Below are 57,671 nucleotides of genomic sequence, written 5' to 3' on the forward strand. Positions count from 1 at the left end.
CCTGGACCTGGGCCGCCTCGTGTTCGGGGGCGAGCGCGACGAGATACACCGTGCCTTCGAGGTGGTCCCAGGCCAGCAGCCGGTCCGCCAGGATGAGGCTGGCGTCTGGATCCGGTGAGGCATGCGGGGCGCTCGCGCCGCAGTCGTGCTTCAGCTCGTAGCCGAGGGAGCCCACGAAACCGCCCTGGAAGTCGAAGGGCAGCCCGGAGGGGGGCGCCCGCAGCCGCGTCAGCTCCTGCTGGAGGAACTCGAACAGCCTGGTGGCGTGCTCCTCGGTTCCCTGGCTCCGGCGCACGGTGAGCCGGCGTGGTTTCACCTGGTAGTGGATGACGGCGCTGTGCGGGCCGGTGGCGTCCCCCATGAAGGAGAATCGGGACAGGCCGGCCTCGACGCGGCTGCTGTCCAACCAGAAGGCGGGGTCCCTGGCTCCAAAGAGCGCGACGAAGGCCTGCTCCGGGTCGGCTTCGAGCCGCAGCTTCCGGTGATGGACCCGGAAGACTCCAGGCGGAGGGACGGGTGTTGTCTCCTGGGGCGCTTCAGGGCGGCGACTGGGAGCGTGGTGCTCGCGGCTCAGGCGGACGAAATTGGCGAGGAGCTGACGGCCGTGAGTGGTGGCGATGGACTCCGGATGGAACTGGACGCCCCAGCGGGGGAGCGAGGCGTGGCGCAGGGCCATGAGAACGCCGTCGGGGGCCCAGGCGGTTTCCTCCAGGTCCTCGGGCAGGGGCCGGGTGAGGCAGAGCGAGTGGTAGCGCACCACCTGGAAGTCCTGCGGAAGGCCCTGGAAGAGGTCCGTCCCCGTGTGGCGCACGGGGCTCAGCCGTCCGTGCATGACCTCCGGTGCGTGTTGAATGCGCGCTCCGTGGACGTGGCCCAGGCCCTGATGCCCCAGGCACACGCCGAGGATGGGGACGTCCACTTCAAGGAGCGCGTCGCGGCAGACGCCGAAGTCCGCTGGGTGGTCGGGACGCCCGGGACCGGGGAGATGACGATGTTGTCGAACGCGAGCTCGCGCAGCTCCCGCCACGACCGCTCGTCGTTGCGCACGACGAGGGGCTCGGTCCCTCCGACCTCCGCCAGCAGCTGGAAGAGGTTGAACGTGAACGAGTCGTGGTTGTCGATGATGAGCGTCCGCTGCCGCACGGCGCGCACCTTACCGTGGGCGGAGCGACGCGGAGGCGGTTCGAGCATGGCTGCCGGGCGGCCGTACTTGGCGACCCAACGATGAAGGGGGCGTGCGCAGGCGCCTCGCTTGAGCTGCCGGGTCTGCTATCTTTCCTTCTATCGCACGAGTGGCGGAACTGGCAGACGCAGCGGACTTAAAATCCGCTGACTCGCAAGGGTCGTCCGGGTTCGATCCCCGGCTCGTGCACTTCCTTGAAGTTGGAGTCAGGCAGCCACTTCTGCCCTGACGCTCGTGATTCCTACCATCGGAGAAAGCTTCTCCAGGAGGAGTTCCTTTCGGGCCTCCAGGAAGCGTTCGAAGTTCTCCAGCTTCCACAGGTCGGGGTCTTCAGGAATGAGGTGGAGCGCGAGATAGGCAGGGGACTTGTTCTTGAACCAGTCCTCTGGGCTCGCGTCGCTCTTTCCGCCCGCTCCATTCTCCTCGGCCGTGAGGAGCATGCAGTTGGCGAGTTGATTGCGGTCCGCTTCCCGGTACTTCACCAAGTCGAGTCGTCCCGTCCTCGGGTTCTTGCTCTTCACCTTCCGGAGGAGGCTCTGCGGGAAAATGTGGTCCACCTGCGGAAGATTGTTGTCGAAGGCGGGGGTGTAGTTGAAGCCGCGGTACCAGAGGTTGAACAGAAGGTGGATGCTGTCCGAGCCGTAACCCATCATCCAAAGACGCTCCGGGGCGATCTCGGGGCTGCGGCCCTTCTCCCGCATCACTCCGAACAGCGCATCGGTGTCGAAAGTCTTTGTTTTATCTATTTCTGAAACCAACGCGTCAATCATCTGGTCGGGCGTGCCGTTGAATGCGCCGCCCAAGAGCGAACGCAAGAGGAATGCGTCGACGTTCCTGGCACCACGGAATGCTTGCTTGTGGTGATAGCGCGCGTAGATGAGCGGAATGAGCGCCAGGTAGGAGGGGATGGCCTTGTCGCACCGGATGAAAGTCTTGCCTCGTACGAAGTCGAGGACGTCGAGCATGGCTGCGGTAATCTCGTTCCAGTTCTGCTCGATGGCCTCGCGCACGCCGGGCTTGCGGAACTTGTCGACCTCGTAGCGTGCCCCCTGACCGAGCAGGGTGAGGCAGGTCTTCAAGACGAAGTCGCGTGTGAATTTGAATCCGTAGCGGTTGAGCTGCTCGAGAGCGTCCTCCATCTGCGCATCGGCCTCGTCCCAACTGGAGGTGAGAAGGGAGAACAAGAGGTCCGACTTGCCGAGCTTCGTTCCTCCTGAGTTGGCGCGGATGAAGATCTCGACGACGTCCTCCTCCGTGTACAAGTCCGCGTTCTCGGTGCTGTCGAGTTCCTGGTAGGCGATGCCATCATCGGAGTGGAAGGTCTTGAAAACGAGCGCGATGTGCCCCGCGATGCGCTCCGCCTCGTCCTCCGTGAGGGGGCGATCCGCCTTCTTGATGATCTGCTGCGCGACGACCAACGAAGTCTTCGTGCTGTGCACGAGGTCCTTGAACTTCACCCACGGGAAGACCGCGTCCGCGGCATGGATGAACTTGAACCGGTACTTCACGTCATCGGGCGCCGAGAGTTGCCCGCTGAGGATGTCCAGATACAGCTCACGTCCTTCGTAGCTGCCGCTCAGGCCAATGAAGAGACTCTGAAGCCGCTGCTGCCCATCCAGGACGAGGCACTTCTTTCTCTCGTCCTCGGGCACGTAGAACTTGCTGAGTTCGTGGCTGAACTCCTCCCGGTAGTTGTCGATAAACTTCCGCCGCCGGATGCGGGCGCGCGTCTTCCACACCAGGAGCGTGCTGATCGGGTACTCACGCAAGATGGAGTCGAAGAGCCGGCAGATCTGATCCTCATTCCAGACAAACGGCCGCTGGATGTTGGGCAGCCAGAAGCCGCCGTCCTCGTCGGGGTTGTTGAGGAAGGCGACGATCTTCCGCAGCGAGTGCTTGGGCATCTTCATGGAACGTCACTTCCTCCTGGCGAGAGCGGCTCTCCTGCGATCCGGAGCGGCATCCTAGGATGGAGCGAAGGGCCTGCCGATCCCCCAAAGGAGGAGGGGCAGCGGACACCCACTCCACCGTTGGCCTGTTGGTCGTCCCAACATCACCCGGGCGGGTGAAACGACCCGGTTCCGGGCGAAGAGACCCTTTCCTTTCCATGGTCATTTCGACAAGGCTCTCTCTGGGCGGAGGGAACGGGTCCCATGGCACTTCCCTTGCTCATGGGCTTGGGGACTCAGCCCTGAAGGGGGAAGACAGCGATGGCATTCCTGCATTACGCGAACCTGGACCTGCACCGCCCTGAGGTGGCGTTGCGGCAGGTCTTCCATGGCCTCAAGGACATTGCGGACTACCTCAAGAGGTCCATTGATCACTTGGAGGAGAACGCCATCCTCCGTGTCTCCTGCCACGTCCTGGAGCTTGGGGAACTCAACGATCTGGAGCCTGCGGAGCGCACAGCAGGAGTCTGGGTAGAGATTGATGACCTTGATGAGGACGCCTCGCGCGGGGATCAGGCCCTCAAGGCGCTTCCTGGATGAGCACACCGAACGCGTCCACGAGCGCTTCGAAAAACCCTCACGCCAGGGAAAGGCTCGCCGGTTCGACTATTCGAAGGAGACCCAGTTGAGCGTCATCGACCGGGATCCCGTCCGGCAGCGGTTGTGTCTGGACCGCAAGCCACGAACCGCCGAACTCCTTCTCCGGCCCAATACCTATCAGCTTCAAAAGCAGCGCGAAGCCGTGCAGGCGCTCCAGAACGCTCCCCACCCGCAGCACCGCCCCCTGCTGAATCTCTTCCAGTCGCATGAGCACGTGAGGTGGCCCGAGCCCGAACGCATCCAGCTTGATGAGCACGAATGGTGCCTGCTTCGCGCTCCGGCGCCGGGGGCCGCGCTGCGCCCGGGAACCGAGGCGCAGCGGCAGTTCGTCAGCATGGCCCTGGCCTCTCGGGACTGGGGCATCCTCGAAGGGCCCCCGGGGTCCGGCAAGACGACGACCATCTGCGAACTCATCCTTCAGGAGCTTCGCCGGGGACACCGGGTGCTGATCTGCGCGTCCACGCATGTCGCCGTCGACAACGTCATCGAGAAGCTGATGGATCCGCATCAGCCGTTCCAGAACGAGGTGATTCCGGTGCGCATCGGGGACCGGAAGAACATCTCCGAGACCGTCAAACCCTGGCAGATTGACTCATTGCGGAAGACGGAACGTGAGGGGCTGTTGCGTTGGCTCAAATCGCAGCCCCTTCCGACGCGCGCGCAGCAGACGCTCTACGAGGCGCTTCAGAGACCCGGTAACGAAATCATCGACCGCATCATCCTGGACTCGGCCAACGTCGTGTGCGGGACGACGATCGGGATCCTGCAACACCCGGACATTCGCGCGGGCTCTCGCAGTGAACACCTGGGACGCACGCCCATCTTCGACGTTCTCATCCTCGACGAGGCGAGCAAGACGACCTTTCAGGAGTTTCTGGTCCCGGCCCTGCTGGCCCGGAAGTGGATCCTCGTCGGGGATCCCCGACAACTTTCTCCCTATGTCGAAGAGGAACACCTTGCGGCCAACTTGGACGCGGCGGTGCCCAAGGTGGTCGTTCGCGACGCGGCGCTCGACACTTTCGACGTGAACGCCTTCCTGCATGCCCCCCTCCTCGGCGAGCACGGAGAGCGTGGGGCTGTGGTCGTGGTCACCGAGGATCCGCTCGTCCGCGATTCCTATCGCTTCGAGGCGATGTCCCGGAAGGTCCCGCTTGTCGATCTGGACGGTGGCCAGACCGTGTCTCCCTGGGACCTGCTGACTGCAGGCGTCGTCGTGGGAAGCGAAGGGGCCATCCTTCGCCATGAGCATCAGCTCCCGCTCGACGTAGCCGTCCTGCGCGGCGGAGGACCGGCGCTCTCCGGACTCCGACGGCGGATCCAGTTCCGACACGATGGCGAGGACGCGCGAAGCTGGGGCGGAGAGATCGCCTGGCGCCTGACGCGCGCCTACGAGAAGCGACAACTGGAAGGCTCGGGGCCGGGCATCGGGAGTTCGGAGCGCCTGCCACATGGCCTGGAAGACCTCCTTCCTTCCGAGGCCGCCCTTGACCTGGCATTCACCAAGCCGCTTTCGGGGCAGAGCAGGTCGGACGAGGTCCGGGAGTCCATCCAGCGGGTTCAGCGGGTGGCCCTGCCGTCCATCCTGGAGTCGCTCTGGTCGGGCTTCGGACGTCACAAGAAACAACGGTCGGGAACCGCGCTTTCGGACGGATTGCCACCGGCCGCGCGCGACTCGCGTCACGTGCTGCTCGAATTCCAGCACCGGATGCATCCTGACATCTCCAGCTTCCCCCGGAAGCACATCTACCGCGGCCATGCCCTCGTCGACCCTCCGGACATGGCCGAGCGCCGCGCCTGGCGCGAGCCGTTATGGCCTGGGCGGATGCAGTGGATCAACGTCGCATGCCGTGTTGATGGAACCCGGAACGAGTTCGAGAGCAATGCACTCGAACGTCAGTTGAAACGATTCCTGGAATGGACTCGGGTTCACGCCCACCCCGAGAAGCGGGCATGGGAGGTGGCGGTCCTGACATTCTACCGGGCCCAGGAGCGACTCCTTCGCTCCATGCTTCGAAGGCTCACGGCGCAGCCGAAAGGCTTCCAGCACTTCTCCATCGGTGGACGTGAACAAGCGCGAGTCGTCATCAACCTGTGCACGGTCGACCGCTTTCAGGGACACGAAGCCGATCTGGTGTTGCTCTCCTTTGCTCGAACAAAGGGGATCGGGTTCCTCGACAGCCCCAACCGCTTGAACGTCGCGTTGACCCGCGCCCGCTACCAGACGCTGCTCGTTGGCAAGCAAGAGCATTTCGCCAGTCAGAAGCGTTCGGAGTTGCTACGGCAACTCGCTGCGCTCGACTCCACTCACGACATCCAGGAGTGAACCATGACTCGGGTTTTGAATCGCCTTGATGGCCAGATGGTCATCGTCCTTGAGCGCACCGTCGCGGTGCGATGCTTTCATGTCGTCGGAGAGGTGGGGTTCGCACAGCGGCGTGATGAGCTGAGGGCAGTGACCCAACTGGCGGCCTCGCGTTCCGGGCAGCTTTCGGCACGCGCACTGTGTGAACACCTGTTGGGGGGCAGACCCGATGCTGTCGGGTTGCGACTGCTTGCCGTGTGCGAGCAGATGGGGCTCATCGCATGGGACGTGAGGCCTCGTGGGGGAGAGTCCCTCGCCAGACTCACGGAGGCGGGACGCCGGGTCGCGGACGGGGGAGATGTCTTCGTCCCGGAGCGGGGCTCGTGGACCCTCTGGGTGGCGGAGGATCCGCTGATTCCCCTGGGGGTGAGCCTGCTGCGGATAGAGCCATTCCAGGAGCCAACAGCCTTCGATGAACTCGTGAGGAAGGATGCGCCGCGAGACAAGCGCGCCACAGTCCAGCTTCCCGAATGGGTCCAGAAGGTTTGCAAGACCCAGGGGCAACCCGGCTGGGGCGACGGGCGTGCCGTCGCCATGCTCGACATCGAGGCGAATGGGGAACCGGTCCTGGAGTCCAAGGCCCGGGTTGAACTGTCCCTGTGTGCTTCCCCTCACCAGGCGACTTCCCTTCGCTTGAAGGGAAACGTTGCCGGCCGGAGCACCGAGCTTGAGTTGCCTCATGCTCCAGTGCCCGGTTTCGAGGAGGTGTGGCGCTACTGCCTTGGCTCACGTGCGCATGATTGGGACGGTCAAACACTGGCGGTGCGGTTCGACCACCTGGAGGAGACGGACCTCAGCACCTTCAAGAGCCACATCGCCTTCGATGGTTGGAAACATCCCCAGCACGGAGCATTTGGCCGCGTGCAGGTGCCCCATGTGCCAATCCGGCCTGCCACGGACATCGACGCGTCACGCTGGGCGAACTGGTTGCTTGACCATCGCGTCCAGTCGTACGTGACGAAGGACGACTTCGCCCGACGGTGCGCGGAGATGCAGGAGACGTTCGCCGGCTACCGCCTCCAGCTCATGACGCAGGAACAGTTGGCGGTGAGCCTGCTTGGGTCCTCGGGGGGCCGCCCGGGCCGCAAGTACTGGCATTTGCAGGCGCCACTGGACTGGTCGCTGTGAGTCCCTCTTTCGAACCTGAGACATCCCATGTCCCCTTTTCATAAGACGATGAGTGCCGAATTCGATCACCTCGACGAACCCCTGGGCGACGGTTGGTTGCCCGAACGCACCCCGGGCGCGGCGCCGGAGCGGTGGAACCAGGGTGTCTGCCCATCGGGAAGAGGCCGGGTCGCGGCGGATTCCATCGTCAAGGCCATCCGGAACGCACGGCGCACCGTGATGGTGTCCAGCTTTCTGCTCGCGGACGTGGAGATCCAGCGGGCCCTGCTCGAGGTGGCCAGCTCCGGACGAGGCGTCCGCGTCTATGTCCTCAACGCCGCCGAGGCCCGGCTCGAAAAGGAGCCCCGGGAGGATTCCGAGTTCGACCGCAAGACATACGAGGCGCACAAGGCGCTGCTGAACAAGCTTGCGGGCTACGTGCTGTTCCGCACGGCGAAGTCCTTCCACGCCAAGGTGGTGCTCGTGGACGCGCCCACAGGCGAGGGCTACCTGCTCACGGCGAACCTCACGTCGGAAGCGCTCGAGCGCAACGAGGAGGTGGTCATCCGGCTGGAGGAGTCAGAGTGCGCCCAGGTTCGCGACTGGCTTCAATATGCCTTCTGGGAAGGGGCCGAACACGAGATGGCCACGCCCGGTGCGCTGGAGGCCGTTCGGGCGCCCGGACTGACCCGTAGGCCCGAGCCCCGTGGCGGCGTGGTCGCCACGGCTTTGGGGCATACGGGACTGCGCGAGGCACTCCTCTCTCTCGTGGATGGCGCTCGGGGCCACCTCATCGTGACGTCGTTCGGCTGGTCCCGGGAGCACCCCGTCGTGCAGCGAATCATCCAGCGGGCACAACAGGGCCTGCGTGTGACAGTGCTCGCGCGCATCCGGCCTTCCGCGATGCCGGCCCTGCTTGCCCTCCGGGAAGCAGGCGCCACGGTCCTGGGCTTCCAGTGGCTTCATGCGAAGGTGGCCTGGAGCGAGGCGGGGGAGGCCCTGGTGACTTCCGCCAACCTGGAGCCGCACGGAATGGATGATGGCTTCGAAATGGGCGTCAGATTGGTGGGGCCTCGCGCGGACGCGGTGGCCTCGTTGCTCAACGCGTGGTCGGTGTGCGCGAAGGCCCGGCTGGAGACCCATCTGCGGGTTGGCACCGTTCATGGCTCCGTGGAGCTGTGGCGTGCCGGGAAGTTCTTCGAGAAGGTCGTCGTGGAGGCCTCCCGGGAGATGGACCTGGGACGGGTCGTCGCGGAGTCGGCCAGTCAGCTGGAGGCCCCGGCTCCGAATCCGCCCGCTCCCGTTCCAGGGAAGTACTTCCACCGGAGCGTCATGCACTGGACCATCGAGGCGCCAGTGCTCGACGCGAAGGCCCGCGAGGTCCTCAGGGAGGTGGAAGTCACCGGCGAGGACAAGGCCGGGGGGAGGCCCGGCAAGAAGAAGCAGCAGGTGTCCCATGAACCGCCGCTGTTCAGGGAGACCAGCGGACGCCTCGTCGTAGCGATATCGAAAGCGGAGCAACTGGAGGCCGCGCTTGCCTATGGGCGCGAGCATGGCGCCACGGTGGTGGTGAGGAGACCATGAGTGCAGCCGCGACGACACCCACCCTTCTGACCTGGCATTCGTTCAACGGAGGCGTGGAGGTGCTCGGAAACGCGTTGACCCTGCTTCGTGATCGCAGGATTCGTGTCCGGCGCGTGCTCTACCTCGTGGAGAGGGGAACACCGCTCCAGGATGCGGCCGTGAAGGCGCAGACCGTCGATGCGGAGTCCGAGATCCTGCGAGTCGACCTCGCGGATCCGACGCGTCACGAGGCCGTCTACGCCCGGGTGCGGGATGAGGTCCTTCCTCGTGTCCGGGGCTGTGCGGCGCTTCACATCAACGTGTCGCCGGGCACACCCGCCATGCATTCCGTCTGGCTCATCCTGCATGCCGCGGGGGCCTTTCCCGCAGGGACCCAGCTCTGGTCCTCTCAGATTGACAAGCGGAAGGATTTGAAGCGCATCGAGCCGGTGGAGTTCAAGGTTCGCACCTATCTGGGGGAGATCCGCCGGGTGGAGCGCGAAGCATCCGCGGCCGCGGCTTACGATCCCGAGCCGAAGTCACGTGCCCGAACCGAGGCGCTTGAGCTACTCCGGCGCTACTCGCGCATTCCGGGCGCTCCGCTCCTCGTGATGGGAGAGCGGGGAACGGGGAAGACGAGTCTGGTGGAGACCTATCTGGCTCCGCTCAAGCAGCGCCGCCTCACTGCGCTCGCCTGTGGCACGCTCGAGGGCGCCGACGTGCGGATGGCGGAGAGCGAACTCTTCGGTCACGTGAGAGGCGCGTTCACGGGGGCAGACAAGCACAGGGACGGACTCATCAAGCAAGCGGAGGGTGGGGTGCTTTTCCTGGATGAAGTCCAGGATCTGCCCAGGGCGCTTCAGCGCAAACTGGTTCGACTGCTTCAGGACAACCGCCGTCGCTACCGTCCCGTGGGCGCGGACCAGGAGTCTGGAGCGGACGTCGATGTCGTTTGTGCGTCGAACCTTCCCCTGGAGGTGCTCTCCGAACGGCTCGATGCGGACCTCTTCGACCGGTTGGGATTGCTCACCGTCCGCATCCCGCCGTTGCGCGAGTGCCGGGAGGACCTGCCCGACGATTGGCAGCGCGTATGGTCCTCGCTGCGGCGGGATGGAACGCTGCCGGACAGCGCGCCTGTCAGTCGGCTTCTGTTCGATTCCCTGGCCACGGCGCCCCTGAATGGGAACCTCCGCGACCTCCAGAAACTGGCCTTCCTGGTGATGGCTTGGTGGCCCGACCACGGAGAGAGGGCCTTGGACCAGGTCCTGGGGGACTGGCGGAAGGCCCAGGCCGCCCCCCTGGCGGGTGGCGACAGCTTCGGCAATGGCAGTCGCAATGCGCGTCTTGTTCACTTCCGCCAGCGGCTGGCGCGGTGGGCGAAGACGACCTGGGGAACATGGGCGGAGGCGGCACGGGCCCTGGAGTGCGACGAAAAGACCTTGCGTGAGGACGCCGCTTCCGAGCTCCTGCCGGTGCCTCGCCAGCGGAAGCACCGCACCGGATGAACTCGCGGTCAACGCCCCATGCGACAGTCCACGGTGGAGTGCTCATCCAGACTTCATGCCAGGAGCGTATGATGATTTCCCACACCTGTCTGGCTTCGTAGAAGGGACGACCATGACCGGCCCACGCCCCAAGACCTGTGCGACGTGCGGACGCGTCATCTCCGCTCACGCCGTGTACTACCGCTTCAGTCTGGTGTTGGAAGGGGAGCAGGACCTGCTCGACCCTTCGGATGACCTGGACGGCGATCCCGCGGAGGTGCTCGCGGAGATGGTCCGCCGCCTGGATGAGGGCTCCGCGGACCCCGGTGAGCTGGAGGCTCAGGTGCACTGGGAGCGCACCGGGGTTGTCTGTTCGCAGTGCCGCTCCGTGGCGGTGCGGATGCTCAGCACCGCCACGAAGGACGCTGGGCCGCATTGAGCGTCATTGGATCTTCATCGCGTACTTGCCCAGGTGGTGCTTGAGCACCTCCTGCTGGGCCTTCGCGGCTTCCTCCAATGCATAGAGACGGCCCACCTCCAGATGGAACGGCCCCGACTCAATCAGCTCGTTGAGCCGCTTCATCACCTGGGGGTTGGGGATGCCGTCGTAGGCCTTGGTTTCAACGCCCTCCGGGCCCTTGGGCGCCGGCTCCACGCCGTTCGGGTAGGCGATGCGCCCTCCCTTGCGGACGTTGCGCAGCAGGGGCTCGGCCGCGTCTCCTCGTGCCAGTACCAGCGCCGCGTCGAAGCCGTCTGGCGCGAAGTCCCGGCAGACCTTCTCCAGGTCCTCCTGGTGGCCCTCCGCGACCGCGTCCGCTCCCAGCCTCCGGGCCAGCTCGACTCCGTCCTGTCCGGACGCGACCGCCAGCACCTTCGCTCCCAGCCTCTTCGCGAGCTGCACGACGATGTGCCCGATGCCTCCGCTGGCGCCAAAGACGAGCAGCTTCTGCCCTGACTTGAGCTGGAGGTGCTCCTCCAGGTCCAGGAGCCCGGTGAGTCCGTCCGCGGCGAGCACCGCCGCCTGCTCCACCTTCAGTCCCTTGGGCACCTTCGCCGCCTGGTCTGCCTTCACCGCGACGTACTCCGCGTAGAAGCCTCCCTTGGTGCTCATGAACGCGGAGCCGTAGACCTGGTCGCCGACCTTGAAGTCCTTCACGTTCTTGCCCACGGCCGCGACTTCTCCCGCTCCGTCGGCTCCGGGCACGTAGGGGAATTTCGGGCCGCCTGGGATCATCTCGGCCATCTGCCCCTCTCGCTCCATCCAATCCCAGGCACCAATTCCCGCCGCCGCGACGCGCACGAGCACTTCGTCGTCGCCACAGGTGGGAACGGAGATGGTCTTGATGCCCAGGACCTCCGGGCCGCCGAAGCGGTCGAGCGCCGCGGCCCTCATCTTTTCGGGAATGGATGCTGGCATGCTGTGACTCCCTCTCGGATTGAAGCGTGTCCTCCGAGACGATGCGCATGCTCCGCGTGACGTTCAGCGTCACCGGCTCCACGCAGGCACGGCGGGGGAGGGGACTGCCGCCCTCCACCCCGCCGGGGAATGGCCTCAATCCAGGAGCTGCATGAGGTCCGCTCGCGTGAGCGCGGCGCCTCCCGAGGCGCCTCCGAGCGCGGCTTCGAAGAGGGCTCGCTTCTTCTCCTGCAAGAGGAGGATCTTCTCCTCCACCGTGCCCTGGGACACCATCCGGTACACCATCACCGGACGCTGCTGACCGATGCGGTGCGCCCGGTCCGCCGCCTGCGCTTCCACCGACGGGTTCCACCACGGATCCACCAGGAAGACGTGGTCCGCCGCCGTCAGGTTGAGCCCCGTCGCTCCCGCCTTCAACGAGATGAGCATCACGGGCGCTCCCTTCTCGTCCTGGAAGGACGCCGCCACCGCGCCACGGTTCGCCGTGCCTCCGTCCAGGCGGATGAACCCGATGTCCGCTTCCTTCAACGCCGGCTCGATGAGGTCCAGCATCGACGTCCACTGCGAGAAGACCAGCGCCTTGTGCCCGTCCGCCACCGCCGTGCCGAGCGCTTCCACCAGCGCCTGCACCTTCGAGGATGTCCTCGCCTGCTGTCCCGGGACCAGCGCCGGATGACAGGCCGCCTGCCTCAATCGCAGCAGCGCCTCCAGCGCCTTCAGCACGCTGCCGCCCTCCTCGAGCTGCGACACCACCTCCTCGCGTGTCGCGGCGTGGACCGCGTCGTAGACGGCGCGCTCCTGCTCGGTGAGGGTGACGTGCCGCACGGCCTCCGTGCGCGGTGGCAATTCAGGCGCCACGTCTCGCTTCAGCCTTCGCATCACGAAGGGGCGAATGCGCGCGCGCAGGGCCTCGGCGGCGCCCTTCTGGTTCTCCGACACCGGCCGGGACCAGCGCTCCTCGAAGGCCTTGCGCCCGCCCAGCAGTCCCCGGTTGGTGAAGTGCATCAGGCTCCACAGCTCCTCGAGCCGGTTCTCGATGGGCGTGCCGCTGAGCGCGATGCGGAAGCCCGCGTCCAGCTCGTAGGCTGCTCGCGCGACCTGGCTGTCTGGATTCTTGATGGCCTGCGCTTCGTCCAGCACCACCGTGTCCCACGTCTTCGCCGCGAGGATGGCCGCGTCCAGACGCAACAGCGCGTAGGTGGTGAGCGTCACGTCCGCGGACTCGTCCAGCGTGCGGCCGACGCCGTGATAGACAGACACCTTCAGCGACGGGCGGAAGCGCTTTACCTCCGCTTCCCAGTTGGGCAGCACGCTCGTGGGCGCTACCACCAGCGTTCCCTTGCCCAGCGTGCAGATGGTCTGCAGCGTCTTGCCCAGACCCATGTCGTCCGCCAGCACGCCTCCCAGGCCCGCCTGTCTCAGGAAGGTGAGCCAGCTCACGCCCTGCAACTGGTACGGGCGCAGCGTCGCGGTGAGGTCCTTGGGCAGCTGGGGCTCGGGGAGCTTCTCGAAGCCCTGCACCAGGGGCGCGAGCCGCTCCATGACGGGCGGGGCGGGGTGCTCCAATGCCTCGCACAGGCCGGTGAGCTGGGGGATGGCGTGGTTCGCGAGCCGGCCGTCCCGTTCTCTCGCGGCCAGCAGGTCCGTCACTCTCTGGCCGTGGGCCCTCAGCCAGCCCGTGGGCAGCGGCGCCCAGCCTCCGCCTTCCAGCGGCACCAGCCCCAGGCCCTCCTCCCAGGCCCGCATCACCGCGCCCGCGTCCACGGTGCGCTTCTCTCCGGGGCCCAGGCCCTCCACCTGGAAGTCGAGCGAGAAGCCCACTCGCGGCACGCCCGCGTCGGTGGCGGCCGTGTCCAGCGTGAGCATGGGCCGGAGCTTCACGTCTGGGCTGACCACGCCCGCGGCGTTCCCCGTGAGGCCTCCTCGCCACTTGCGCAGCTTGTCCGCGAGCTGCACGGCCTCCTTGCCGTGGACGGTCACGCGCCGGCCCGGCGCCATGTTCAGCTCGTCCCTCAGCTGGTGGATGAGCTTCGTCTCGGTGGGCTCGTCGCGCACCGGCGCGGCGCCCTGGAGGTACACCAGCTTCCCGTTGTCGATGCGCGCGGTGGGCGGCGAGCCGTACACCAGCGTGGGCAGCACCGAGAGCCCCGTGTCGAGCTTGTCCAGCTCCAGCGAGATGCGCGGCTTGAGCGTCCGGTCGATGGGCGGCAGCCGCCGGCTCTTCACGTCCACCGGCATGCGCCTGGCGAAGTCCGGCAGAACCTTGCTCGTCAGGTCCGCCAGTTGCTCCGGGGCGAAGACGCGCTCCTGGGGCAGGTTCTCCAGCCGCGCGCCGGTGAGCGACAGCTCTCCCATCCGGCAGAGCGCGCCCGCGCACAGGGCGACACCGGGGCTCACCAGTTCGTTGATGCGCGGATCCTTCTCCACCTTGAGCACGGTCTGCTCGCCCCGGTCCTCGACGGTGACTCGCGGGAGGAGCGGCTCGTTGGAGACGGAGACGAGCTGGCCGTCGAACAGGACGGTGCGCGCCTTCTCCAGCACGTGCAGCAGGGCGTCCAGCTTGCTCTGCGGAAGCGCGCCCCGGGTGGGCTGCGCGAGCAGCTTGTCCGCGAGCAGATCACACGGGTCCACGTGGATGCGCGCGGCCTCCACGGGGTTCTGGAGCACGGACGCGAGGCTCCGGGCCAGGAGCCGCGCGGTGTTGTCCGGCCGGACCACCAGCCGCTCCAACTGGAGCCCTCCGTCCGCGCGCTTGAAGCGGTACACCAGCCGCTCCGTCTTCGGCGCGGCGCCGGGCCTCGGCGCGGCGGATGCGGGGCCCGGACGGGCAGGGGAGGCCGCCGCCGTGGCCTTCCTTCCCTCCGCCTGCCGCAGGACGATGGCCGCGGCGATGACGTGCTCGCAGGGGTCCACCTTCCCCCGGCAGTCGCACTCCCAGATTTCATCCTCGGGGTAGAGGGTCGTGGTGAGCGGGGTGGGGCGGCCGGGGATGCGCACCCGCAGGACGACCTCCTCCTCGTCCACGGACTGCACCGAGACGACCCCCGCACGGGACAGGGCCTGTCCGGCGGACCACGTGGCCGGGCCTGACTCCTCCCGGATGGCTTCGAGCAGTTCCGCGAGCGCCGACATACGAGGGGCGATTCCCTAGCCCCGTGCCGGCCCTGGCGCAAGCAACCGGGCGCGTGGCTGTGACACCGGGGGACACATGCTCCCGCGCTCCTGTAACTGGCGGCGCTACAGCGGCCACGACACCCGTGTCATCCGCGGTGGGGCCTTCCGAGGAAAGCCCCAAAACCTTGGGAGGTGGCGTGGCAGGTGCAGAGGGGACGGATTGGAGCGCGCGTCCGGTGCTTCCCCCTCTTCCACCTGCCGGACCCCCGCGTCTCCGTGTCCCCCACACAGTCGAGGTCCCACACATGCACCTGCAGATGACGAGTCGCCTCCTGGCGGCCGCGTTCCTGAGCCTGGTGGCTGGTTGCCAGGGTGAGCCGACGCAGTCCCCCGAAGGTTCGCAGTCCGCGACGCTCTCCGCCAAGGCGGATTGCGTGCAGCGGTTCGACGGCATCACCACCTGCGCCAAGGGCAATGCGACCCTGGCCGCTTCCGAGAAGGGCGTGCAGGTCCTCGGGCTGAAGGACGCGAGGACGGACGGCGTCTCCAGCACGTTCAACGCCGGCATCACCTGGTCCCAGGAAGCCCAGATCCGCGTGGGCAGCCAGAAGGGCAGCGTCACCCTGTCCGCGCGTGACGGCGATCAGGTCGTCAGCACGCTGCGCATCACCTCCACCGCGGACCGCGTGGTGAACGTGACGCCGGGCTTCACCGGTTCCTCCGAGGGCAACTACCGGATGAACGTGTACCGCGACGGCCGGCTCGTGAGCACCACCCACCAGCCCGCGTCCTTCTCCATCACGTTCTACGACTGGTGGTCGTTCGTGAACTGGTGGAACACCCACTGGCACTTCTTCTCCTACCGTTCCTACCTCCACGGCGGTGACCGCAGCCTCGACGGTTCCTGCGCGTGGCGCATCGGCTCGCCGAACACGACGTTCGCCCTCAAGGGCGCGGACGGCCAGACCATCATCGGCGACACGGCGGAGTTCATCGAGGAGATTGGCGACGGTGCCTACCCGTACCGCCACTTCTCCGGCATCGACGTGAACACCAGCGCCACGGACCTCCTCATCACGGGCGAGTCCTTCGGCCAGGAGAAGTAAGCTGTTCCTCCGCCGGGCGGGCGCCGCGTGTTCCCGCCCGGTGGTGTCTGTCTGTCTTTGTCTCTCCGTCGAGGAGTCGTGACGATGCGCGTGCCCTGGTCTCTCGCTGGCATCTCCGCCGGAGCGCTGCTCATCGGCGCCGCGTGGGCCACCGTCGTCCGCCGCCCCGAACCCCTGGTGCTGGGCGCGCTGCCTCCCGTCGTCCTTCCGCACGTCGAGCAGGCCGGCGGTGCCACCACGGTGGCGGACACCGGCCGCAACGCCTTCGGGCGCGCGCCCATGAACATGCCGCGCTCGCGCTGGCCGGACTTCTACGCGGGCAAGGGCGTCTTCGACCGCGACTGGAGCGACTCGCGCCTGCGTGCCGCCGTGGCCGGGCCCTTCTTCAGCGCCACCGGCTGCATGACCTGCCACGTGAAGGACGGCCGGGGCCAGCCGCCCGCGAATCCCTCGGAGGCGCCCGTCTCGCTGGCGTTCCAGTTGAGCGCGCCCGACGGCGCCGGTCCCCACCCGCTGTATGGCATGCAGCTGGACGCGCACGCCGTGGAGGGCCAGGTTCCCGAGGGCCACGTCCGCGTCGACTTCGAGGAGACGCGCGGCACCTTCGCCACCGGCGAGCCGTACTCGCTGGTGCGCCCGCGCTACCAGTTCCAGGGGTTGGTGCATGGTCCCCTGGGCGACGGCGCCCTGTTCTCCGCGCGTGTGTCGCCCGTGAACTTCGGCCTGGGCCTGCTGGAGGCGCTGCCGGAGGCCGACATCGTGGCCCGCGCCGACCCCGAGGACCGCGACCAGGACGGCATCTCCGGCCGGGTCAACCGGGTGCTCGATGTGGAGACGGGTGAGACGCGCCTGGGCCGCTTCGGGTGGAAGGCCAACCAGCCCACGCTGCGCCAGCAGGTCGCGCATGCGCTCGTCGCGGACATGGGTGTCACCACCACGCTCTACCGCCAGGAGCAGGGCCGGGACGCCCCGGGTGAACCGGAGGTGTCCCAGGACGACATGGACCTGCTGATGCTCTACATGCGCCTGCTCGCCGTGCCCAAGCGGCGCGACTGGGAGGCGCCGGAGGTCCAGCGGGGCCATGCCGTCTTCCGCGCCATCGGCTGCGCGGCGTGCCACGTGGACACGCCCCAGGAGACGGGGACGGTGGAGGGCTTCGACGAGGTGTCCCGTCAGGTCATCTACCCGTACACGGACCTGCTGCTGCACGACCTGGGTGAGGGCCTGGCGGACGGGCGTCCGGACGGGCTGGCCTCGGGCAGCGAGTGGCGTACGCCGCCCCTGTGGGGCATCGGGTTGGTGGAAGCCGTCAACCGGCACACCCGCTTCCTGCATGACGGCCGGGCCCGCTCCCTGGAGGAGGCCGTCCTCTGGCACGGAGGGGAAGCGGCCTCCGCGCAGGGGCGCTACGTGCGGCTGCCCCTTGAGGACCGGGCCGCGCTGCTGGCCTTCCTGAAATCGCTCTGAGGCATGGACGGGACACCCTCCCGTCCGGACGGCGGGCGGGAGGACCGTCGCCTGGAGGGGCTTCGGCCTTCATGAGGGCACGGAACGGTGGGACGCCCCGGGCCCTTGGGCTACCCTGCGGGCCCCCTTCATGCAGCCCCAGACCCCCATCCCCGATGATGCCCCCGACGTCCCGCTCGCGGTCGACCTGGACGGGACGCTGGTGCGCACGGACACGCTGCATGAGAACCTGCTCGTGCTGCTCAAGCACGCGCCGTGGCTGCTCTTGCTGGTGCCGCTGTGGGTGCTCCGGGGCAAGGCCTTCTTCAAGGCGGAGGTGGCCCGCCGCGCGCGGCTGGACGTCACCTCGCTGCCGTACAACGCGGAGGTGGTGGCCTTCCTGCGCGAGGAGCACGCGCGGGGGCGGCGGCTGGTCCTGGCCACGGCCGCGGACCGGAGCATCGCCGACGCGGTGGCCGCCCACCTGGGCGTCTTCCACACGGTGGTCGCCAGCGAAGACGGGGTGAACCTGTCCGGCGCGCGGAAGCTGGAGCGGCTGCGCGAACTGCTGGGCCGCTTCGACTACGCGGGCAACGACGCGGTGGACCTGCACCTGTGGCGCGAGTGCCGACAGGTCATCGTGGTGCATGCCCCGGCGGGCGTGTTGCGCCAGGCCCAGGGGCTGGGCCGCCCCGTGCACCGCGTCTTCGAGGCCCCGCCTGGTGGGCTTCGCCCCTGGGTGAAGGCGCTGCGGGTGCATCAGTGGGCGAAGAACGCGCTCGTCTTCGTGCCGCTGCTGGCGGCGCACAAGGCCACCCAGGGCGGCATGGCTCCGCGCGCGGTGCTGGCGTTCATCGCCTTCAGCCTCTGCGCCTCTAGCGTGTACATCATCAACGACCTGCTGGACCTGGCGTCGGACCGGCGGCACCCGTCCAAGTCACTGCGGCCCTTCGCGTCCGGGGCCCTGCCGGTCCGCGCGGGTGTCCTGCTGGCGCCGCTGCTGCTGGTGGGCGCCACGGTGCTGGCGCTGGCCACGCTGCCCCTGGCGTTCTCCGCGCTGCTGGCCGCGTACTTCGTGCTCACGCTGGCGTACTCGCTGCGGCTCAAGCAGGTGGTGATGCTGGACGTGCTGGTGCTGGCGGGCCTCTACACGGTGCGCATCTTCGGCGGCGCGCTGGCGGTGGGCGTGCCCACGTCGAGCTGGCTGCTCATGTTCAGCACCTTCCTCTTCCTGTCGCTGGCGCTGCTCAAGCGGCTGAGCGAGGTGCGGCGGCTGCGTCAGTCCAATGAAACCTCCGCCCACGGGCGCGGCTACCTGGCGCAGGACTACGAGCAGCTCGCGAGCCTGGGCGCGGCGTCGGGCCAGGTGTCGGTGCTGGTGCTGGCCCTCTACATCACCAGCAAGGAAGTGACAGCGCTGTATGCCCACCCGGAGCGGCTGTGGCTGCTGTGCCCGGTGATGCTGTACTGGGTGGGGCGCATCTGGCTGCTGGCGCACCGGGGGCTCGTGAACGAGGACCCGCTCGTCTTCGCGCTGAGGGACCGCGTCAGCTACGTCGTGGGCGTGGTCGCCGCGCTGGTGCTGTGGGTGGCGACGTGACGGGAGCATGGCGATGAGCACGTCGGATTCCTGGGGCCGCTTCCCCCGCGTGGAGCAGCGGACGCGCGCGCTGACGTGGCGATCGGAAGCGCTGCCCCGCGAGGACGGCTCCGTCCTGCCGCATGGCCTGGGCCGCAGCTACGGCGACTCGTGCCTCAACGACGGCGGCACGGTGCTGCTCACCTCGGACCTGGACCGGCTCATCGACTTCGACCCGACGACGGGCGTGGTTCGCTGCGAAGCGGGCGTGTCGTTGGACACGCTCTTGCGCCTGGCCGTGCCGCGCGGCTGGTTCCTGCCAGTGACGCCGGGCACGAAGTTCGTCACGGTGGGCGGCGCCATCGCCAACGACGTGCACGGCAAGAACCACCACCGGGTCGGGACGTTCGGCCGGCACGTGCGAAGGTTCGAGCTGGTGCGCTCGGACGGCAGCCGCCGGATGTGCGCGCCCGACGAGAACCCGGACTGGTACGGCGCGACGATTGGCGGGCTGGGGCTCACCGGGCTCGTCACCTGGGCGGAGGTGCAGCTCCAGCCCATCCGCAACCCCTTCGTCATCCAGGAGACCGTCCCGTTCGACAACCTGGACGGCTTCATGCGCGTGTCCGCGGAGTCCGAGCCGGACCACGAGTTCACCGTGTCGTGGGTGGACTGTCTGGCTCGGGGGCGCAAGCTGGGGCGTGGCCTGTTCTACCGGGGCAACTTCGCGCCCACGCAGTTCGACCGGCTGCCCCTGGCGAAGAGCCACCTGTCCCATCGCAGCGGGCTCGCGGTGCCCATCGACCTGCCGGGCTTCTGCCTCAACCGGCTGTCGGTGTCCGCCTTCAACTTCCTGTACTACCACCGGGAGCGGATGAAGCCGTCGCCCCGGCTCGTGCACTACGATCCGTTCTTCTACCCGCTGGACAGCGTGTATGGCTGGAACCGCATCTACGGCCGCCGGGGCTTCCTCCAGTTCCAGTGCGTGGTGCCCCACGCCACCGCGCGTGACGCGCTGAAGGAGCTGCTGGAGCGCAGCGCCCGGGGCGGGCTTCCCAGCTTCCTGTCCGTGCTCAAGACGTTTGGCAACCTGCCGTCGCCCGGGTGGCTGTCCTTCCCGCGCCCCGGCTACACGCTGGCCCTGGACTTCGCCAACCAGGGCGAGAAGACGTGGAAGCTGGTGGAGTCGCTGGACCGCGTGACGCGCGAGGCGGGCGGGGCGGTGTACCCGGCCAAGGACGCGCGCATGAGCCCGGAGAGCTTCGCGGCGTACTTCCCCCGGCGCGAGCAGTTCTCCGCGTACATCGATCCCGCGTTCTCGTCCTCCTTCTGGCGCCGGGTGAACCCGGTGCCGCTGCCCCTGCCCGCGCAGGAAGACCGTCAGGCCGCCCTCCCATGAAGAAAGTCATCGTCCTCGGTGCCACGAGCGCCATTGCCCAGGCCACGGTGCGGCTGCTCGCCGCGCGCGGGGCGTCGCTGTACCTGGTGGGCCGCAACGCCGCGAACCTGGAGGCGGTGGCCCGGGACGCGTCCACGCGCGGTGCTCAGAAGGTGGAGTTCCGCGCGCTGGACCTGAACGACTGCGAAGCGCACGCGAGCCTCGTGGAGCGCGCGTGGCAGGCCCTGGGCGGACTGGACGGGGCCGTGCTGGCGCATGGCGTGCTGGGCGACCAGGCGGAGAGCCAGCGCTCGTGGGCGGCGGCGGAGGTGGTGCTGCGCACGAACTTCCTCTCCGCCGCGTCGCTGCTGACGGAGCTGGCCAACCGCTTCGAGGCGCAGAAGGCCGGCACGCTGGTGGTGATTTCGTCGGTGGCGGGAGACCGGGGCCGGCAGAGCAACTACGTGTACGGCGCGTCCAAGGGCGCGCTGACCGTGTTCCTCCAGGGCCTGCGCAACCGGCTGGCGAAGTCCGGCGTGGCGGTGGTGACGGTGAAGCCCGGCTTCGTGGACACGCCGATGACGGCCCACGTGCCGAAGAACAAGCTCTTCGCGTCGCCGGAGCAGGTGGCGCGCGGTCTCCTGAAGGCCGCGGACGGGCGCAAGAACGAGGTCTACGTACCCGGCTTCTGGGCGCTCATCATGCTCATCATCCGCAGCATCCCGGAGCCCGTGTTCAAGCGGCTGAAGCTCTAGGCTTCGGTCGTTGCTCCGCGTGGTGCCCCTTCCGTGCCCGGGATGCGGACACGGAAGGGAGAGCCGGGTTCAACTGCCGGTGGCTTCGGCCTGCGTGAGGGCCGACAGGGCCCGCCGCAGGTGCTCGACGACACGACCCAGGTGCGGGTCCTGCATCAGCTCGTGGTGGCCGCCGGGGACGTCGTGCACCTCCAGCCCGCCACGCACCAGGGGCTCCCAGCCGCGGTGACGCGGAGTCCCGGCGGCGGCTTCGCTGGCGCTCAGGAGGAGTGCGGTGCCGTCGTACGGCTGGGGGACGTACTTCTCGTGGGCGAAGAGGTTGGCCCGGAAGACGTTGAAGAGGGCACGCAACTGGGCCGGGCCGGACTGAGCGTCGAGGATGCGCGCCCGGAGCCCTTCCTGCAGCAGGTGTCCCAGCATGGCGTCGTCGCTCTGTGCCAGTGCTTCGTCCGGGGCGGAGAGCTCCTGGCCGAAGGCGGTGGCGGTGGCATGGGCGAAGGCCAGCCGCGCGCGGGACTCAGAGTCGAGCTGCGTCTCGGACTGGGCGGGCTTCGTCAGGCCGTAGAGGTGGGCATCGATGAGGGCGAGCAGGTCCACGGCTTCGCCGGCCGCGCGCAGGCGACGGGCCATCTCGTAGGCGATGACGCCGCCGAGCGACCAGCCTCCCAGTTGGTAGGGGCCGTGGGGCTGCACGGTGCGGATGGCTTCGATGTAGAGGCTGGCCATCTCCTCGATGGACTCGGCGACGGGCCGTCCGTCGAGGCCGCGCGACTGGAGGCCGAAGACGGGCAGCGAGGGTCCCAGCCGGCGCGCCAGTTCCGAGTAGGCCAGGACGTTGCCGCCGCCTGGGTGGACGAGGAAGAGGGGGCGCTGGTTGGGCTCTCCGCGCTCCAGCGGGACGAGGGGCGTCCAGTCCCGTGAGTCGTCACGGAGCACCTGGGCAAGCTGCTCGATGGTGGGCTGCTGGAAGAGGACGGAGAGAGGAAGGCTGAGACCGAGCCGCTCACGGATGGACGCGAGCATGCGCACGGCGAGCAGGGAGTGGCCACCCAACTCGAAGAAGCTGGAGCGCACGCCGACGGAGCGGACGCCGAGGACGTCCTCCCAGATGCGGGCGAGCTGCATTTCGAGCGCGTCGCGGGGCGCGACGAAGTCCCGGGCCTCGATGGCGTGGGCATCGGGTTCGGGTAGGGCCTTGCGGTCCACCTTGCCGTTGGCGTTGAGGGGCAGCGTGTCCAGCACGACGAGGGCCGACGGCACCATGTACTCGGGCAGGTGCTGCTTGAGGCTTGCCTTCAGGGTGTCCGCATCCAGAGAGGAGCCCACTCGTGCGGTGACGTAGCCGATGAGGCGCTTGTCCGCGTCCGTGCCCCGAGCCACGACGATGGCCTCGTTGACGCCGGTGGCGGAGCGCAGGGCGGCTTCGATTTCACCCAGCTCGATGCGGAAGCCACGCACCTTCACCTGGAAGTCGACGCGGCCCAGGAAGTCGAGCGTGCCGTCCTCCTTCCAACGGGCCTGGTCGCCCGTGCGGTAGAGGCGCTCACCCGGCGTGGAGGCGAAGGGATGCGGGACGAAGCGTTCCGCGGTGAGCTCGGGGCGGTTCAGGTAGCCCCACGCGAGGCCCTGGCCGCCGACGTACACCTCACCGGCCACGCCCACGGGCACCGGGTGCAGGTGAGCGTCGAGGACGTAGACGGTGGAGTTGGAGAGCGGCCGGCCAATGGGGATGGTGCCTTCCACGCGCGCGCCGTGCCGCATGGCGAAGGTGGTGGAGAAGGTGGTGTTCTCCGTGGGGCCGTAGCCGTTGAGGAAGCTGGCGCCCTCCGGAATGCGCGCGAGGTGCTCGCGCACACGAGCGGCGGGCAGCACATCGCCACCGGCGAGCACCTGACGCACGCCCGAGAGCGCTTCACCCTGGTGCAGGGCCATCTGCTCGAAGAGGGCGGCGGTGAGCCAGAGAGACGTCACGCGGTGGTGACGCAGCTGGGCGGCCAGTTCCTCCAGCGAGAGGGAGTGCGGCGGAGCGAGGACGAGCTTCGCGCCGTGCAGCAGCGCGCCCCAGATTTCGAGAGTGGAGGCGTCGAAGGCCACAGGGGCGAACTGGAGCCAGACTTCGTCGGGCCCGAAGCGCATGAAGGTGCTGCCGAGCACGAGGCGGGTGATGCCCCGGTGGGGCACGCTGACGCCCTTGGGGCGGCCCGTGGAGCCCGAGGTGAACATCACGTAGGCGAGGGCTTCACCGTCCACGCGGACGTCCGGCGCATGCGTGGGCTGCGTAGCAATCTCCGCGGACTGGGCATCCAGCCAGACGCGGGTGCCAGAGGCGGGCAGCAGTGAGGCGAAGGGCTGGTGAGTCACCGTCACGTCCACGTCCGCGTCCTCCAGCAACATCGCGATGCGTTCGACAGGCGCATTGCGGTCCACCGGGACGAAGGCCGCACCCACCTTGAGGATGGCGAGGAGCGCGGTCACCAACTCGAAGGAACGCTCGACGGCGAGGCCGACGCGCGCACCCGGGACGATGCCCAGGGCCCGCAGGTGATGGGCCAGCTGGTTCGCGCGTGAATCCAGTTGGGCGTACGTCAGCGAGTCATCCCCCAGCACCAGGGCCACCGCGTTGGGCGTGCGCTGAGCCTGCCGCGCGAAGTGGACGTGGACCGGCACGTCCGTCGGGCTGACGGCGGCCGTGTCATTCCACTCCACAAGGACGCGCTGGCGCTCGTCGTTGGAAAGGAGTGGCAAGTGGGCCAAGGTCTGCTCGGGCTTCGCGGCCGCGGCCTCCAGCAGCGTGCGCAGGTGGCGGGCCATCCGCTCCATCGTGCTCCGCTCGAAGAGTGCGGTGCTGTACTCCAGCGTGCCTCGCAGCCCTTCGGCCGTCTCCGTGAAGAAGACGCTCACGTCGAACTTCGACGTCGAGTGGGTGGATTCCAAGCTGCGGAGACGGAGCTCTGGCAGCCGCACGTCCTCCGTGGGCACGTTCTGGAGTGCGAGCAGCGTCTGGAAGAGCGGCGTATGGCTGAGGCTGCGCATCGGCTGGAGGACCTCCACCAGCTTCTCGAACGGCACCTCCTGGTGCTCGTAGGCCTCCAGCACCGTGGCGCGTACCTGCTGGAGCAGCGCCCGGAAGGACTGACCCTCATCCACCTTCGCGCGCAGGACGAGCGTGTTGACGAAGAAGCCGATGAGGCCCTCCGTCTCCGCCCGCGTACGGCCCGCGATGGGCGAGCCCACGCTGATGTCCTGCTGGCCCGTGTAGCGCGACAGCAGGCCCTGCCAGGCCGCGAGCAGCACCATGAAGAGCGAACCGCCTTCACGGTGGCCCAGGCTCCGCAGGGCTTCTGTCAGCTCACGGGACAGGGTGAAGCCGAGGGTCGCGCCCGCGTTGCTCCTGACGGCCGGACGGGGGAAGTCGGTGGGCAGTTCCAGCACGGCTGGAGCGCCAGAGAGCTTCGCCTCCCAGTAGGCCATTTCCTGCCGCAGCGTCTCACCCGAGAGCGTGCGGCGCTGCCAATCGGCGTAGTCCGCGTACTGCACAGGAAGGGCAGGCAGCGGCGACGGCTGTCCCGCGGAGAAGGCCGCGTAGAGGGCGGTCACTTCTCGCACCAGCACGCCCAGCGACCAGCCGTCGGAGACGATGTGGTGCAGGGTGACGACGAGCACGTGCTCGTGTTCAGCCAACTTGAAGAGCAGCGTGCGGAGGAGCGGGCCGGTGCGCAGGTCGAAGGGCCGGCGCATCTCCTCTTCAACACGAGCCCGTGCCTCGGGCTCGCGCTGGGATTCAGGCACGTCCGAGAGGTCCACGAGCCCCAGTGGCAGCGGACTGTCGGGATGGATGCGCTGGACCGGCTCTCCGTCCACCTGGACGAAGGTGGTGCGCAGGGCGTCGTGCCGGCGCACGACTTCTTGCAGAGCATGCTCCAGCACGTCCGTGTGCAGGTGGCCCTCCAGCCGGACAGCGACAGGCACGTTGTAGAGAGGGCTGCCCGGTTCGAGCTGATCAATGAGCCACAGCCGCTGCTGCGCGAAGGACAGCGGCAGCGGACCATCGTGCGAGACGCGGGTGAGCAGCGAAGTGCTCGTGCGGGAGAGTCCCGAGAGACGAACCGCGAGCGCCTCCACCGTGGGGGACTCGAAGAGTGCGCGCAGCGGGAGTTCGACGTTGAACTCGGCGCGGACGCGCGACACCACCTGCGTGGCCAGCAGCGAGTGGCCGCCCAGCTCGAAGAAGGAGTCCTTTACGCCTACCTTGGGCAGGCGCAGGACTTCGGCCCAGATGGAGGCCAGCTTCGCTTCGGCTTCCGTGCGAGGTGCTTCGTAGGTGTGGCCGGACTGAGGCGCCTCCGGCTCCGGCAGGGCCTTGCGGTCGACCTTGCCGTTGGAGTTGAGAGGCAGCGCCTCAAGCACCACGAAGGTGGCGGGCACCATGTACTCGGGCAGGCCCTGGCGCAGGTGCGTCTTGAGGGCTTCCACCTCCAGGGAGGCCTCGGCCTTGGGAGAGACGTAGGCGACGAGGCGCTTGTCGGCGGCCTCACCCTTGGCGACGACGACGACGTCCTTGAGGCCCGGAGCGCGGCGGAGGGCGGCTTCGATTTCACCCAGTTCGATGCGGAAGCCGCGCACCTTCACCTGGAAGTCGATGCGGCCGAGGTACTCCAGCCGCCCGTCCACGCGGTAACGGACGCGGTCACCCGTGCGGTACATGCGGCCACCCGGGGGGCCGTAGGGCTCCGGCACGAAGCGCTCGGCCGTGAGTTCCGGGCGCAGCAGGTATCCACGCGCCTGGCCTTCGCCGGCGAGGTACAGCTCACCCGCGACGCCCACGGGCACCGGTTGCAGCGAAGCGTCCAGCACGTAGGCGCGCGTCGCGGGCAGAGGACGGCCAATGAGAGGCACTTCGTCACGGCTGACGAGAGAGGCCGTGGAGTAGGTGGTGTCTTCTGACGGGCCGTAGAGGTTGTAGAGCTTCTCAACCGTGGGCACCGCGTAGACCTGCTTCGCTAGCGTCTCTGGCAGGGCTTCACCCGCGAGGTTGATGACACGCACGGAGGGCGGCACCGCGCCCAGGCGCAGGAGTTGCGCCATGGCGGAGGGCACCGTGTTGACCAGGGTGACGTGCGAGGCCGTAGGCAACTCGGCCAGGTGCAGGGCGTTGCGTGCCACCACCACCGCGCCACCACTGCTCAACGGGGCGAAGAGCTCGAAGACGGAGAGGTCGAAGTTGAGGCTCGTCGCGGCGAGCGTGCCCTTTAGCTCCTCCGGTGGGAAGGTCTCCAAGGCCCAGTGGAGGAAGGAGACAGCGTTGCCGTGGGAGATGGCGACGCCCTTGGGCCGACCGGTGCTGCCCGAGGTGTAGATGAGGTAGGCGAGGTGACCGGCGTGGATGTCCACCACGGGCGCCGTCGTCGGCTGCTTCGCCAGTTCCGCATCCGAGTCGAGGCACACCGGCGTCGCGGACGTTTCGGGCAGTGCCGAGAGCAGATGCGAGTGGGCGACGAGGGCAGGGCCCTGGGCATCCTCCAGCAGCCAGCCCAAACGCTCACGCGGGTAGCTGGGGTCCAGGGGTACGTAGGCGCCACCGGCCTTGAGGATGCCGAGGGCTCCGATGACAAGGTCCTCGGTGCGCTCGACGCACAGGCCGACACGGACTTCGAGGCCGACACCCAGGCCGCGCAGACGGTGGGCGAGCTGGTTGGCCCTCGCATCCAGCTCCCGGTACGTCAGCCGCCGCTCGGGCGTGATGACGGCCAGCGCATCCGGCGTGCGACGTACCTGGGCTTCCACCAACGTGGGGATGCTGGGCTCACGCGGCGCCTGCGAGGCCGGGGGATTCCATTCGACGAGGAGTTGCTGGCGCTCCGTGTTGGTGAGAAGCGGCAGGTCCCCTAGCCGGGTGTCCGGCTTATTGGCGATAGCCTCCAGCAGCACTCCGAAGTGACCGGCCATGCGCTGGATGGTCGCTGCGTCGAACAGGTCCGTCGCGTACTCGAACGTGCCGACGAATCCATCCCGGCCTTCACGCAGGCCCAGGGAGAGGTCGAACTTGGCGAAGTGGGCCTCCAGCGGCAGGGCCTGGAAGGACAAGCCCGGCAGACGCAGCGCCTCATTCGGCGTGTTCTGCAGGACGAACATGGCCTGGAAGAGCGGACTGCGGCTCAGGTCGCGCGTGGGCTGCACGGCTTCGACGAGCTTCTCGAAGGGCACGTGCTGGTGCTCGAAGGCCGCGAAGGTCGTGCCTCGCACCTGGGTCAACAGGTCGCGGAACGTCGCACGTGAGTCCAGCCGGGCACGCAGCACGAGCGTGTTGACGAAGAATCCGATGAGACCCTCGGTCTCCGCCTGCGTGCGGCCCGCGATGGGCGAGCCCACGCTGATGTCGTCCTGCGCGGAGTAGCGAGACAGCAGCACCTGGAACGCCGCCAGCAGCGTCATGAAGGGCGTGGCGCCTTCACGCTGCGCCAGCGCCTTGAGCGCGTGCGACACCTCCGAGGGAATGCGCACGTCCATCGTGGCGCCCCGGTGCGACTGCACGGGCGGACGCGGATGGTCCGTCGGCAGCTCCAGTGCCGCGGGCGCTCCGGAGAGCTGCTGCTTCCAGAAGTGGATCTGCGCGTCCAGCGCCTCACCCTGGAGCCAGTTCCGCTGCCACGCCGCGAAGTCCGCGTACTGCACGGGCATGGGCGCGAAGGCCGGCGTGCTGCCCGTGGCGAAGGCCTCATAGAAGGCCACCATCTCCCGGACGAGGACACCCATGGACCAGCCGTCGGAGACGATGTGGTGCATCGTCACGAGCAGCAGGTGGGAGTCCTCGGTCAGACGCACCAGCGTGCTGCGCAGCAGCGGGCCCTTCGCGAGGTCGAACGGCCGACGCGCTTCCTCGTTGGCCAGTCGCCGTGCTTGCTCCTCCCGAAGCACCTCGGGATGGGTGGAGAGGTCCACGAGCGGCAGCGTCCATCCACTGGCGGCGTGGATGGTCTGGATGGGCTGGTCCCGGTGCGCATGGAAGGTGGTGCGCAGGGCTTCATGACGCTGGACGAGCGCCTCGAAGGCACGGCGCAGGGCCTCGACGTCCAGGTGACCGGAGAGCTGGAGCGCGGTGGGGAGGTTGTACGACGCGTCCCCCGGCTGGAGTTGATCCAAGAGCCACAGCCGCTGCTGAGCGAAGGACAGCGGCAGCGGACCGTCATGCGAGACGCGGGTGAGCTTCGGGGCCTGGGAACTCGCGCCCCCGTGGAGACGCCCGGCGAGCGCCTCCACCGTGGGGGATTCGAAGAGCGCGCGCAGCGGCAACTCCACGCTGAACTCCGAACGAATACGCGACACGACCTGGGTGGCCAGCAGGGAGTGGCCGCCCAGCTCGAAGAAGGAGTCCTTCACGCCCACCTGGGGCAGACGCAGGACTTCAGCCCAGATGGAGGCCAGCTTCGCTTCGGCTTCCGTCCGAGGTGCTTCGTAGGTGTGGCCGGACTGAGGCGCCTCCGGCTCCGGCAGGGCCTTGCGGTCGACCTTGCCGTTGGAGTTGAGGGGCAGGGCTTCCAGCACGACGAACGTGGCGGGCACCATGTACTCGGGCAGGCCCTGGCGCAGGTGCGTCTTGAGGGCTTCCACCTCCAGGGAGGCCTCGGCCTTGGGAGAGACGTAGGCGACGAGGCGCTTGTCGGCGGCCTCACCCTTGGCGACGACGACGACGTCCTTGAGGCCCGGAGCGCGGCGGAGGGCGGCTTCGATTTCACCCAGTTCGATGCGGAAGCCGCGCACCTTCACCTGGAAGTCGATGCGGCCGAGGTACTCCAGCCGCCCGTCCAGGCGGTACCGGACGCGGTCACCCGTGCGGTACATGCGGCCACCGGGAGGGCCGTAGGGTTCAGGGACGAAGCGCTCGGCCGTGAGTTCCGGGCGCAGCAGGTATCCACGCGCCTGGCCTTCGCCGGCGAGGTACAGCTCACCCGCGACGCCCACGGGCACCGGTTGCAGCGAAGCGTCCAGCACGTAGGCCCGCGTTGCGGGCAGAGGACGGCCAATGAGAGGCACTTCGTCACGGCCGACGAGAGAGGCTGTGGAGTAGGTGGTGTCTTCGGAAGGCCCGTAGAGGTTGAAGAGCTTCTCAACCGTGGGCACCGCGTAGACCTGCTTCGCGAGCGTCTCCGGCAGGGCTTCGCCCGCGAGATTGATGACGCGCACGGAGGGCGGCACCGCGCCCAGGCGCAGGAGCTGCGCCATGGCGGAGGGCACCGTGTTGACCAGGGTGACGTGAGAGGCCGTAGGCAACTCGGCCAGGTGCAGGGCGTTCTTCGCCACCACCACCGCGCCGCCACTGGAGAGCGGAGCGAAGAGTTCGAAGACGGAGAGGTCGAAGTTGAGGCTAGTCGCGGCGAGCGTGCCCTTCAGCTCCTCTGGGGCGAACGTGGAGAGAGCCCAGTGGAGGAACGTCACGGCATTGCCGTGCGAGATGGCGACGCCCTTGGGACGGCCGGTGCTGCCCGAGGTGTAGATGAGGTAGGAGAGGTGCCCCGGGTGAATGTCCACCACGGGCGCCGTCGTCGGCTGCTTCGCCAGCTCCACGTCCGAGTCGAGGCACACGGGCGTCGCAGACGTCTCGGGCAGTGCCGAAAGCAGATGCGAGTGGGCGACGAGAGCCGGGCCCTGAGCGTCCTCCAGCAACCAGCCCAGGCGCTCACGCGGATAGCTGGGGTCCAGGGGCACGTAGGCACCACCGGCCTTGAGGATGCCGAGCGCTCCGATGACGAGGTCCTCGGTGCGCTCGACGCACAGGCCGACGCGGACTTCGGGGCCGACCCCCAGTCCGCGCAGGCGGTGGGCGAGCTGATTCGCCTTCGCATCCAGCTCCCGGTACGTCAGTTGTCGCTCGGGCGTGATGACGGCCAGCGCGTCCGGCGTGCGACGCACCTGCGCTTCCACCATCGCGGGGATGCTGGGCTCACGCAGCGCCTGCGAGGCCGGGGGATTCCATTCGACGAGGCGTTGCTGGCGCTCGGCGTCCGTAAGCAGCGGCAGGTCACCAAGCTTCGTGTCCGGCTCCTTGGCAATGGCCTCCAGCAGCACTCCGAAGTGCCCGGCCATGCGCTGGATGGTCGCCGCGTCGAACAGGTCCGTCGCGTACTCCAGCGTGCCGACGAATCCGTCCCCGCCTTCACGCAGGCCCAGGGAGAGATCGAACTTCGCGAAGTGGGCTTCCAGCGGCAGCGCCTGGAAGGACAAGCCCGGCAGGCGCAGCGCCTCGGTGGGCGTGTTCTGCAGGACGAACATGGCCTGGAAGAGCGGGCTGCGGCTCAGGTCTCGCGTGGGCTGCACGGCTTCGACGAGCTTCTCGAACGGCAGGTGCTGATGGTCGTAGGCCGCGAGCGTCGTGCCTCGCACCTGGGTCAGCAGGTCCCGGAACGTCACGCGCGGGTTCAGTTGGGCGCGCAGCACGAGCGTGTTGATGAAGAAGCCAATGAGGCCTTCGGTCTCCGCCTGGGTGCGGCCGGCGATGGGCGTACCCACGCTGACGTCATCCTGCGCGGAGTAGCGAGACAGCAGCACCTGGAAGGCCGCGAGCAACGTCATGAACGGCGTGGCGCCTTCCCTCTGTGAGAGAGCCTTGAGGGCCTCCGCGATATGCTTGGGAATGCGCACGTCCACCGAGTCGCCCCGGTGGGACTGCACGGGCGGACGCGGGTGGTCCGTGGGCAGCTCCAGCGCGGCGGGAGCTCCGGAGAGCTGCTGCTTCCAGAAGTGGATCTGCGCATCCAGCGCCTTGCCCTGGAGCCAGTTGCGCTGCCATGTGGCGAAGTCCGCGTACTGCACGGGCAGCGGCGGGAGCGAGGGCGACTGGCCCGTGGAGAAGGCCTCGTAGAACGCCGCCACTTCCCGGACGAGGACGCCCGTGGACCAGCCGTCGGAGACGATGTGATGCATCGTCACAAGTAGCAGGTGGGAGTCCTCGGCCAGACGCACCAGCGTGCTGCGCAGCAGCGGGCCCTTCGCGAGGTCGAACGGCCGACGCGCTTCCTCATTGGCCAGTCGCCGCGCCTCTTCCTCCCGGAGTGCTTCTGGCCGGGCGGAGAGATCCACGAGCGGCAGGGTCCATCCACTGGGATCGTGGATGGTCTGGATGGGCTGATCCTGGTGCTCGTGGAAGGTGGTGCGCAGGGCCTCGTGGCGATGAACGAGCGCTTCGAAGGCACGGCGCAGGGCCTCCACGTCCAGGTGCCCGGAGAGCTGAAGCGCGGTGGGGATGTTGTACGACGCGTCCCCAGGCTGGAGCTGATCCAAGAGCCACAGCCGCTGCTGTGCGAAGGACAGCGGTAGCGGACCGTCATGTGCGGCGCGGGTGAGGGCGGGCAGGTGGAGGTTCGGCGTGGCCGTCTGGAGCCGCTCCGCCAGCGTGGCGACTGTCGGGGATTCGAAGAGGGCCCGAAGCGGCAGCTCCACGCGGAACGTGGCTCGCACGCGCGAGACGAGCTGGGTGGCCAGCAGGGAGTGGCCTCCCAGGGCGAAGAAGTCGTCGTGGACGCCCACGCGCTCCACCCGCAGCACCTGCGTGAAGAGGGCCGCGAGCTGCTCTTCCGCGGGCGTGCGTGGCGCGACGAAGCTGGAGGCAAGCGCGGTGCCCTGGGGGGCGGGCAGGGCCTTGCGGTCCACCTTCCCGTTGGTGTTGAGCGGCAGGGCCTCCAACACGAGGAGCGCGGAGGGCACCATGTACTCAGGCAGGTGCTGCTTGAGGAAGGTGCGCAGCTCGGTGGTGTCCAGGGACTCTCCCGCCTCGGGGACGAGATAGGCGACGAGTCGCTTGTCGCCGGGCACATCCTCGCGGGCGAGGACGACGGCCTGATGCACGGCGGGGTGTCCCAGCAGGCGGGACTCGATTTCCCCCAGCTCGATGCGGAAGCCGCGGACCTTCACTTGGAAGTCCGCACGGCCCAGGTAGTCGAGCATGCCGTCCGCACGCCAGCGCACCACGTCGCCGGTGCGGTAGAGGCGGGCACCGGGCGTGGAGGAGAAGGCGTCGGGGATGAAGCGGTCCGCCGTCAGCTCGGGGCGGTTGAGGTAGCCACGAGCGACGCCCGCACCGCCGATGAAGAGCTCACCCGCGACGCCCACGGGCACGGGACGCAACGTGCGGTCGAGCACGTAGACGCGGACGTTGGGCAGAGGCCTGCCGATGGTAGGCGTGGAGGAGGCGTCGAAGGCGCAGGCGGTGGCGTCGACGGTGCACTCGGTGGGGCCGTAGACGTTGAAGACGCGAGGACGAGGAGCCTGGGCCAGGTGACGCCAGGTGGCGGGGTCCACGGCTTCACCGCCCACGAGGACGCGGTGGGGGATGGCCGTGCGCTCCAGGAGGCCCTCATCCACCAGCAGGCGCAGGTGGGCTGGGGAGCAATCGAGGACGTCCAGCGCATCCTGGCCAATGCGATTGACGAGCTCGCTGATGTCAGCGCGGGCTTCGTCGGGGACGATGCAGAGGGTGTGGCCGTCGAGCACCTGGATGAGCTGCTTGACGGAGGCGTCGAAGGACAGCGGTGCGTTGACGCTGACGCGCTCCCCAGGCTGAGAGTCTGCATGCACCGTAGCGGCAAGCGCGACGCGCAGGTTGAGCACGGAGCGGTGCTGAATCATCACGCCCTTGGGGCGGCCAGTGCTGCCCGAGGTGTAGATGATGTAGGCGAGGTGTTCCGGCGTGACCGACGTCACCGGCGCGACCTGGGACTCAAGAGCAAGGTCCGCGGCGTCGGAGTCCAGGCAGAGGGTATGCGCGGAGTGCGGGGGCAGCGAGTCGCGCAGGCGCTGCTGGGTGAGCACCACCGGAGCACCCGTGTCCTGGAGGACGTGGGCAAGCCACTCGCGAGGGTAGCTGGGGTCGATGGGCACGTAGGCGCCCCCGGCCTTGAGAGTGCCGAGGATGCCGACGAGGGCCTCCACGGAGCGCTCCACGCACAGCACCACGCGCACGTCGGGGCCAACGCCCAGTTTCACCAGGCGGTGCGCGAGCTGATTGGCGCGCGTGTCCAGCTCACGGAAGGTGAGTCGCTCCTCACGGCAGATGACGGCCAGGGCGTCGGGCGTGCGAAGGGCCTGGGCGCTGAAGGCCTCATGGAGGCAGAGGTCGCGGGGGAACTCCGCGCTGGGGCCATTCCAATCGACGAGGAGTTGCTGGCGCTCCGGCGCTGTGAGCAGCGGCAGGCTCGCGAGCGTCGCATCCGGCTGCGCGGCGATGGCCTCCAGCAGCACGCCCAGGTGGCCAGACATGCGCTGGACCGTCGACACATCGAAGAGGTCCGTGGCGTACGTCAGTGTCCCGCCGAAGCCCTGGGGCGACTCGCCGAGGGTGAGCGTGAGGTCGAACTTGGAGGACCGGGTGTCCACCGGGACGCTCTGGAAGGACAGTCCGGACACGCGGAGCGCTTCGGTGGGCGCGTTCTGCAGGGAGAACATCGTCTGGAAGAGCGCGCTGCGGCTCAGGTCTCGCGAGGGCTGGAGGACCTCCACCAGCTTCTCGAAAGGCACGTGCTGGTGCTCGTAGGCCGCGAGCGTCGTGCGGCGCACCTGCGCGAGGAGCTCACGGAAGGTCGCCTGCGGCTGCACGTGGGCGCGCAGCACCAGCGTGTTGACGAAGAAGCCGATAAGGCCCTCGGTCTCCGCCTGCGTGCGGCCCGCGATGGGCGTGCCCACGCTGATGTCGTCCTGCGTGGAGTAGCGCGACAGGAGCAACTGCCAGGCCGCTAGCAACAACATGAAGGGCGTGGCGCCTTCATCCTGGGCCAGGGTCTTCAGGGCCTGGGAGACCTCCAACGGAATGCGCACGTCCACCGTGGCGCCCCGGCGCGACTGCACCGGTGGACGCGGGTGGTCCGTGGGCAGGTCCAGCGCGGAAGGTGCTCCCCCGAGCTGCTTCTTCCAGTAGCCCAGCTGCGCGTCCAGGGCCTCTCCCTGGAGCCAGCCTCGCTGCCACATCGAGAAGTCCGCGTACTGCACCGGCAGCGGCGGGAGCGAGGGCCACTGGCCCGTGACGAAGCCTTCGTAGAAGGCAGCCACCTCGCGGACGAGCACGCCCATGGACCAGCCGTCGGAGACGATGTGGTGCATCGTCACCAGCAACAGGTGCTCTTCGGCCGCCAGCCGCACCAGCGTGCCGCGCAGCAACGGACCCGTGGAGAGGTTGAAGGCACTCCGTGCCTCCGTGGCCGCCGCGCGCTGGGCCTCTTCCTCCCGCCGCGACTCAGGCAGGGATGTCAGGTCGATGAGGGGCAGCTCCCAGCGGGAAGCGTCATGGATGCATTGCGACGGCTCCTCCTGCGACGGGGTGAGCGTGGTGCGCAGCGACTCGTGGCGCTCCACCAGCGCCTCGAAGGCGCGGCGCAGGGCTTCGATGTCCACCTGTCCCGTCAGCCGCAGGGCGGTGGGGATGTTGTACGAGATGTCTCCCGGCTGGAGCTGATCCAGCAGCCAGAGGCGCTGCTGGGCGAAGGACAGCGGAATGGCGCCCTCGCGCGGCATGGGCCGCAGGGGCGGGGCGCGGAGGCCGGCGGACCGGGCCTCCTCGAGCTTCGGCGCGAGGCCTTCGACCGTGGGCGCCTCGAAGAGGGCCCGCAGCGGCAGCTCCACACGGAAGGTGGAGCGCACGCGCGAGACGAGCTGGGTGGCCAGCAGGGAGTGGCCTCCCATGGCGAAGAAGTCGTCCCGCACGCCGATGCGCTCCACCCGGAGGATCTCGGCGAAGAGGGTGGCCAACTGCTCCTCGGTGGCGGTGCGCGGCGCGACGAAGGCGGTGCTCCGAGCCGTGTTCCCTGGTTCCGGCAGGGCCTTCCTGTCCACCTTGCCGTTGGCGTTGATGGGCAGCGCGCCCAGCACCATGAAGGCCGACGGCACCATGTACTCCGGCAGCCGCTGCTTGAGGCCTGCCCGGAGCGTCTCCGGCGTCGGTGAATGGCCCGCGCGCGCGGTGACGTAGCCGATGAGGCGCTTGTCCGCGCCGGTGCCCCGGGCCACGACGACCGCTTCATTGACGCCAGCGGCGGAGCGCAGCGCGGTTTCGATTTCGCCCAGCTCGATGCGGAAGCCACGCACCTTCACCTGAAGGTCCACGCGGCCCAGGAAGTCGAGCGTGCCGTCATCCCGCCAGCGGGCCTGGTCACCCGTGCGGTAGAGGCGCTCGCCGGGGTTCGTGGCGAAGGGGTGGGGGATGAAGCGCTCCGCGGTCAGGTCCGGGCGGTGCAGGTAGCCCCAGGCCAGGCCCTGGCCGCCGACGTACACCTCGCCGGCGATGCCCACGGGCGCCGGGTGCAGGTGCGCGTCGAGCACGTAGACCGTGGAGTTGGAGGGCGGCCGGCCGACGGGGATGGCGCCTTCCACGCGCGAGCCATGCCCCATGGCGAAGGTGGTGGCGAGGGTGGTGCTCTCCGTGGGGCCGTAGGCGTTGTGGAAGGTGGCGCCTTCGGGGATGCGGGCCAGGTGCTCTCGCACGCGGTCCGCGGGCAACACGTCGCCACCGGAGAGAATCTGGCGCACGCCCGCGAGCGCTTCACCCTGGTGCAGGGCCATCTGCTCGAAGAGCGCGGTCGTCAGGAACAGCGTCGTCACGCCGTGGTGGCGCAGCAGCGCGGCCAGCTCCTCCAGCGACAGCGAGTGGGGCGGTGCGAGGACGAGCTTCGAGCCATTCAGCAGCGCGCCCCAGATCTCGAGCGTGGAGGCGTCAAAGGCGATGGGCGCGACATGGAGCCAGACCTCGTCCGCGCCGAAGCGCATGAAGGTGCTGCCAACCACCATTCGCGTGATGCCCCGGTGCGGAATGCAGACGCCCTTGGGGCGGCCGGTGCTCCCGGAGGTGAACATCACGTAGGCCATGGCCTCGCCGTCCACGTGGACGTCGGGGGCGTGGGTGGGCCGCGTGGCGATGACATCGCGCTGCGCATCTAGCCAGACGCGGGTGCCGGTGGCGGGCAGCAGGGACGCGAAGGGCTGGTGGGTGACGATGAAGTGGACGTCCGCGTCCTCCAACAGGGACGCGATGCGCTCCACGGGCGCATTGCGGTCCACGGGAACGTAGGTGGCCCCCACCTTGAGGATGGCGAGGGTCGCCGTCACCAACTCGAAGGACCGCTCGACGGCGAGACCGACCCGCGCACCCGGCGCGATGCCGAGCTCGCGCAGGTGGTGGGCCAGTTGGTTCGCGCGCGCGTCCAGCTGGCCATAGGTCAGCGAGGCCTCTCCCAGGACGAGGGCGACGGCCTCGGGCGCGCGCTGCGCCTGCCGGGCGAAGTGGACGTGGACGGGGATGTCCGTGGGGCTGGCGACAGTGGTGTCGTTCCACTCCACGAGGATGCGCTGCCGCTCCTCGCTGGAGAGGAGGGACAGCCCGGACACGGACTGCTCGGGACTGGTGGCAACGGCCTCCAGCAGGGTGACCAGCTGGCGGGCCATCCGCTCCACGGTGCCGCGCTTGAAGAGGGCGGTGCTGTACTCCAGCGAGCCCACGAAGCCCTGGGGCGAGTCCTGCATCGCGAGGTTGAGGTCGAACTTCGCGGAGCGCCCTTCGGTGGTGACCTGCTGGAAGGTGAGACCGCGAACACGCAGCTCTCCAACAGGGGCGTTCTGGAGGGCGAACATCACCTGGAACAGGGGGCTGCGGCTCGTGTCCCGGACGGGCTGGAGGACCTCGACCAGCTTCTCGAACGGCAGGTGCTGGTGTTCGTAGGCCGCCAGCGTCGTGCCTCGCACCTGGGCGAGCAGCGTGCGGAACGACTCCTCCGGCGCCACGCGCGTGCGCAGGACCAGCGTGTTGACGAAGAAGCCGATGAGGCCTTCGGTCTCCGCCTGCGTGCGGCCCGCGATGGGCGAGCCCACGGTGATGTCGTCCTGCGCGGAGTATCGCGACAGGAACACCTGGAACGCTGTCAGCAGCACCATGAAGGGCGTGGCGCCTTCACGCTGCGCCAGCGCCTTGAGCGCTTCGGACGTTGCCTGGGGAATCCGGACGGAGACGACCGCGCCCTGGTGGGACTGGATGGCCGGACGTGGATGGTCGGTGGGCAGCTCCAGCGCGAAGGCCGCGCCCGCGAGCTGCTGCTTCCAGTAGCCCAGCTGCGCGTCCAGGGCTTCACCCTGGAGCCACTGGCGCTGTCGTTCCGCGAAGTCCGCGTACTGCACGGGCAGCGGCGCCAACGTGGGCGTCTGGCCGGAGGTGAAGGCTTCGTAGAAGGCAATCAGCTCGCGGACGAGCACGCCCATGGACCAGCCGTCGGAGACGATGTGATGCATCGTCACCAACAACAGGTGCTCTTCGGTCGCCAGCCGCACCAGCGTCGTGCGCAGGAGCGGCCCACGCTCCAGGTGGAAAGGCTGGGTCGCTTCCTTCGTGATCCGGCGCCGGGCCTCGTCTTCGCGCTGCGCGTCGGGCAGCGCGGAGAGATCCACGAGCGGCAGCGTCCACGCGTCCGGCAGGTGGATGTGCTGGGTGGCCTGACCTTCATGCTCATGGAAGGTGGTGCGCAGGGACTCATGACGCGCGACCAGGGACTCGAAGGCGCGGCGCAGCGACTCCACGTCCACCGGGCCCTTGAGCCGGAGCGCGGAAGGAATGTTGTACGACGCATCCCCTGGCGTGAGCTGATCCAGGAACCAGAGGCGCTGCTGGGCGAACGAGAGCGGAATGGCCCCCGTGCGCGAGGAAGGTCGGAGCGCAGGCGCACCCCGGGCCACCGCGGGCCGTGCGTCCGCGAGCTTCAGCGTGAGGGCGGCCACGGTCGGCGCATCGAAGAGGGCTCGCAGGGGCAGTTCCAGCCCCAGCGTGGCCCGCACGCGCGAGACGAGCTGGGTGGCCAGCAGCGAGTGGCCTCCCAACGCGAAGAAGTCATCGTGGAGGCCCACGCGCTCCACGCGGAGGACTTCGGTGAAGAGGGCCGCCAGTTGCTTCTCGGTGGCGGTGCGCGGTGCGACATAGGCGGCGGTGCGCGCGGTCTCTTCGGGCTCCGGCAGGGCCTTGCGGTCCACCTTGCCATTGGAGTTGAGGGGCAGGGCGGCCAGCACCACGAAGGCCGACGGCACCATGTACTCAGGCAGGCTCCGCCGGAGCTGGGCCTTGATCGCGTCCACGTCCAGCGAGGCGCCCGCGCGAGCGGTGACGTAGCCGATGAGGCGCTTGCCCGCGTCCGAGCCCCGGGCCACGACGATGGCCTCGTTGACGCCCGGGAAGGTGCGCAGGGCGGCTTCGATCTCTCCCAGCTCGATGCGGAAGCCACGCACCTTCACCTGGAAGTCGACGCGGCCCAGGTACTCCAGCCGCCCGTCCAGGCGGTAACGGACGCGGTCGCCCGTGCGGTACATGCGGCTACCGGGAGGACCGTAGGGCTCCGGCACGAAGCGCTCGGCCGTGAGCTCCGGACGCAGCAGGTATCCACGCGCCTGTCCTTCGCCGGCGAGGTACAGCTCACCGGCGACACCGATAGGCACGGGCTGGAGCGAAGCGTCCAGCACATAGGCGCGCGTCGCGGGCAGAGGACGGCCGATGAGGGGTACCTCGTCACGACCGACGAGGGAGGCCGTGGAGTAGGTGGTGTCTTCGGACGGGCCGTAGAGGTTGTAGAGCTTCTGCACCGTCGGGACGGCGTAGACCTGCTTCGCAAGCGTCTCCGGCAGGGCTTCGCCCGCGAGATTGATGACTTGTACGGAGGGCGGCACCGCGCCCATGCGCAGGAGCTGCGCCATGGCGGAGGGCACCGTGTTGACCAGGGTGACGTGAGACGCGGTGGACAGCTCCGCCAGGTGCAGGGCGTTCTTCGCCACCACCACCGCGCCACCGCTGCTCAACGGGGCGAAGAGCTCGAAGACAGAGAGGTCGAAGTTGAGGCTCGTCGCGGCGAGCGTGCCCTTCAGCTCCTCGGGCGAGAAAGTCTCCAGGGCCCAGTGGAGGAAGGAGACAGCGTTGCCGTGGGAGATGGCGACGCCCTTGGGACGACCGGTGCTGCCGGAGGTGTAGATGAGGTAGGCGAGGTGACCCGTGTGGATATCCACCACGGGTGCTGTCGTCGGCTGCTTCGCCAGCTCCACGTCCGAGTCGAGGCACACCGGCGTGGCGGTGGTTTCAGGCAGCGCCTGCAAGAGGTGCGAGTGAGCGACGAGGGCAGGGCCCTGAGCGTCCTCCAGCAGCCAACCCAAACGCTCACGCGGGTAGCTGGGGTCCAGCGGCACGTAGGCGCCACCAGCCTTGAGAATGCCGAGGGCTCCGATGACAAGGTCCTCGGTGCGCTCGACGCACAGGCCGACGCGGACTTCGGGGCCGACACCCAGGCCGCGCAGCCGGTGTGCGAGCTGGTTGGCCTTCGCGTCCAGCTCCCGGTACGTCAGCTGCCGCTCGGGCGTGATGACGGCCAGTGCATCCGGCGTGCGACGCACCTGGGCCTCCACCATCGCGGGGATGCTGGGCTCACGCGGCGCCTGCGAGGCCGGGGGATTCCACTCAACGAGGAGCTGCCGACGCTCGTCGCTGGAGAGGAGGGGCAGGCTGGCCACGGACTGCTCGGGCCTGGTGGCCACGGCCTCCAGCAGCGTGAGCAGATGGCTGCCCATCCGCTCGATGGTGCTCCGCTCGAAGAGGGCGGTGCTGTACTCCAGCGAACCCACGAAGCCCTGAGGCGAGTCCTGCATCGCCAGGTTGAGGTCGAACTTCGCGGAGCGTCCCTCGGTGGTGACCTGCTGGAAGGTGAGGCCGCGAATGCGCAGGTCTCCAACCGGGGCATTCTGGAGGGCGAACATCACCTGGAACAGCGGGCTGCGGCTCGCATCCCGCGCGGGCTGGAGGACCTCCACCAGCTTCTCGAACGGAAGGTGCTGGTGCTCGTAGGCAGCGAGCGTCGTGCCTCGCACCTGCGAGAGGAGCTCACGGAAGGTCGAACGCGGCTGGACGTGAGCACGCAACACGAGCGTGTTGACGAAGAAGCCGATGAGGCCTTCGGTCTCCGCCTGGGTGCGGCCCGCGATGGGCGAGCCCACGGTGATGTCGTCCTGCGCGGAGTAGCGTGACAGGAGCACCTGGAACGCCGCGAGCAGCACCATGAAGGGCGTGGCGCCTTCACGCTGCGCCAGCGCCTTGAGCGCTTCGGACGTTGCCTGGGGAATCCGGACGGAAATGGCCGCGCCCGAGTGAGACTGGATGGCCGGGCGGGGATGATCCGTAGGCAGCTCCAGCGCGAAGGCCGCGCCCGCGAGCTGCTGCTTCCAGTAGCCCAGCTGGGCGTCCAGCGCTTCACCCTGGAGCCACTGGCGCTGCCGCTCCGCGAAGTCCGCGTACTGCACCGGCAGCGGCGCCAGCGTGGGCGTCTGGCCGGAGGTGAAGGCCTCGTAGAAGGCCACCAGCTCACGGACGAGCACGCCCATGGACCAGCCGTCGGAGACGATGTGATGCATCGTCACGAGCAGGAAGTGGTCAGCCTCCGACAGACGCACCAGGGTCGTGCGCAGGAGCGGTCCACGCTCCAGGTGGAAGGGCTGGTTTGCCTCCTTCGTGATCCGGCGCCGGGCCTCGTCTTCGCGCTGCGCGTCGGGCAGCGCGGAGAGGTCCACGAGCGGCAGCGTCCACGCGTCCGGCAGGTGGATGTGCTGGGTGGCCTGACCTTCATGCTCATGGAAGGTGGTGCGCAGGGACTCGTGGCGTGCGACCAGGGACTCGAAGGCGCGACGCAAGGACTCCACGTCCACCAAGCCCTTGAGCCGGAGCGCGGAAGGGATGTTGTACGACGCATCTCCCGGCGTGAGCTGATCCAGGAACCAGAGGCGCTGCTGGGCGAAGGAGAGTGGGATGGCTCCCGTGGTGCGTGGCACCGGCAGAATCGCGGGAGTGCCCCGGGCAGCCGCGGGCCGTGTGTCCGCGAGCTTCAGCGCGAGGGCGGCCACGGTCGGCGCATCGAAGAGCGCGCGCAGGGGCAACTCCAACCCCAGCGTAGCCCGCACGCGCGAGACGAGCTGGGTGGCCAGCAGCGAGTGGCCTCCCAACGCGAAGAAGTCATCGTGAATGCCTACGCGCTCCACGCGGAGGACTTCGGCGAAGAGCGTGGCCAGTTGCTCCTCGGTGGGGTTGCGCGGCGCGACGAAGGCGGCACGAGAGGCCTCCTCGGGCTCCGGCAGTGCCTTGCGGTCCACCTTGCCGTTGGCATTGAGCGGCAGCGCGTCCAGCACCATGAAGGCCGACGGCACCATGTAGTCAGGCAGGTGCTGCTTGAGGCCTGCCCTGAGAAGGTCCACGTCCAGCGAGGAGCCCGCACGAGCGGTGACGTAGCCGATGAGGCGCTTGCCCGCGTCCGAGCCCCGGGCCACGACGACGGCCTCGTTGATGCCCGGGAAGGCGCGCAGGGCGGCTTCGATTTCACCCAGCTCGATGCGGAAGCCGCGCACCTTCACCTGGAAGTCCACGCGGCCCAGGAAGTCGAGCGTGCCGTCCGGCTTCCAGCGGGCCTTGTCGCCCGTGCGGTAGAGGCGCTCGCCCGGCGTGGTGGCGAAGGGATGGGGGACGAAACGCTCCGCGGTGAGGTCCGCGCGGTTCAGGTAGCCCCACGCGAGGCCCTGGCCGCCCACGTACACCTCGCCGGCGATGCCCACGGGCACCGGGTGCAGGTGCCCGTCGAGCACGTAGACGGTGGAGTTGGAGATCGGCCGGCCAATGGGGATGGCGCCTTCCACGCGCATGCCATGCCGCATGGTGAGGGTGGTGGAGAAGGTGGTGTTCTCCGTGGGGCCGTAGGCGTTGTGGAAGGTAGCGCCTTCGGAGAGGCGGCTCAGGTGCTCGCGCACGCGGTCCGCGGGCAGCACGTCGCCACCCGCGAGGACCTGACGCACGCCCGCGATCGCTTCACCCTGGTGAAGCGCCATCTGCTCGAAGAGGGCGGTGGTGAGCCAGAGTGACGTCACGCCGTGGTGGCGCACCTGCGCGGCCAGCTCTTCGAGCGAGAGCGAATGCGGCGGAGCGAGGACGAGCTTCGCGCCGTGTAGCAGCGCGCCCCAGATTTCGAGCGTGGACGCGTCGAAGGCAACGGGGGCGAACTGGAGCCAGACTTCGTCGGGCCCGAAGCGCATGAAGGTGCTGCCAAGCACCAGGCGGGTGATGCCCCGGTGGGGCACGCTGACGCCCTTGGGGCGGCCCGTGGAGCCCGAGGTGAACATCACGTAGGCCAGGGCTTCACCGTCCAAGCGGACATCCGACGCGTGCGTGGGTCGTGCGGCGATCTCCGTGGACTGGGCATCCAGCCAGACGCGGGTGCCGGAGGCGGGCAGCAGTGAAGCGAAGGGCTGGTGCGTGACCACCACGCCCACGTCCGCGTCCTCCAGCAACATCGCGATGCGTTCGACGGGCGCATTGCGGTCCACCGGGACGAAGGCCGCACCCGTCTTGAGGATGGCGAGGAGCGCGGTCACCAGCTCGAAGGAGCGCTCGACGGCGAGGCCGACGCGCGCACCCGGGACGATGCCCAGGGCCCGCAGGTGATGGGCCAACTGGTTCGCGCGCGCGTCCAGTTGCCCATACGTCAGCGTCGCATCCCCCAGCACCAGGGCCACCGCGTCGGGCGTGCGCTGAGCCTGCCGCGCGAAGTGGACGTGGACCGGCACGTCCGTCGGGCTGACGGCGGCCGTGTCATTCCACTCCACGAGGACGCGCTGCCGCTCCTCACTGGAGAGGAGGGACAGCCCGGCCATGGGCTGCTCGGGCTTCGCGGCGACGGCCTCCAGCAGCGTGCGCAGGTGGCCGTCCATCCGCTCGATGGTGCTCCGCTCGAAGAGGGCGGTGCTGTATTCCATCCAGCCGGTGAACCCCTGCGGTGAGTCCTGCAACGTCAGGGTGAGGTCGAACTTGGCGGAGTGGCCCTCGGCGGCGGCCGGCCGGAAGGTGAGGCCCGGCACGCGCAGCGCTTCTCCAGGGGCGTTCTGGAGGACGAACATCACCTGGAACAGCGGGCTGCGGCTCGTGTCCCGGACGGGCTGGAGGACCTCCACCAGCTTCTCGAAGGGCACGTGCTGATGTTCGTAGGCCGCGAGCGTCGTGCCACGCACCTGGGCGAGCAGCGTCCGGAAGGTGTCCTCCGGCGTCACGCGTGCGCGGAGCACGAGCGTGTTGACGAAGAAGCCGATGAGCCCTTCGGTCTCCGCCTGCGTGCGGCCCGCGATGGGCGAGCCCACGGTGATGTCGTCCTGCGCCGAGTACCGCGACAGGAGCACCTGCCAGGCCGCGAGCAGCACCATGAAGGGCGTGGCACCCTCGCGCTGGGCCAGGGCCTTGAGCGCTTCCGACGTCGCCTGGGGAATCCTCACGGCGTGCGTCGCACCCGCGTGGGACTGGATGGCCGGGCGGGGATGATCCGTGGGCAGCTCCAACGTGGCCGGAGCCCCTGCGAGTTGCTGCTTCCAGTAGCCCAACTGCGCGTCGAGCACCTCTCCCTGGAGCCAGTCGCGCTGCCACGCCGCGAAGTCCGTGTACTGCACCGGCAGCGGGGCCAGCGTGGGCGTCTGGCCGGTGCTGAAGGCCTCGTAGAAGGCCACCAGCTCGCGGACGAGCACGCCCATGGACCAGCCGTCGGAGACGATGTGGTGCATCGTCACGAGCAGCAGGTGCTCTTCCGCCGCCAGCCGCACGAGCGCGGTGCGCAGCAGCGGGCCGCTTCGCAGGTCGAACGGCTGACGCGCCTCCGCTTCGACGTTCCGCTGTGCCTCGTCTTCGCGCAGCGCTTCGGGCTGCGTGGAGAGGTCGATGAGCGGCAACGCCCAGGTGCCGGGCGTGTGGATCTGCTGGGTGGCCTGCCCCTGGCTCTCGCGGAAGGTGGTGCGCAGGGCGTCGTGGCGAGCGACCAGCGCTTCAAAGGCGCGGCGCAGCGACTCCACGTCCACCGGGCCCGTCAGCCGGAGCGCCGTGGGGATGTTGTAGGACGCATCGCCCGGCGTGAGCTGATCCAGGAACCAGAGGCGCTGCTGGGCGAAGGACAGGGGCTGAGGGCCGTCCGCCTGGGTCCGAGTGAGCGGAGGGGGACGCAGGCTCGGCGTCTGGGCTTTGAGGCGCTCGACGAGCGTGGCCACGGTGGGCGCTTCGAAGAGGGCCCGCAGCGGCAGCTCCACGCGGAACGCGGCGCGCACGCGGGAGACGAGCTGGGTGGCCAGCAGCGAATGGCCTCCGAGCGCGAAGAAGTCGTCGTGGATGCCCACGCGCTCCACGCGCAGCACCTGCGTGAAGAGGGCCGTGAGCCGCTCCTCGGAGGGTGTGCGCGGCGCGACGTAGGTGGAGGCGAGCGCGGTGCCTTGGGGCGCGGGCAGCGCCTTACGGTCCACCTTGCCATTGGTGTTGAGCGGCAAGGCCTCCAGCATGAGGAATGCGGAGGGCCGCATGTGCTCGGGCAGGAGCTGCTTGAGCCAGTCCTTGAGGACTTCGGGCGTGGGAGCGGGCTCCGTGCCTTCCGTGGGCACGACGTAGGCGACAAGCCGCTTGTCACCGGGCACGTCCTCGCGAGCGAGCACCACGGCGGCGTGCACCTGAGGATGCTTGAGGAGCGCGGCTTCGATTTCGCCCAGCTCGATGCGGAAGCCGCGGACCTTCACCTGGAAGTCCGCACGGCCCAGGTAGTCGAGCATTCCGTCCGCACGCCAGCGCACCACGTCGCCGGTGCGGTAGAGGCGGGCACCGGGCGTGGAGGAGAAGGCATCCGGGATGAAGCGGTCCGCCGTCAACTCAGGACGGTTGAGGTAGCCACGAGCGACGCCCGCACCGCCGATGAAGAGCTCACCCGCGACGCCCACGGGCACGGGCCGCAGTGTGCGGTCGAGCACGTAGACGCGGACGTTGGGCAGAGGCCTGCCGATGGTGGGCGTGGGGGAAGCATCGAAGGCGCAGGCGGTGGCGTCGACGGTGCACTCGGTGGGGCCGTAGACGTTGAAGACGCGAGGACGTGGAGCCTGGGCCAGGTGACGCCAGGTGGCGGGGTCCACGGCTTCACCGCCCACGAGGACGCGGTGGGGGATGGCCTTGCGCTCCAGAAGTCCCTCCTCCACCAGCAGGCGCAGGTGGGCCGGGGAGCAGTCGAGGACGTCCAGTGCGTCCTTCTCGATGCGATTGACGAGTTCACCGACGTCGGCGCGGGCTTCGTCAGGGACGATGCAGAGGGTGTGGCCGTCGAGCACCTGGATGAGCTGCTTGACGGAGGCGTCGAAGGAGAGCGGTGCGTTGACGCTGACGCGCTCCCCAGGCTGCGCGTCGGCGTGCACCGTAGCGGCGAGCGCGACGCGCAGGTTGAGCACGGAGCGGTGCTGAATCATCACGCCCTTGGGGCGGCCGGTGCTGCCCGAGGTGTAGATGATGTAGGCGAGGTGTTCCGGCGTGACCGACGTCACCGGCGCGTTCTGTGATTCAAGAGCAAGGTCCGCGGCGTCGGAGTCCAGGCAGAGGGTGTGAGCGGAGTGCGGGGGCAGCGAGTCCCGTAGGCGCTGCTGGGTGAGGACGACAGGCGCGCCGGTGTCCTGGAGGACGTGGGCAAGCCACTCGCGAGGGTAGCTGGGGTCGATGGGCACGTATGCACCACCGGCCTTGAGGGCGCCGAGGATGCCAACGAGAGCCTCCACGGAGCGCTCCACGCACAGCACCACGCGCACGTCGGGGCCAACACCCAGCTTCACCAATCGGTGCGCAAGCTGATTGGCGCGGACTTCCAGCTCCTGGAAGGTGAGCTGCTCCTCGCGGCAGATGACGGCCAGGGCTTCAGGCGTGCGAAGGGCCTGGGCGCTGAAGGCCTCATGGAGGCAGAGGTCGCGGGGGAACTCCGCGCTGGGGCCATTCCAATCGACGAGGAGCTGCTGGCGCTCCGGCGCGGTGAGCAGCGGCAGGCTCGCGAGCGTCGCATCCGGCTGCGCGGCGATGGCCTCCAGCAGCACGCCCAGGTGACCCACCAGGCGCTGCATGGTCGACGCGTCGAAGAGGTCGCTGCTGTACTCCAGGACACCCACGAAGCCCTGGGGCGAGTCCTGCAGCGTCAGCGTCAGGTCGAACTTCGCGGAGTTCGCTTCGAGCGGAACCTGCTCGAACGACAAGCCTGGCACGCGCAGGGCTTCCGCGGGCGTGTTCTGCAGGGAGAACATCGCCTGGAAGAGCGCACTGCGGCTCAGGTCTCGCGCCGGTTGGAGTGCCTCCACCAGCTTCTCGAAGGGCACGTGCTGGTGCTCATAGGCCGCGAGCGTCGTGCCTCGCACCTGGGCGAGGAACTCACGGAAGGTCGACCGCGGCTGGACGTGGGCGCGCAGCACCAGCGTGTTGACGAAGAAGCCGATGAGGCCTTCGGTCTCCGCCTGCGTGCGGCCCGCGATGGGCGTACCCACGCTGATGTCGTCCTGCGTGGAGTAGCGCGACAGGAGCACCTGCCAGGCCGCGAGCAGCAACATGAAGGGCGTGGCGCCCTCGCGTTGGGCCAGGGCCTTGAGGGCCTCCGTGAGATTGGCGGGAATCCGCACGTCCACCGTGGCGCCCCGGTGCGACTGCACGGGCGGACGCGGGCGGTCCGTGGGCAGGTCCAGCGCGGCGGGCGCTCCCGCGAGCTTCTCCTTCCAGTAGCCGAGTTGCGTCTCCAGTGTTTCGCCCTGGAGCCACTGGCGCTGCCAGACGGAGAAGTCCACGTACTGCACGGGCAGCGGCGCGAGGGTAGGCAGTTGATTCGCGTGGAACGCCGCATAGAGCGCCGTGAGCTCCCGAACGAGGACGCTCATGGACCAGCCGTCGGAGACGATGTGATGCATCGTCACCAGCAGCAGGTGCTCCGTCTCGCTCAGCCGTACCAGCGACGTGCGAAGGAGGGGACCCGTGTCTAAGCCGAAGGGACGACGGGCCTCCTCGTTCGCGAGGCGCCGCGCCTCCTCGTCCCGCTGATGGGGCTCGGGCAGGGAGGAGACGTCAAGCAGCGGCAGTGCCCACGTCGCGGGGGAGTGGATGCGCTGCGCGGGCTCGCCCTGGTGCTGGAAGAAGGTGGTGCGCAGCGTCTCATGCCGGGCGACCAGGGCCTCGAAGGCACGGCGAAGGGCCTCGATGTCCACCTGGCCCTTCAACCGGAGGGCGGCGGGGATGTTGTACGCGGCGCTGCCGGGCTGGAGCTGGTCCAACAGCCACAGTCGCTGCTGGGCGAAGGAAAGGGGCCCTTCGTGGGTGACGCGAGCGAGCGGCGAGAGCCGGGAGCCCGCGGTGGCGGTGGGCAGGCGCTCGGCGAGGGCGGCGACGGTGGGAGCCTCGAAGAGGGCACGCAGGGGCAGCTCCGCGCCGAAGGCGGTGCGGACGCGGGAGATGAGCTGGGTGGCCAGCAGCGAGTGTCCACCCAGGGCGAAGAAGTCGTCGTGGATGCCCACGCGCTCCACGCGCAGCACCTGCGTGAAGAGGGCCGCGAGCTGCTCCTCGGCGGGCGTGCGCGGCGCGACGTAGGTGGACTTGGGCGCGACTGCCTGGGGCGCGGGCAGGGCCTTGCGGTCCACCTTGCCGTTGGCGTTGAGCGGTAGCGCCTCCAACACCAGGAACGCGGAGGGGCGCATGTGCTCGGGCAGGTGTTGCTTGAGCCAGTCCTTGAGGATGTCCGCCGTCAGTGCGGAGCCGGTGCCTTCCGTGGGCACCACGTAGGCCACGAGCCGCTTGTCGCCGGGGCTGTCCTCGCGCGCGAGCACCACGGCGGCGTGCACCTGGGCGTGCTTGAGGAGCGTGGACTCGATCTCGCCCAGCTCGATGCGGAAGCCGCGGACCTTCACCTGGAAGTCCGCGCGGCCCAGGTAGTCGAGCATCCCGTCCGCACGCCAGCGCACCACGTCGCCCGTGCGGTAGAGGCGCGCGCCCTGGGTGGAGGAGAAGGCGTCGGGGATGAAGCGCTCCGCCGTCAGCTCGGGGCGGTTGAGGTAGCCGCGCGCGACGCCTTCGCCACCCAGGAAGAGCTCGCCCGCGACGCCCATGGGCACCGGGCGCAGGGACTTGTCCAACACGTACGCGCGGACGTTGGACAGGGGCCGGCCGATGGTGGGCGTGGTGGACGCGTCGAAGGCACAGGCGGTCGCGTCGACGGTGCACTCAGTGGGGCCGTAGACGTTGAAGGCGCGCAGGCGTGGGTGCTGGGCCAGGCGGCTCCAAGTGCCGGGGTCCACCGCCTCGCCGCCCACCAGCGCGCGCCGGGGGAGGACGTCCTTCTCCAGCAGCCCTTCATCCACCAGCATGCGCAGGTGCGCGGGCGAGCAGTCGAGGACCTCCAGCGCGTCCTGCCCGATGCGCTTCACCAGCTCACCCGCATCCGCGCGGGCCTCCTCCGGGACGATGCAGAGGGTGTGGCCGTCGAGCACCTGGACGAGCTGTTGGACGGAGGCGTCGAAGGACAGCGGCGCATTGACGCTGACGCGCTCCGCTGCTCCCCGGCCCTGGTGCACGGTGTTGGCCAGCCCCTGCCGCAGGTTCATCACGGAGCGGTGCTGGATCATCACGCCCTTGGGGCGGCCGGTGCTGCCAGAGGTGTAGATGATGTAGGCCAGGTGCTCGGGAGAGACGGCCACGGCGGGCGCTTCGCGGGACTCGGCCGCGAACTCCGCAGCGTCCGGGTCGAGGAAGACGACGTGGGCCGTGTGCTGCGGCAGCACGTCATGCACGCGCTGCTGCGTGAGGACGACGGGGGCGCCGGTGTCGGAGAGGACGTGGGCGAGCCACTCGCGCGGGTAGCGGAAGTCGAGGGGCACGTAGGCGCCACCCGCCTTGAGGATGCCCAGGATGCCGACGAGCGCCTCCACGGAACGCTCCACGCACAGCACCACGCGCACGTCGGGCCCGACGCCCAGCTTCACCAGCCGGTGTGCCAGTTGGTTGGAGCGCGCGTCCAGCTCCTGGAATGTGAGCTGCTGGTCGCGGCAGATGACGGCCAGGGCTTCGGGTGTCCGCAGGACCTGGGCGGTGAAGGCCTCGTGGAAGCAGGTGTCGCGGGGGAACTCCGCGTCCGTCCGGTTCCAGTCGACGAGGAGTTGCTGGCGCTCCGGCGCCGTGAGCAACGGCAGGCTTGCGAGCGTCGCATCCGGCTGCGCGGCGATGGCCTCCAACAGGACACCCAGGTGGCCCACGAGACGCTGGACCGTGGAGGCATCGAACAGGTCGGTGCTGTACTCGATGAAACCGGTGAGGCCCTGGGGCACCTCGAAGAGCGTGAGGGACAGGTCGAAGCGGGAGGAGTTGCCCTCCAAGGGGATGGGCTGGAAGGCCATGCCCGGCACGCGCAGCGCTTCCGCGGGTGCGTTCTGCAGGACGAGCATCACCTGGAAGAGCGCGCTGCGACTCAGGTCGCGCACGGGCTGAAGGACCTCCACCAGCTTCTCGAAGGGGACGTGCTGGTGCTCGTAGGCGGCGAGCGTCGTGGTCTTCACCTGGGCCAGCAATTCGCGGAACGTCGCCTGCGGATCCACCTGGGCCCGCAGGACGAGCGTGTTGACGAAGAAGCCGATGAGCCCTTCGGCCTCGGCGTGAGTGCGGCCCGCGATGGGGGAGCCAACGGAGATGTCTTCCTGACCCGAGTAACGGGACAGCAGCAACTGGAAGGCGGAGAGCAGCAGCATGAAGGGCGTGGCGCCTTCACGCTGGGCAATGCCGCGCAGCGAGTCCGTCAGCTGCGAGGAGAAGTGCACGGGCATCGTGGCGCCGCGCAGGGACTGGACTGCCGGACGTGGGCGGTCCGTGGGCAGCTCCAATGCCGCGGGCGCACCCGCCAACTGGCGCTTCCAGTAGCCGAGCTGCGACTCCAGCGCTTCGCCCTGGAGCCACTGACGCTGCCAGAGGGCGAAGTCCGCGTATCGCACGGGCAGCGGAGGCAGGGAGGGAGCCCGGCCGCCACTGAAGGACTCATAGAGGCTCGCCAGCTCACGGATGAGGACGCCCATGGACCAGCCGTCGGAGACGATGTGGTGCATCGTCGCGAGGAGGACGTGGGAGTCGGCCGAGAGCTTGAGAAGGGCCGTGCGCAGCAGCGGCCCTCGGACGAGGTTGAAGGGCTGCCGGGCCTCACGGGTGGCAAGCCGCAACGTCTCCGTTTCGCGCGCGGACTCCTCCAGGGAAGAGAGGTCCTGCACGGGGAGCGCCCATGGGGCCGGGGTATGGATGAGCTGGAAGGGCTGGCCTTCCTCTTCGAAGAACGTGGTGCGCAGCGCTTCATGGCGCGCCACGAGCGCTTCGAAGGCGCGGCGCAGGGCCTCCACGTCCAGGCGGCCCAGGAGGCGCAGCGCGACGGGGAGGTTGTAGGAGGCGTCGTCCGGGGTCAGCTGGTCGAGGAACCAGAGACGCTGCTGCGCGAAGGAGAGAGGCAGGGGAGCTTCGGTGCGCGTGCGCGTCAGGGAGGGCAGACGCGTGCCGGTCGCGGCGCGCTGGAGGCGTTCCGTCAGTGCGGCAATGGTGGGAGCCTCGAAGAGGGCACGAAGCGGCAGCTCCATGTCGAGCGCCGCGCGCACACGGGCCACGAGTTGCGTGGCGAGCAGCGAGTGGCCGCCCAGCTCGAAGAAGTTGTCCGTGCGGCCCACGGTGGGGATGCGCAGCACTTCGCTCCAGAGGGCCGCGAGCTTCTCCTCCAGTGGTGTCGCAGGGGCCTCGTAGGCGTGTGAAGCCCGGAGCGCGCTCGCATCCGGAGCAGGAAGGGCCTTGCGGTCCACCTTGCCGTTGGACGTCAGCGGCAGCGTCTCCATGGAGACGAAGGCGGCCGGCACCATGTACTCGGGCAGGTGCTGCTTGAGGTGCGCGCGCAGGGCCGTGACGTCGAGAGCGTCACCCACGACGTATGCCACCAACCGCTTGTCGCCCGGAGAATCCTCGCGGGCGAGCACGACGGCATCCTTCACGGCAGGGGCCGCGCGCAGGGCGTTCTCGACTTCGCCCAGCTCGATGCGGAAGCCGCGCACCTTCACCTGGGCGTCGATGCGGCCAACGAAGTCCAGCTGGCCATCCGCGCGCCAGCGCACCACGTCACCCGTGCGGTAGAGGCGAGCCCCCTCCTCACTGGAGAAGGCATCCGGCACGAATCGCTCGGCGGTGAGGCCCGGCCGTCCCGCGTACCCGCGCGCCACGCCGACGCCACCAATGTGCAGCTCACCGCGCACGCCCACGGGTACCGGCTGTCCGTGCGGGTCCAGCACGTAGACGTGCACGTTCGCCAGCGGCTTGCCGATGGACGGTACGTCCCCATCCGCCACCACCTCACCGAAGGTGGCGATGACGGTGGCTTCGGTGGGGCCGTACGTATTGAGCAGGCGCCGTCCTGGGGCCCAGCGTGCGACGACGTCCGCGGGCAGGGCTTCGCCGCCGGAAATGACGGTGCGCACCTTGGGCAGGCCCTCGGAAGACGTGGCCGCCAGGGCCGCAGGAGTGAGGCTGACGACGCTCAACTCCTGCTCACGCAGCAGCACGGGCAGGGGCGCGCCCGGCATCAGCTTCTCCAGCGGCGCGAGCACCAGCGTGGCGCCGTTGCAGAGCGTGGTGAAAATCTCCTCCACGGAGAGGTCGAAGCTGAGGCTGGCGAACTGAAGCACCCGGCTGCCGGGGCCGATGCCGTAGGCCACCGCCTCATGGGTGACGAGGTTGGCGACGCTGCGGTGCTCCACCGCCGTGCCCTTGGGCGTTCCGGTGCTGCCCGAGGTGTAGAGCAGGTACGCCATGTTCGCGGGCGTCACACCCGTCACGGGAGCATCCGTCGGCTCCTGCGCCAGGGACTCGCGCTCCGTATCCAGGCAGAGCGCGCGTGCATGCAGTGCTTCCGGGAAGCGGTCCACCAGAGGCTGCTGGGTGACGAGCACCTGAGCCGCGCTGTCCTCCAGCATGAAGGCCAGACGCTCCCGGGGCAGGAGCGGATCCACGGGCACCCAGGCGCTACCGGCCTTCAGGATGCCGAGCAGGCCGATGACGATGTCGAGGGAGCGCTCGACGCTGAGGGCGACGCGGACCTCCGGGCCCACGCCACGGCGGCGCAGCGCATGGGCGAGCTGATTGGCGCGCGCGTCCAGTTGCGCATACGTCAGCTGCGTTCCTTCGAAGACCGCGGCCACCGCCTCCGGAGCGCGGCGCACCTGCGCCTCGAAGAGCGAGTGCATGCACGCTTCGGGGAACGGCGCCCGCGTGGCGTTCCACTCCACCAACATTTCGCGTCGCTCGACGGCGGTCAGCAGAGGCAGCCGGGCGACTGCCTCATCCGGCTTCGCGACGGCTTCCCGCAGGAGCACGCGCAGGTGCTCGGCCATGCGTGCGGCGGTGGAGGCGGTGAAGATGTCAGTGGTGTACTCGAGGTAGCCCTTGAGGCCGGCGTCCGTCTCCAACACCTGGAGGGTGAGGTCGAACTTGGCGGAGAAGGTGTCGAGTTCCAGGGCCTCCAGCTTGACGCCTTCGACGGTGGCGGCGCCGCGGAAGGAGGCCTGGTAGGTGAGCATCACCTGGAAGAAAGGAGTGCGGCCCGGGATGCGCTCGGGCTTCAACTCCTCCACGAGCCGCTCGATGGGAAGCTCCTGGTGCTCCTGGGCTCCCAGCACCGTCTCGCGCACCTGACGCAGCAGGGTGCGGAAGGAGGCGCTCCCCGTCACGCGGGTGCGAAGCACCTGGGCGTTGACGAAGAGGCCGATGAGGCCCTCCACCTCGCCGCGCGTACGGCCCGCCATGGGAGAGCCGACGGTGACGTCCTCCTGGCCGGAGTAGCGGGCCATCAGCATCTGCCAGCCCGTCAGCAGAGCCATGTAGAGGGAGGCGCCTTCCTGCTGCGCCACGGCCTTCAATGCGTCCGTCAACTCGCGCGGCAGCAGCACGTCGTGCCGAGCGCCTCGGCCGTCTCGGGTGGCGGGGCGGGGGAAGTCGGTGGGCAGCTCCAGCGCGGAAGGCACTCCGGCCAGCTGGCGCTTCCAGTAGTCGAGTTGCTTCTCCAGCCGGGGGCCCTGCATCCACTCGCGCTGCCAGACACCGAAGTCCGCGTACTGGATGCCCAGGGGAGGCAGGGGGGCTGTTTGGCCTCGCGCGAAGGCGCCGTAGAGGAGCGCCACCTCGCGCACCAGCAGCGTCATGGACCAGCCGTCGGAGATGATGTGGTGCACCACCACGACGAGCAGGTGCTCTGCCGGGGCCGACGTCAGCAGCAGCGCGCGCAGCAGAGGGCCCTTCGCGAGGTCGAAGGGCTGCGCGGCCTCTTCACGCGCCAGACGCCACACTTCTTCCTGCGGCGCGCCCGTGAGGTCCTTGCGCTCCAGGGGGAGCACCGGCTCCGGGGACACCACCTGCACGGGACCGGACGCGTCCTCACGGAAGGTGGTGCGCAGCACTTCATGACGGCGCACGACTTCGCGCAGCGCGCGTTCCAGGACGGCCACATCGAGCGCACCCTCCAGGCGCACCGCCATGGGCACGTTGAAGAGGGAGGTGCCGGGTTGCAGCTGATCAATGAACCAGAGACGCTGCTGCGCGAAGGACAGAGGCAGCGGGCGCGAGCGGTCCTGTACCGGGATGAGGCCCTGGGCGGAGTTGCCCGAGGTGGCCTTCTGCGCGGCCATCTTCTTGAGCAGCTCGGCGCGCTTCTCCGGTGAGAGGTTGGCGATCCGCTTCGACAGATCCTGGCTCATCTCGTGTACTCCGCACTGGGGGATGCCATTGCGCACGAGCGCCACCCGCAACGGTGGCACCCGTGAGATCTCTGACTGCTGCTGATGCTGGATTGCCGTTCTGGACCGCGCTCACAGGAGAAGCGCGGCGGTGGGCAAATTCGCGGTGGTTACATTATTCCGTAACGACATGACGTGTCATGAAGCCGACACGGCGCTCCTAAGGCACAAACTGGGGATGAGTAAATCCCTGTGTTTAGAGCCCTCACCATAGGAGGGGGCTCTGACGTCGACGTGCCCACTCAACCGCAAAAGCCGGATCTCAGGTTCGGCGGTCCCGCGAACTGGGGCCACCCATGAACCCGACGGCGTGATCCGCGCGGAGCGCCCGGCTTCCTGGAGCTGAAGCCCCGCGCCTGAACAGGCTGGCGCGGGGCGGACGGAGTTCAGCTTCCCGTGAGCGCGCCCGACGCACGAGCGAGGATCAGACGCAGTCGCTCCACGATGGGCTCGAGGTGCGGGTCCTGCAGCAGTTCATGATGGCTGCCGGGGACGTCGTGCACTTCCAGGCCGCCACGGACGAGGGGCTCCCATCCGCGGTGACGAGGGAGCTCGGCCGCGGCCTCGCTGGCGCTCAGCAGCAGCGCGGTGCCGTCGTACGGCCGGGGCACGTACCTCTCCTGCGCGAAGAGGTTGGCCTGGAAGACGCGGAAGAGAGCGCGCAGTTGAGCGGCCCCGGAGTGCGCGTCGAGGATGCGTGCGCGGACTCCTTGCTGGAGCAGATGGTCCAGCATCGCGTCGTCGTTGCCTTGTGCCAGCGCCTCGTCCGAGACGGAGAGCTCCTGGCCGAAGGCGGTGGCCGTCGTCTGCGCGAAGGCGATCCGGACCCGGGCTTCGGAAGAGAAGTGGGGCTCTGTCTCGGAAGGCGGCGTGATGCCGGGCACGTGGGCGTCGATGAGTGCGAGCACATCCACGGCTTCGCCAGCTTCGCGCAGGCGACGGGCCATCTCGTAGGCGATGACGCCGCCGAGAGACCAGCCTCCCAACTGGTACGGGCCATGCGGCTGCACGGTGCGGATGGCTTCGATGTAGAGGCTGGCCATCTCCTCGATGGACTCAGCGACGGGTCGTCCGTCGAGGCCACGCGACTGGAGGCCGAAGACGGGCAATGAGGGGCCCAGCCGGCGCGCCAGCTCCGAGTAGGCCAGGACGTTGCCGCCGCCAGGGTGGACGAGGAAGAGAGGCCGCTGGCCGGGCTCTCCGCGCTCCAGAGGAACGAGGGGTGTCCAGGCCTGCGAGTCGTCGCGTAGCACCTGCGCGAGCTGCTCGACGGTGGGCTGCTGGAAGAGGACGGAGAGAGGGAGGCTGAGCCCGAGCCGCTCACGGATGGACGCGAGCATACGCACTGCGAGCAGGGAGTGGCCACCCAACTCGAAGAAGCTGGAGCGGACGCCGACGGAGCGGACGCCGAGGACGTCCTCCCAGATGCGAGCGAGCTGCATTTCGAGTGCGTCGCGAGGGGCGACGAAGTCCCAGGCCTCGATGGCGTGGGCATCGGGTTCGGGCAGTGCCTTGCGGTCCACCTTGCCGTTGGAGTTGAGGGGCAGGGCCTCAAGCACCACGAAGGTGGCGGGCACCATGTACTCAGGGAGCCCCTGGCGCAGGTGCGTCTTGAGGGCTTCGACCTCCAGCGAGGCATTTGCCTTGGGAGAGACGTAGGCGACAAGGCGCTTGTCGGCGGCCTCACCCTTGGCGACGACGACGACGTCCTTGAGGCCCGGAGCGCGGCGGAGAGCGGCTTCAATTTCGCCCAGTTCGATGCGGAAGCCGCGCACCTTCACCTGGAAGTCGATGCGGCCCAGGTACTCCAGCCGCCCGTCGAGGCGGTACCGGACACGGTCGCCCGTGCGGTACATACGGCCACCCGGAGGACCGTAAGGCTCCGGCACGAAGCGCTCGGCCGTGAGTTCCGGACGCAGCAGGTAGCCGCGCGCCTGGCCTTCGCCCGCGAGGTACAACTCACCGGCCACGCCTACGGGCACCGGTTGCAGCGAAGCGTCCAGCACGTAGGCCCGCGTCGCGGGCAGAGGCCTGCCGATGAGGGGCACTTCGTCACGACCAACGAGAGAGGCCGTGGAGTAGGTGGTGTCTTCGGACGGACCGTAGAGGTTGAAGAGCTTCTCAACCGTAGGAACCGCGTAGACCTGCTTCGCCAACGTCTCGGGCAAGGCTTCACCCGCGAGGTTGATGACACGCACGGAGGGCGGCACCGCGCCCAGACGCAGCAGTTGCGCCATGGCGGAAGGCACGGTGTTGACGAGGGTGACGTGAGAGGCCGTGGGCAACTCGGCCAGATGCAGGGCGTTCTTTGCCACCACCACCGCACCGCCGCTGGAGAGCGGAGCGAAGAGCTCGAAGACGGAGAGGTCGAAGTTGAGGCTCGTCGCGGCGAGCGTTCCCTTCAGTTCCTCCGGAGTGAACGTCTCCAAGGCCCAGTGGAGGAAGGAGACGGCATTGCCATGGGAGATGGCGACGCCCTTGGGCCGTCCGGTGCTGCCTGATGTGTAGATGAGGTAGGCGAGGTGGCCCGGGTGGATGTCCACCGAGGGCGCCGTCGTCGGCTGCTTCGCCAACTCCACGTCCGAGTCGAGGCACACCGGCGTCGCGGACGTCTCGGGCAGTGCCGAGAGCAGGTGCGAATGCGCCACGAGGGCGGGGCCCTGAGCGTCCTCCAGCAACCAGCCCAGGCGCTCACGCGGATAGCTGGGGTCCAGGGGCACGTAGGCGCCACCAGCCTTGAGGATGCCGAGGGCTCCGATGACGAGGTCCTCAGTGCGTTCAACGCAAAGGCCGACGCGGACTTCGGGCCCGACGCCCAGGCCTTGCAGGCGGTGGGCGAGCTGGTTGGCCTTCGCGTCCAGCTCCCGGTACGTCAGCTGCCGCTCGGGCGTGATGACGGCCAGCGCATCCGGCGTGCGGCGCACCTGGGCTTCCACCATCGCGGGGATGCTGGACTCACGAATCACCAGCGAGGCAGGGGGATTCCATTCGACGAGGAGTTGCTGCCGCTCCGTGTCGGTGAGCAGCGGGAGGTCCCCGAGCCGTGATTCAGGCTTCTTCGCGATGGCCTCCAGCAGGACGCCGAAGTGTCCGGCCATGCGCTGGATGGTTGCCGCGTCGAACAGGTCTGTCGCGTACTCCAGCGTGCCGGTGAACCCGTCCCGCCCTTCACTCAGGCCCAGGGAGAGATCGAACTTGGCGAAGTGGGCCTCCAGCGGCAGTGCCTGGAAGGACAGGCCCGGCAGGCGCAGTGCCTCCGCGGGCGTGTTCTGCAGAACGAACATGGCCTGGAACAGCGGGCTGCGGCTCATGTCGCGCGTGGGTTGCACCGCCTCCACGAGTTTTTCGAAGGGCAGGTGCTGGTGCTCGAAGGCCGCGAAGGTCGTGCCTCGCACCTGGGCCAGCAGGTCCCGGAACGTCGCGCGCGGGTTCAATCGGGCGCGCAGGACGAGCGTGTTGACGAAGAAGCCGATGAGGCCCTCGGTCTCCGTCTGCGTGCGGCCCGCGATGGGTGAGCCCACGCTGATGTCGTCCTGCGCGGAGTAGCGCGAGAGGAGCACCTGGAAGGCGGCCAGCAGCACCATGAAGGGGGTGGCACCCTCGCGTCCCGCGAGCGCCTTGATCGCACGGGAGACGTTCCCAGGGATGCGAACGTCCACCGTGGCACCCCGGTGGGTCTGCACGGGCGGACGAGGCCGGTCCGTGGGCAGCTCCAACGCCGCGGGGGCTCCAGAGAGCTGCTGCTTCCAGTAGTCCAGCTGCGCGTCCAGCGCCTCGCCCTGGAGCCAGTTCCGCTGCCACGCCGCGAAGTCCGCGTACTGCACGGGCAGCGGCGTGAGGCCGGGCTCCTTGCCGTCATGGAACGCGGCGTACAGCGAGATGAGCTCCCGGACGAGCACGCCCATGGACCAGCCGTCGGAGACGATGTGGTGCATCGTCACCAGCAGCAGGTGTTCGTTCTCCGCCAGGCGCACCAGGGCACTGCGCAGCAGCGGACCCG

At 68.8% G+C, this 57,671-nt stretch carries 16 protein-coding genes, 1 tRNA gene and 1 pseudogene (2 of these 18 cut by a window edge); 12 read left to right on the forward strand and 6 right to left on the reverse strand.

Annotated features, from left to right (window positions below):
• A pseudogene (gene pabB / locus ACX114_RS12785) lies at nt 1-1,191 on the reverse strand (aminodeoxychorismate synthase component I); it reaches 949 nt to the left of the window's first position.
• A gap of 95 nt (nt 1,192-1,286) precedes the next feature.
• On the opposite strand from pabB, the gene ACX114_RS12790 reads away from it, so the two are divergent.
• A tRNA-Leu gene (locus tag ACX114_RS12790) sits at nt 1,287-1,372 on the forward strand.
• 17 nt (nt 1,373-1,389) lie between these two features.
• Here ACX114_RS12790 and ACX114_RS12795 read toward each other — a convergent pair.
• Nucleotides 1,390-3,093, reverse strand: coding sequence for a DUF262 domain-containing protein (locus ACX114_RS12795; RefSeq protein ID WP_459297967.1), 1,704 nt, complete (start codon nt 3,091-3,093; stop codon nt 1,390-1,392).
• Nucleotides 3,094-3,393: 300 nt separating this feature from the next.
• Between ACX114_RS12795 and ACX114_RS12800 the strand changes: the two genes are divergently transcribed.
• From ACX114_RS12800 to ACX114_RS12825, 6 genes are all read left to right on the forward strand, one after another.
• Nucleotides 3,394-3,672 carry a hypothetical protein gene (locus tag ACX114_RS12800; RefSeq protein ID WP_459297969.1) on the forward strand — a complete coding sequence of 93 codons (279 nt, stop codon included), beginning with the start codon at nt 3,394-3,396 and terminating at the stop codon, nt 3,670-3,672.
• An 85-nt stretch (nt 3,673-3,757) separates the two neighbouring features.
• Nucleotides 3,758-6,055 carry an AAA domain-containing protein gene (locus ACX114_RS12805; protein WP_459297971.1) on the forward strand — a complete coding sequence of 766 codons (2,298 nt, stop codon included), beginning with the start codon at nt 3,758-3,760 and terminating at the stop codon, nt 6,053-6,055.
• 3 nt (nt 6,056-6,058) lie between these two features.
• Nucleotides 6,059-7,222, forward strand: a complete 1,164-nt coding sequence (locus ACX114_RS12810; protein WP_459297973.1) for a hypothetical protein — start codon at nt 6,059-6,061, stop codon at nt 7,220-7,222.
• A gap of 48 nt (nt 7,223-7,270) precedes the next feature.
• A complete protein-coding gene (locus ACX114_RS12815; RefSeq protein ID WP_459297975.1) occupies nt 7,271-8,785 on the forward strand; it encodes a phospholipase D-like domain-containing protein in 1,515 nt (504 codons plus the stop codon).
• Nucleotides 8,782-10,269 carry a sigma 54-interacting transcriptional regulator gene (locus tag ACX114_RS12820; RefSeq protein WP_459297977.1) on the forward strand — a complete coding sequence of 496 codons (1,488 nt, stop codon included), beginning with the start codon at nt 8,782-8,784 and terminating at the stop codon, nt 10,267-10,269. The genes ACX114_RS12815 and ACX114_RS12820 overlap by 4 nt, the downstream gene beginning before the upstream one ends.
• 112 nt (nt 10,270-10,381) lie before the next feature.
• Entirely contained in the window at nt 10,382-10,687 is a 306-nt protein-coding gene (locus tag ACX114_RS12825) for a hypothetical protein (RefSeq protein WP_459297978.1), read from the forward strand.
• Between the two features lie 3 nt (nt 10,688-10,690).
• On the opposite strand, the gene ACX114_RS12830 is transcribed toward ACX114_RS12825, so the two are convergent.
• Both ACX114_RS12830 and ACX114_RS12835 read right to left on the reverse strand, forming a co-directional pair.
• Nucleotides 10,691-11,665, reverse strand: a complete 975-nt coding sequence (locus ACX114_RS12830) for an NADP-dependent oxidoreductase (protein ID WP_459297980.1) — start codon at nt 11,663-11,665, stop codon at nt 10,691-10,693.
• 135 nt (nt 11,666-11,800) lie between these two features.
• The gene (locus ACX114_RS12835; protein ID WP_459297982.1) at nt 11,801-14,797 is read right to left on the reverse strand and encodes a DEAD/DEAH box helicase; all 2,997 of its coding nucleotides are present in this window, start codon (nt 14,795-14,797) and stop codon (nt 11,801-11,803) included.
• Between the two features lie 287 nt (nt 14,798-15,084).
• Here ACX114_RS12835 and ACX114_RS12840 point away from each other — a divergent pair, with 287 nt between their 5' ends.
• The 5 genes from ACX114_RS12840 to ACX114_RS12860 all read left to right on the forward strand — a co-directional run bounded on the left by ACX114_RS12840 (nt 15,085) and on the right by ACX114_RS12860 (nt 21,043).
• On the forward strand, nt 15,085-15,885 hold the full coding sequence (locus ACX114_RS12840; protein ID WP_459297984.1) for a hypothetical protein: 801 nt from the start codon (nt 15,085-15,087) through the stop codon (nt 15,883-15,885).
• An 84-nt stretch (nt 15,886-15,969) separates the two neighbouring features.
• Nucleotides 15,970-17,352, forward strand: coding sequence for a di-heme oxidoreductase family protein (locus ACX114_RS12845; protein WP_459297986.1), 1,383 nt, complete (start codon nt 15,970-15,972; stop codon nt 17,350-17,352).
• A gap of 130 nt (nt 17,353-17,482) precedes the next feature.
• The gene (locus ACX114_RS12850) at nt 17,483-18,931 is read left to right on the forward strand and encodes a UbiA family prenyltransferase (protein ID WP_459297988.1); all 1,449 of its coding nucleotides are present in this window, start codon (nt 17,483-17,485) and stop codon (nt 18,929-18,931) included.
• Between the two features lie 13 nt (nt 18,932-18,944).
• The gene (locus ACX114_RS12855) at nt 18,945-20,309 is read left to right on the forward strand and encodes an FAD-binding oxidoreductase (RefSeq protein ID WP_459297990.1); all 1,365 of its coding nucleotides are present in this window, start codon (nt 18,945-18,947) and stop codon (nt 20,307-20,309) included.
• Complete coding sequence (locus ACX114_RS12860) at nt 20,306-21,043, forward strand: SDR family oxidoreductase (protein ID WP_120564167.1); 738 nt, start codon at nt 20,306-20,308, stop codon at nt 21,041-21,043. Before ACX114_RS12855 ends, ACX114_RS12860 begins: the two co-directional genes overlap by 4 nt.
• Nucleotides 21,044-21,112: 69 nt before the next feature.
• On the opposite strand, the gene ACX114_RS12865 is transcribed toward ACX114_RS12860, so the two are convergent.
• Both ACX114_RS12865 and ACX114_RS12870 read right to left on the reverse strand, forming a co-directional pair.
• On the reverse strand, nt 21,113-53,632 hold the full coding sequence (locus ACX114_RS12865; RefSeq protein WP_459297992.1) for a non-ribosomal peptide synthase/polyketide synthase: 32,520 nt from the start codon (nt 53,630-53,632) through the stop codon (nt 21,113-21,115).
• A gap of 425 nt (nt 53,633-54,057) precedes the next feature.
• Nucleotides 54,058-57,671: the final stretch of a non-ribosomal peptide synthase/polyketide synthase gene (locus ACX114_RS12870; RefSeq protein ID WP_459297994.1), read on the reverse strand. It continues 19,327 nt past the right edge of the window; only the last 3,614 of its 22,941 coding nucleotides appear in the window; the start codon falls outside the window, past its right edge — the gene reads right to left on this strand; the stop codon is at nt 54,058-54,060.

This window comes from Corallococcus sp. M7 (assembly GCF_054512695.1).

Coding starts and splice junctions, on each gene's coding strand:
- ACX114_RS12860 (WP_120564167.1), top strand. CDS start 20,306: ATGAAGAAAGTCATCGTCCTCGGTGCCACGAGCGCCATTGCCCAGGCC.
- ACX114_RS12865 (WP_459297992.1), bottom strand. CDS start 53,632: ATGAGCCAGGATCTGTCGAAGCGGATCGCCAACCTCTCACCGGAGAAG.
- ACX114_RS12850 (WP_459297988.1), top strand. CDS start 17,483: ATGCAGCCCCAGACCCCCATCCCCGATGATGCCCCCGACGTCCCGCTC.
- ACX114_RS12845 (WP_459297986.1), top strand. CDS start 15,970: ATGCGCGTGCCCTGGTCTCTCGCTGGCATCTCCGCCGGAGCGCTGCTC.
- ACX114_RS12830 (WP_459297980.1), bottom strand. CDS start 11,665: ATGCCAGCATCCATTCCCGAAAAGATGAGGGCCGCGGCGCTCGACCGC.
- ACX114_RS12815 (WP_459297975.1), top strand. CDS start 7,271: ATGAGTGCCGAATTCGATCACCTCGACGAACCCCTGGGCGACGGTTGG.
- ACX114_RS12835 (WP_459297982.1), bottom strand. CDS start 14,797: ATGTCGGCGCTCGCGGAACTGCTCGAAGCCATCCGGGAGGAGTCAGGC.
- ACX114_RS12800 (WP_459297969.1), top strand. CDS start 3,394: ATGGCATTCCTGCATTACGCGAACCTGGACCTGCACCGCCCTGAGGTG.
- ACX114_RS12795 (WP_459297967.1), bottom strand. CDS start 3,093: ATGAAGATGCCCAAGCACTCGCTGCGGAAGATCGTCGCCTTCCTCAAC.
- ACX114_RS12820 (WP_459297977.1), top strand. CDS start 8,782: ATGAGTGCAGCCGCGACGACACCCACCCTTCTGACCTGGCATTCGTTC.
- ACX114_RS12810 (WP_459297973.1), top strand. CDS start 6,059: ATGACTCGGGTTTTGAATCGCCTTGATGGCCAGATGGTCATCGTCCTT.
- ACX114_RS12855 (WP_459297990.1), top strand. CDS start 18,945: ATGAGCACGTCGGATTCCTGGGGCCGCTTCCCCCGCGTGGAGCAGCGG.
- ACX114_RS12840 (WP_459297984.1), top strand. CDS start 15,085: ATGCACCTGCAGATGACGAGTCGCCTCCTGGCGGCCGCGTTCCTGAGC.
- ACX114_RS12825 (WP_459297978.1), top strand. CDS start 10,382: ATGACCGGCCCACGCCCCAAGACCTGTGCGACGTGCGGACGCGTCATC.